Here is a 57,671-nt window from a genome sequence, read left to right on the forward strand (position 1 = left end):
AGAAGGTCGCGGTCTTGATCCGCTCGTCGCCTATCTTCGCCATATAGGCGAGCGTGACTGCAAGCAGAGTTCCGCCGACGCAATAGCCGATCGCGTTGACTTCTTCCTGTCGGGTTGCCCGCTTGATCAGGTCGAGCGTATTGAGGATGCCTTCCTTCATGTAGTGCTCGAAGCTCTTTTGAGCCTGCCGTTCGTCCGGGTTCACCCACGAAATGACGAACACCGTGTGGCCCTGGTCGACCGCCCACTTGATGAAGGACTTTTCCGGATTGAGGTCGAGAATATAGAACTTGTTGATCCACGGCGGAACGATCAGAAGAGGGCGTTTGAGGACCTCTTCGGTGGTCGGCGAATACTGGATCACCTGACAGACGTCGTTCTGCGAGATCACCTTGCCGGGAGTGGTGCCGAGATTCTCGCCGAGCCTGAACTTGTTCGGATCCGTCTGGCGAATCTTCAGGTCGCCCTTGCCGGTCTTCAGGTCCTCGACCAGATGCCGCATGCCTTTGACCAGATTTTCGCCGTTGCTTTCCAGTGTCAGGCGCAGCAGTTCCGGGTTCGTCAGAACGAAGTTGGAGGGGGAGACGGCGTTGGCGATCTGGGTGACGTAGAACTCTGCCTTATGGCGCGTGTGTTCATCCAGCCCCTGGGCGTCATGGACCATGTCCTCCGCCCATTTGCTCGTGATCAGGTAGAGCTGCTTGATGAAATCAAAGAACTGGTTTTTTTCCCACTCCGGATCGGCAAAGCGCTTGTCTCGTGCCGGCGTTTCGATGGCTGGTGCCGACGGTTCGCCCATCATCCGTTTCAGCGAGGAATTCCAGAGATCTATATAGCCGCTCCACAAGCGTGACTGGGCTTCGACCGCGCGTTGCGGATCGGACACCCAGTATTCGCCAACCTGCGCCAGGGTCTTTACGACACCCGTCAGCTCGTCGGTCGAATCGTGAGTGATCTTGCCTTGTTCCCGGGGCTCGATATAGGCCGCCAACGCCTTGCCTGCCTGCTCGAGCGTCTTTGCAAGATTCTGTGCAAAGGCCTCCGGGTTGTTGATGATATACTGCAACATGGGATGGTCGCGGTCATCAGCCATAGGCAGGGGTTTCCTCCGGTTATTTGCCCCGTTCAGCCCACCGAAATCCTGTGAGCCCTTGTTGTTCAATCGCGTTATCTTGTTATTTTTTCGCCGATATTTTGAAGTATCAGCTATTTATGACACAAGGTAACCACTCCGTCGATTGGATTTCAATCCACGGTCATGCGCTCTGGCTAGTGTAACTTTGTGACAATCGAAAGGACGAGGAGCCGAAGTGGAGGAGGAACGGTTGATCTGCAAGCGGAACGTGCTGGCTCTCGTTGGATGCCTTTTTTTGCTCCTGGGACTAACGGCCTGCGCGGTGGGCCCCGGAACACCTTTGATTGATGCGATGAAGACCCAACCTGGCAGGGGCAATAGCAACGTTCCACCGCCCAAAGGCTACGGTGCAATCGTCAATCCCGGGGAGTCCTACGGTCTCATCAATCCCGAGGAACGCAAAGAGACGCAGGCCTATCTGGAGACGCTTGCGTCGCAGTGACGCAGAGTCCTCCTGGAAATGCTGCCGTGAAAGGGACGCGGCAAATAAAGATGACGTGGCATCGGCAATTATACTGATTAAATCATTCCTTTACGACTGACGATCTAGGCTGAGAGCCTTGATCGCAAGGCCCACTTTTTCATGACGCTCGACATACCGACATTGTTTACCTGCATTATGATTGCCGAGTTTGCCGGTAGCGTCATCCTGTTGGTTTTTTACCTGTTCTGGCCAGGCCGAAGCGTCGCTTGTGCAAGAAGTCTTGCCCTGTGGTCCGCCGGAATGTTCCTGGCCGGTTGCGGCACGGTTCTTTTCGCAATACGCGGCACGGTTCCGGACCTCTTGAGCATCGTCGCCGCCAATTTCCTGCTCATTCTGGGGACTGGACTGAGGCGAAGCGGGGTCGCCGTCTTTCTGGGGCGCAGCAGTCATGTCTGGCTGTTCACCACGATCGCGTTTGCCTGGATCGTTCTGTACCAGTTTCCGGAATTTCGGGACAATTTCCTTGCCCGTGTGAACTATGTTCAATCGGTCATGATCCTGAGCGCTCTCTGGGTTGTCTGGATGGCGTTTTTCGAGAACCGGGAAAAACTCTATTCCGTCCGTATGCTTGGCATGACGACGCTCGTCGAAGCCGCAGGTTTCATGTGGTACACCGTGAGCCAGAACGTTCTGCATTTGCCGTCCTTCCAGTCGAGTTTCGCGGAAGGCTTCATGAGCATCTACCTCATGGTCATCATGTTCTCGATCATCATGACTATCGTGTTGCCGGCTTCCATGGTGATCGAACGATCCCTGCAAGGTTTCAGGGAACAGGCACTTCAGGATGAGCTCACCGGGTTGCCGAACCGGCGCGCGTTTCTCAACGATGCTGAGGACTGGATTTCTTCAACTCAGTCGACGTCCGGCATGTACAGCCTCATCCTGTTCGATATGGACCAGTTCAAGACGGTCAACGAACGTTTCAACCAGGCAATGGGCGATGCATTGCTGCAGCTTTTTGCGCGCATCCTGAAGGATACTCTGGCCGATGGTGCCGTACCGGGCCGCGTAGGTGGTGCGGAATTTGCCGTGTTTCTGCCGGAAGGCAACAAGGAACTGGCCCACCTGACAGCACAGAGGATCTGTCGCCGCTTCGGACTGGAATGCCAGGAAGCGTCTGGCGGCCGATTGATCGTGACGGCAAGTGTCGGACTTGTGAGCGCAGGTGTGTCGACGCCGCTGGAGCGCGCCATGGAAGCGGCCGAAGGTGGCCTGCATAGAGCCAAAAAGCAGGGCCGAGCCCAAATTGTTGCCATGGATCTGGCTCCAAACGGGCGTCTTATCAAGGATGCGAAAAGGGCCGGTTTCTCGGTCCTTCGCAAAAAGGCAGCCTGATCTGGCCGTATCCCTGAGCCGCCAATTCTGTCACCCGCGGCTATGTGGCAACGATCGTCCTGGATACGCCTGGATTTTCAGGACGCAAATTGCGTCATGTCCTCGTCCTGGACGGCTGTCCTACTGCTGGTATTTGTAGGACATTTCCGCTGGTTCACAGGCTCGGGCGGGTTCTTCCCGGTGTCAGAGCAATCATGTTCTAAAAAACGCTACAAATTTAGTCGGCTAGCGACGCAAAGACGGGTGCGCATTTATTTCCGGACTGCTAAAAGAGCCCCGCTGCGCTGTCGTCGCGCCTGGCATGGGCGCGCAGCTGAAACTGTCAACTCGCAAGGATTCGCGTCATGGAGGAATTCCATAAGATCAAGCGGCTGCCGCCGTATGTGTTCGAACAGGTGAACCGTTTGAAGGCGAAGGCGCGCGCGGCGGGGGCGGACATTATCGATCTTGGCATGGGCAACCCGGACCTGCCGACGCCAAAGCACATTGTCGACAAACTGACGGAAGTCGTGCAGGACCCGCGCACGCACCGCTACTCGGCGTCCAAGGGGATCGGTGGTCTGCGCAAGGCTCAGGCGGCATATTACGGCCGCCGGTTCGGGGTCAAACTCGATCCGGAGACGCAGATAATCGCAACGCTCGGCTCGAAGGAGGGCTTTGCCAACATGGCACAGGCGATCTCCGCGCCCGGGGATGTGATTCTGAGCCCGAACCCCAGCTATCCGATCCATACATTCGGCTTCCTGATGGCTGGCGCTTCGATCCGCAACATTCCCGCGGAACCGGGGCAGGGTTTCTTCGACGCGCTGGAGCGTGCGGTCATCCATTCCGTGCCGAAACCGATCGCCATCATCCTGTGCTACCCGGCGAATCCGACGTCCTATTGCGCAGATCTCGACTTCTATAAGGACGTGGTCGCATTTGCCCGCAAGCACGACATCTTCATTCTGTCTGACCTGGCGTATTCCGAGATCTATTTCGGCGCGACACCACCGCCATCGGTTCTGCAGGTGCCTGGTGCTATGGATGTGACTGTTGAATTCACGTCGCTTTCCAAGACGTTCTCCATGCCGGGCTGGCGCATGGGCTTTGCCGTCGGCAACGAGCGGCTGATTGCCGCGCTGTCGCGGGTGAAATCCTATCTCGACTACGGCGCCTTCACGCCTATTCAGGTGGCTGCAACCGCTGCCTTGAACGGACCCGATGACTGCATCAGGCAAACGCGCGAAATCTACAAGAAGCGTCGCGACGTGGTCGTGGATACCTTCGGCAGAGCCGGATGGTATATCCCTGCGCCGGAAGCCAGCATGTTCTGCTGGGCTCCGATCCCCGAGAAATTCCGGGCACTCGGCAGTCTGGAATACTCGAAGCTGCTGCTGGAGCAGGCAGAAGTGGCCGTCGCACCGGGCATTGGTTTCGGTGAGCATGGCGACGATTACGTCCGTATCGGACTGGTGGAAAACGAACAAAGACTGCGTCAGGCAGCCAGAAATATCCGTCGCTTCCTTGAAACGGCCGACCAAAAGCTGCACAACGTCATCCCGCTCGGGACCAAAGGTTGATAAGAACTGGACTCATTTCCGTATGGCAGACGCATTGAAGGTAGGCATCGCTGGCCTTGGCACCGTGGGGGCGGCCGTGGTGCGGCTCCTTTCAAAACACGGCGGACAGATTGCAACGAAAACCGGGCGCGCGGTGACTGTGACAGCGGTCAGCGCCCGTGACCGGACCCGTGACCGGGGCATCGATGTTTCGGCATTTGAGTGGTTCACCGATCCGGCGGAAATGGCCCGGACGGCGGATATCGATATTTTCGTCGAGCTGATCGGCGGCGACAACGGCCCGGCTGAGGAAAGCGTGCGCGCTGCCCTGTCGCGCGGCATCCACGTCGTCACGGCTAACAAGGCGCTGCTTGCACGCCATGGCGTGGAACTGGCGGTGCTGGCCGAGGCTAACAATGCTTGCCTCAACTACGAGGCAGCGGTTGCCGGGGGCATTCCAATCGTCAAGACGCTGCGCGAATCCATGGCCAGCAACGAGATCAGCCGCATCTACGGTATCCTGAACGGTACCTGCAATTACATCCTGACCCGGATGGAAGCCGAAGGCATCAGCTTTCAGGACTGCCTGTCGGATGCACAGCGGCTCGGCTACGCGGAGGCTGATCCGACTTTCGATATCGAAGGAAACGACACCGCGCACAAGCTTGCAATTCTGACCAGCCTGGCCTTCGGCACGGAAATCTCGAGCAACGACATCTACGTCGAAGGCATCACCTCCATCACGACCGCCGATATTCAGGCGGCTGACGAGCTCGGTTTCCGCATCAAGCTCCTGGGCGTTGCACAACGCACCGATACGGGCATCGAGCAGCGGGTCCATCCGACCATGGTGCCGAAGTCCTCTGCGATTGCGCGGATCGACGGCGTATTGAACGCTGTGGCGGTGGATGGCGACTTCGTCGGGGAAATCGTACTTGTCGGTCCGGGGGCGGGCGGCAATGCCACTGCGTCATCCGTTGTTGCCGATCTCACCGATATTGCCCGCGGCGATGAAACGCCGGTTCTTGGCATGCCGGCAGCGGAGCTGAACAGCTACCAGCGTGCTCGCATGCGGCTGCATGAAGGCGGTTATTACATCCGTCTGTCCGTTTACGACAGGCCGGGCGCTTTTGCCGAAATCGCCAGATGCATGGGCGAAGCCGGCATTTCGCTGGAATCGATTGTCCAGAAACGTCATGCAAATAAGGACGTTCCTGTAAAATTTGATGCGGACATGCCTCAACCTGTCATCCTGATCACGTATGAAACGACTGAAGTAGCGATCAAAGAGGCGTTGGACGTGATCATGTCCAAGGGGGTTGTTTCCGAACAGCCCCAGATGATCCGGATTGAAAAACTGAATTGACGAGTGAGTGCCCGCCGAGGCGTGTTGCGGGGGGAGAGACTGGAGATGTTGATGTCCAATACTGATAAACAACCGTCGAGCGGCCTGGACCGTATTCTGACGCTCGAGCTGGCCCGCGTCAGCGAAAGAGCGGCTGTATCGGCGGCCCGGTTGCGCGGTCACGGCGACGAAATGGCCGCCGACCAGGCCGCAGTGGACGCAATGCGGCGGGAACTGAACCGGCTGCCCATCGACGGCACTGTGGTTATCGGCGAGGGCGAGCGTGACGAAGCTCCGATGCTCTACATCGGCGAAAACGTAGGCACCAAGCAGGGGCCGAAGGTCGACATTGCTCTCGACCCGCTGGAAGGCACCACCATCTGCGCCAAGAACCTGCCGAACTCCCTTGCGGTGATTGCGCTGGCTCCGGCCGGTGATCTTCTGAACGCTCCTGACAGCTACATGGACAAGATCGCCATCGGCCCGGGCTACAAGGCCGGTTTGATCGATCTGGATGCGCCGATTGCCGAAAACATTGCAGCCGTCGCCAAGGAAAAAGGCGTCAAGGTCAGCGAAGTGACCGCCTGCGTTCTCGACCGTCCGCGCCACGCCCGCCTGATCGAGGAAATCCGGGCAACCGGGGCCGCGATTCGCCTGATCGGCGATGGCGACGTTGCCGGTGTCATTCACACCACCGATCCGGACGAAACCGGCATCGATATCTACGCCGGTATCGGTGGTGCTCCGGAAGGCGTGCTTGCGGCTGCTGCGCTGCGTTGTATCGGTGGTCAGATGCAGTCTCGTCTCGTGATCACGCGTGAAGAGCAGGTCGAGCGCGCGCATCGCATGGGCATCGAGGACATCAAGAAGAAATACACTCTTGAAGAAATGGCCGGGCCCGACGTGCTGTTTGCCGCAACGGGCGTGACTGACGGCAACTTCCTGCAGGGCGTCCGCTTTGGCCGTCATCACATCACCACGCACACCGTCGTCATGCGGTCCTCCACGGGCACGGTGCGCTACATCAAGGCCCAACACACGGATCTTGAGAAATTCCATCTGGACTAAGCGCGGCTGAATGCTGGGACAATCCGGAGAAGATGACAGGCGGCTCGTCCTTGGGGTCGCCCGTTCCGCAAATGACAACGCCTGGCGCGAGCGTCTGAGCGCGGCCGACCTGCGAACCGCCATGGCGATTTCGCAGGTGCACGGCCTGCCGGACGTTCTGGCACGTGTCATGGCGGCGCGCGGTGTGCTGGCGGACGAGGCGACCGGTTTCCTGGATCCGTCGCTCAAGCTGCTGATGCCCGATCCCTCCAGCCTGGTGGACATGGACGCCGCCGTGGCAAGGGTCGCTGATGCGGTGCAGGCTGGCCGCAAGATCGCGATCTTCGGCGACTATGACGTCGACGGCGCAACCTCTTCGGCGATTTTTGCAAAATATCTGCAGTGGCTCGGCCTTGATCCCGTGATCCATATTCCGGACAGGATCATCGAAGGTTACGGTCCCAACGGCCCGGCCATCGAGCATCTTCGCCAGGGTGGTGCGGACCTGCTGGTGACCCTCGACTGCGGCAGTACCTCTTTCGAGGCTTTCGAAACCGCCCGGCAGCTCGATCTCGACGTTGTGGTCATCGATCACCACCAGGTCGGTGAAACGCTGCCAGCCGTCGAAGCGCTCGTCAATCCGAACCGGCAGGACGATCTGTCCGGGCAGGGACATCTGGCGGCCGTCGGCGTCACGTTTCTGTTTCTTGTCGGACTGAACCGCGAGTTGCGGCGACGCGGGGTGTTCCAGGGCGCGCAGCAGCCGGACCTGATGGCTCTGCTCGATCTGGTAGCACTCGGTACCGTGTGCGACGTCGTTCCCTTGCAGGGGCTGAACCGCGCCTATGTCACGCGCGGCCTTGCGGTAATGCACCAGCGCCGGAACTACGGCCTGACAGCCCTTGCCGACACGGCCCGCGTCAGCGGAAAGCCCGCTCCCTATCATCTCGGGTTCCTGATTGGACCGCGGATCAATGCGGGCGGCCGCATTGGCGATGCCGCCCTGGGAGCACGGCTTCTGACAACGGAAGATCCGCATGAGGCGCGCGCAATCGCCGAGCGACTGGACCAGCTCAACACCGAACGCCAGGCCATGGAAGCGGTAATGCTGGAGCAGGCCGATGCCGAAGCCGAAATGGCAATTCAGGCGCGTGATCCAGCGGTGCTCCTGACCGGTTCCGACGATTGGCACCCGGGTATCGTTGGCCTGATTGCTTCCCGTCTCAAGGAAGCCTATCGCAGGCCTTCCTTCGCGATAGCCTTCGACGAGACCGGCAAAGGCACCGGCTCGGGACGCTCGATCCCCGGTGTGGATCTCGGCAAGGCCGTTCGCGGCGCTGTCGACCTGGGATTGCTGGAAAAAGGGGGAGGTCACGCCATGGCGGCGGGGCTGACCGTGTTGAGCGAAAAAAGAGCCGATCTGGAGGCCTACTTCAACGATGTTCTCAAAGACGATGTTGAAACGGCGAGTGCAAACCGGGAACTGAAGATCGACGCAGCACTGACGGCAACGGGGGCGAACCTCGACCTTCTCGAACTTCTGGAAAAGGCAGGTCCTTATGGGGCAGGCCATGCCGAGCCTGTCTTCGCCTTTCCTGCCCACCGGATCTCCTTTGCCGATGTGGTTGGCAAGGGGCACGTCAGGGCCTCGATCACGTCGGGTGACGGTACGGCGCTGAAAGCGATCTGCTTCAAGGCGGATGACAAACCGCATGGTCAGATGCTCCTGCAGGGCAGGGGGCAATCGCTGCATGTGGCAGGCACGCTTTCGATCGACACCTGGCAAGGCACACCCAAGGTGCAGTTGCGCATTCTGGATGTCGCGGATCCGCAGAAAACCCGGCTTTGACCCCGTTTCTGTAAATTCGAATTAACGAAACGCTAAGGCAGCAGGCCTACTATCTGACCCTACGAAGAAATCGTGAGGATCAGGCATGCGCGCTCAGAATGAGCTTTCGCCGTATTTCGCGGAAATAGACAGGCGTACCGACCGGGCCCTGGAAGGGATTCGGGAAGTAAGACGTTCCCCAAAACTGACCGCCCTGCCGCAGGAGCCGAAAGCAGCTCTTGTCGGAACCGGATTTCTGATTGTCCTGATGACCTTTATCGGACTGTTCATCGATTGAACCTGGCGGAAATCTGCAAACCTTCCGCATTTGTGGGAGTGTGAGACAGACTGGGGCTTGAAACGCTTCGCGGGCTGCTCTTAAGTCTGGCGTCTGATTTGAACGAGACACCGGACGCCATGACAGATTATCCCATTGCACTTTGGTCCTTTAACCTCGGCCGCGCTCCCACTTCGGTTGCTGCTTTCGCAGCGCAGATCGAAGAGGGGCTGAAACGTGCCGCCGCAGACGGTGCCAAGCTTCTGATGCTGCCGGAATATCTGGTGGAATGCTGTCTGGCTTTCAAACCGGAAGGGCTGCCGCCTGACCGGGAAATGGAATATCTGGCAGAAGTCGGAACGGACCTGATCAAACAGCTTTCGCCCTTGCCAATGAAATATGGCGTGTCGCTGATCGCCGGGTCGATGCCTGTTCACACCTCTCAAGGCTTCACCAACACGGCCGTTCTTCTGGCGGCCGACGGACGCGAGATCCGCCAGGACAAATTGTGCCTCACGCCATTCGAGCAGGATCCGGAAATCTGGCATCTGGTGCCGGGAGCCGAGTTGAAGACCTTCGAGTTCGATGGCCTCAAAATGGCGATCCTGATCTGTCTGGATGTGGAAATGCCGGCGCTTAGCAGCCTGCTGGCGAAGCAGGATCTGGACCTTCTTCTTGTTCCCTCGATGACGGAAAAACTCTCCGGCTACCATCGTGTGTTCGGCTGCGCCAAGGCGCGTGCAGTCGAACTCATGTGTGCGGTTGCCGTTTGCGGTGTGGTCGGGACATCGAAGGGGACGACTCAGAACGACACCAATGTTTCAGGCGCCGCACTCTATCTTCCTTGCGAAGAGGAATTCGGTTTTTCTGGTGTTGCCGCAGAGATAGAAGCGACTTCGGGAAGCAACGGCGAAGAACCGTTTCTGGTCGCTTCGGTGCCGCTCGATGAATTGCGCGTGCTGAAGTCCGGAAAGGCCGAGGTCTGGCCGGGAGCATGGACTGCCGATCATGTTTCAGTATCGGCTGCATGACGGCAAATTGTAATATTTGTAATAAAAATGTGCGCGCACCGAGTGCACTTTTCTGTAGACGTCCCTAAGGGAACTCCATATACACCCCATGTTCCAGAACAACATGGTGTGGAGATGGGATTCGCTAAGGCACTTACAGCGCGGGAAGCATCGTGGCTGCACGGGATTACAGGTTTGTTCGTCAAGCCGCTCCGTCTGCAGATCGCGGCTCTGTGCGTGCGTCCGGGCGAAGCCGAACCCGAAGTCCTGCTCGTCTCGACGCGAGACACCGGCCGGTTGATCTTGCCCAAAGGCTGGCCGGAAAAGGACAAACCTGCATATGAAACGGCTTTGATCGAGGCTTACGAGGAAGCAGGCATTGTCGGCAAAGCCGAGCCTCGAGCCATCGGCAGCTTCCGATCCTACAAAGGTCTCGCCGATGGATTGAAGATCCGCACCAAAGTGGTCGTCTTCAAGATCCGTTTTGAAAAACAGTTGAAGGAATATCCCGAACTCGGACAACGCAAAACGGTGTGGCTACCGTTCTCAAAGGCAATCGAAACAGTGGAAGAGCCAGCGCTTAAGCGGTTTTTGCGGCGGCACAAATCGCAAATCTGTTAGACATTTCCTGAGAGATAACGAGGCGTGTTTGATTGCTCACCAGCAGGGATTTGAAAAAGAAGGCACTGGACAAGGATCTCGACAAGATCAGCTTTGTCAGTGAGGCGGCCGAGGCCATGGGCCGGCGCCTCGTAGGTCCCGGACTTGCGTTGGTTTTCCTGGTGATCTGTGCCTGCGTGGCGGCATTTCAGGTGTCAGCCAGCGGCTTCTCCCACATTGTGATCCTTGTTGCCGCAAGCGCCATTGGTGGCTACATGGCGTTGAACATCGGCGCCAACGACGTTGCCAACAATGTCGGCCCGGCCGTCGGCGCGCGCGTCGTCAGCCTCACCGGTGCCCTGCTGATAGCTGCTGTTTGTGAAAGTGCGGGTGCATTACTGGCCGGGACGGATGTCGTCTCGACCGTTTCCGGCGACATCCTGAGCCCTGGCGATGTCCGCAACAGCTCGGAATTCATGCTGGCGATGCTGACCGCAATGGCCGCCTCTGCCTTGTGGATCAACTTTGCAACCGTGATCGGCGCGCCTGTTTCGACAACCCATTCGATTATCGGTGGCGTTGTCGGTGCCGGGATCGCGGCAAGTGGTTTTGCGGCCATCAACTGGACAACCATGTCCACAATTGCCGTTTCCTGGGTTTTGTCGCCGGTGCTGGGAGGGCTCGTCGGGGCCGGGATCATGGCCTTCATCAACACAAGGGTCGTCTATACGCCCGACCGTCTGAAAGCAGCCCAGTACTGGTTGCCGATCCTTCTGGGCCTCATGGGGGCGACCTTTACCGGTTACCTTCTGCTGAAAATCTCCGATCGGTTGCTTTCCGTTCCAGAATGGCTCGCCGTCGTCCTGTCGCTTGCCGTCGGCTTCGTTGTCTGGCGAATCTATTGTCACGTGATCGTTGCCCAGACGCTCACGCTGGAAAACAGCGCACGCGCGTTGCGCAATCTGTTCGCGGTGCCCCTCATGGTCGCGGCGGGCTTGCTATCCTTTGCCCACGGCGCCAATGACGTTGCAAATGCGATCGGACCGCTGGCAGCCATCGTGATGAGCCAGTCGAACGATTTCCCTGACCTCATGTTCTGGTATCTTGGCGCGTTGAACCCCGAAGTGCCGATCTGGGTGAGTGCGGTCGGGGCATGCGGTATTTCCGCGGGCCTTTTGCTGTTCGGAAGACGCCTTGTGACCGTTGTCGGTAAGAAGATCACGAAACTCAGTCCCGTGCGGGCCTTCTGCATCACATTGGCAACGGCCGCCACCGTGCTTACGGCGTCAGGGGCAGGGCTGCCGGTGTCGTCCACCCACATTGCGGTTGGCGCTTTGTTCGGTGTCGGCTTTTATCGGGAATGGTATCGCAACAAGTATGTTGCCGAAGGCGGGGTCATGAAACCGCGCAAGATGATGAAAAACAGGGAAGAACGCCGCAGACGCCTGCTTGTTCGCCGGTCAAGCTTGATCACCATCATCGCAGCCTGGGTTGTCACCGTACCTGCGTCGGCGCTTCTGGCCGCGGGTCTTTTTACGGCGCTCAAACTGGTCTTGTCCTGAGACAATCCCGACCCTTCGCAAACAAGTTACCAGGATAAATAAGAGCACACAGTGCGCGTTTTCTGGACAGGCACGTCTTTGCGACGTATTCTGCGAGTCTTTTCAACGTCCGGGAAAGGGCACTATGGCGCAGCTTTATTCAGCAATCGACGAACGGACTTCCTGGTTCCAGACCCTGCTTCTGATGTTCAGACGCCCCTCGAGATTGCAGATAGCAGCGTTGTGTCATCGTTTACGCGACGGGCAGCGGGAAGTGCTGCTTGTGACGACCAAGTCCACGCAACGCTGGATTCTTCCGAAAGGCTGGCCAATCCTGTCGATGAATGCGCATCACACCGCTGCGGTGGAAGCTTTCGAGGAAGCGGGTGTTATCGGAACCGCGCAGAAAAAACCTTTTGCCAGCTTCCAGTCCCACAAGGGTGGTGAGGGCGGTTTGCGTTTGAGGACCGAGGTCCTTGTCTTTCTGGTGGACGTTGAGAGCACGACGAGCAGTTTTCCGGACAAGGAAGAACGGGACGTCCGTTGGCTTCCGATACAGGAAGCTGTCCGGCTTGCCAGCGATCCGGGGCTGGCGAAAGTGCTTCGAAAGCTGGAAAATTTAACCAACTAAGAAATATTGGCGAAACAGGGCCGTTTTGGTTGACCTTTTCGGACGATTGTTTAAGGCAGGCGCCAGAAGACGCTTGGCTTGCAAGACTTGCCTTCAAAGGACTTCCCAACTGGAACGCCCATGCCAAATTTGAAAAAGCCAACCCTCGACAAAGATCTCGACAAACTGAGCTACATGGAAGAGGCCGCCGGGTCTCTTGGCCGTGGTTTGATTGCGCCTGGAATTGCGCTGGTCTTTATCGTCTTATGCGCGCTAGGCGCAGGTGCCTCCATGTCGGGAGCACCGGGAACGGTCATCATCGTGGCGGCCGCCGCCATTGGCGCCTATATGGCGCTCAACATCGGCGCCAACGATGTTGCCAACAATGTCGGTCCCGCTGTCGGTTCGCGGGCCATGACGCTTCTGACGGCGCTGATAATAGCGGCCGTCTTCGAAAGTGCCGGTGCCCTTATCGCAGGTGGGGATGTCGTCAGCACCATCTCGAAGGGGATCATCGATCCTGCTTCGGTTGCCGATGCCAACGTCTTCATGGCAGCAATGATGGCGGCTCTGGTGTCCTCTGCGCTCTGGATCAACCTTGCCACCTGGATCGGCGCACCTGTCTCAACCACGCATTCCATTGTGGGCGGTGTCATGGGAGCCGGTATTGCGGCGGCAGGTTTCAGTGCGGTTAATTGGGCAACAATGGGCGGCATTGCAGCAAGCTGGGTTATTTCACCGTTTCTTGGCGGTCTGATCGCTGCAGCTTTCCTGGCCTTCATAAAGACCTTTATCATTTATCAGGAAGACAAGATCGCCGCGGCCCGCAAATGGGTTCCGGTGCTGATCGGGGTCATGTCCGGAACCTTTGCCAGCTATCTGGCTCTCAAGGGCCTGAAGAAGATCGTGAAGATCGACATGCCGATGTCGCTGGTGCTCGGGGTTGTCGTCGGGCTCGCCGTCTGGGCGATTGTACGCCCGCTAATCCGGCGTCAGTCGGAAGGGTTGGAGAACCGCAACCAGTCGCTCCGCATCCTCTTTTCCGTGCCGCTTGTGTGTTCGGCGGCATTGCTGTCCTTCGCCCACGGCGCCAACGACGTCGCCAATGCCGTTGGGCCGCTGGCCGCCATCGTGCATACGGCGGAACTCGGTGACGTCGCCGCAAAGGTCAGCATTCCGCTCTGGGTGATGGCCGTCGGCGCCTTTGGCATATCTTTTGGCCTGCTGCTGTTCGGGCCCCGCTTGATCGAGATGGTCGGCCAGCAGATCACCAAGCTCAATCCGATGCGGGCCTATTGCGTGTCGCTGTCCGCTGCCATCACGGTGATTGTCGCCTCGGGCTTCGGGCTGCCCGTGAGTTCGACCCATATCGCTGTGGGCGCTGTCTTTGGAGTTGGGTTCTTCCGGGAGTGGTATACGGAACGCTCAAAACGGCGGCTGGACTATGTGAACAAGATGCAGGCCAACGGCAATATGGTCAGGCCTGTCCGCAACCGCGAGGAGCAGGCCCGTCGCCACCTTGTCCGCCGGGCCCATTTCATGACCATTATTGCCGCCTGGGTCGTTACAGTTCCGGCCGCAGCCGTCCTGTCAGCGGGGCTCTACTTTGTCATGGTCAAGCTGATCGCCTGATTGCAGCGACTCTAACCGGGTAGATGTCCGGCCGGCTCCAAAGTGAGGTTGGCCCAGACCGGCAGGTGATCCGATGCGATACGTGCCGTTTTGGATTTGTGGACACCGGCCTGCCGGACGATGAATTCCGGGCTGGTGATGATCCGGTCCAGGCTGCCGACGGGCAGGGGGCTAGGAAAGCTCCGGCCCGGAGTCGTCACTTCGTAGCGTTCCTCGAACAGTTTGATGCTGTCTGCCGAATCGCGCCACTCATTCAGATCGCCAATGAGAACTGTCGGCAGATAGTCGAGATGCTCATGAAGCTGGTGCATCAGCGACGTTATCTGCTTCTTGCGAAAGTGGCCGATCAGGCTCAGATGCATGGCCGCCACGCGGATTTTTTCACCGGCCACCAGAAGGTCCACGGCAACGGCTCCACGGGGTTCCAGCGTCGGCAGATCCAGCCGGCGGTGATCCAGAATGCCGATGGAGTTTCGCACAAGAATGGCGTTTCCGTGCCAGCCGAGGCTTTTGTCTCCGGTGGCAAAGGGCACGGGACGATAGTCCGTTTCGTGCAGAATAGTCTCTCTGTCGAGGGTGCTTTCGCGCGGACCGAAGCGTTTGTCGGCCTCCTGCAGCGCCAGGATATCGCAGTCCAGTTCCTGGATCACCTTCAGTGTCCGGTCGGGCCGCCTGCGCGCGTCGACGCCTATTGATTTCTGTATGTTGTAAGAACCGATTTTCAGCATGAGCGCAGAGTGAGGACCTTGCGGGAAAGGAAGCAAGAGTAACAGATTGTTTTAAGCTTCTGTGCGTTCAATTTAGGCAGCGTCGGAATGCTCCATGCGTTCCGTTGCCCGTTTCAGCGCCGCAAAGCATTTTGCATCCAGCGCCGTGCCTGTGTCTCCTTCCATGATGCCAAGAGCTTTCGCCATAGGCATGGGGCCGCGATACGGCCGCGACGCGGTCAAGGCATCGAAAATATCCGCAGTGGTAACGATCCGCGTTTCCATAGAAATCCTGCTTGCTGTCAGTCCATCCGGATACCCGCGGCCGTCGAGTTTTTCGTGATGGCCCCGCGCGATCGGCGAAAGTTCCTTGAATGTGTCGATCCTCGATAGGATTTCGTCCGAGTAAACGGGGTGCATCCGGATTTGTTCCCACTCCAGATCATCAAGCTTGCCTGGTTTGTCGAGAACGGAATTGCTGACACCAAGCTTTCCGATGTCATGCAGCAGCGCCGCACGCTTCAGCAACTGACGGTCGCGCATGCCATATCCCAGCTCCTCGGCGATCATATCGGTGTAGAGCGTGACCCGCTCGCTGTGGCCGGCGGTGAAGGGGCTTTTGGAGTCGATGACCAGCGCGAAGCCGTGGGCAATGTCGTCAAGCTGCTCTTCATCTGCAAAACGTGTGTTCTGCGCCGGCTCAAGACCATAGACGATCTTGTCGAGGTTTTCCGATTTCAACGTGCTCCAGAATACGGGATCTCTCGCAACACTTTCTGCAGCGGCAACCAGGGCCGGATCAAACCAGCTACCGGCCCGTTCTTTCAGTTCCTTCAGCGCACCATCGACACCGGAGTTGATCTGGAAGACATCGACTACCTGTGCCAGCAAGGCGATCTGGGAAAACACGGGGATCGTTGAGCCCGCGATCCCGTGCGGCCGGCCTTTGCCGTCCCAATGCTCATCCAGGCTGTAAATTCCGGAAACGACCGTTTCCGAGAAATGCATCTGCCGGGCGATGTCGCCACCGCGCGTACAGCGCGTTTCGATCATCTCGTTGGCGATGTCGCCGCCATTTTGAAGAATGTTGACGATGGCGCGCACGCGTTCTGCAAAGCCATGCTTCAGTCCGGTATGGGAAAGTACAAAGCGCAGGGCTGCAGGCAGACTGTCGCTGATCGTCTTGAAGTCGTGTTTGAAGGTCAGGTCGTCGGTCAGATACAGCTCGCAAATCCTGGCGGCATTGCTCGAGCAGCCGAGGTCTTTCAGAAGCAGGGTGTAATAGAGATCACTGAGCTGGGTGTCGTTGAGGCCGATGTGCCGGCCGATGTGAATGCCGATCCAGCAACAGCGCACGCAGTGGCCACGCGGCTGGCCTTCCGTGATGTCCAGCGCGTGGCTGAGCGCACCAAGCAGCTCCGCCAGCCGGAGTTTTCTGGAAACCTGTTCGGACATAAAAGCGAGCCTCGCGCAGCAATGAGTTGCGCGAGGCTCGCAAAGCTTTGTTAAGATCGGGTGTTTGCACCTGATCCTGTCAGGCTGCTTCCAGCTCTGTTGCCGACTGCACAAGCAGACCGGACACGTAGTCCATGAAGGAAACCCAGGCTTCCACGACAAATGCATCCGCGCCGATCCGCCAGATCATCACCGGCGATTTGTGAAACAGCGTCCGCGTCACCGTGCCGACGGGAAAGACCTCCAGCGAGAAATCGATGAAGATCCCCGTGTTGAGCAACCAGGCGGCCTTGTCTCCGCTGACGATGATCGCTTCCGACCGGTCGGATATATCGACCAGGGCATGTGGATGAGCGGAGAGCTTCTCCTCGATCCCGTCGAAAACGGTCTTGAGGTCTTCTTCCGGTGCCAGCAACGTCCATTCGTCCGGCCCCATCCAGAGAGCTGCTCGCTTGGCCGCCGTCGTGTTCGACAGGGGCGACATGGGCAGTTCAGCGCCGAATGCAGCACCAGCGTCCTTTTGTGTGGCTTCCCGGCAGCGCAGAGAAAGGCGCGTCAACGGAGCGGCTTTCAGAATGGAGACGGACGGCAGGCTGAGGAGCGGTATTTCACCCGCGTCCGGCGTGATCAGATCGTTTGCCAGAAGTTCAGACATTGATCCGTGCTCCTTCCTTGTCATAGAACACCGTGCTGGTCACTTCGACCGGAATGCTGCCGGTCGGCATCGGCACATAGAGTGTCTTGCCTTCCAAAGCGTGGCCGTTCTTCACGATCGCAAGAGCAATCGTGCGGTCAAGCGCCGGACTGTAGTAAGACGAGGTCACGTGACCTTCTGCTGGTGTCCCGGTCGCAGGTTGCTCGGCAGTTGTGATCTGCGCACCTTCTTCCAGCTTCACTTTCGGGTCTTTCGTCAGAAGGCCAACGAACTGCTTGCGACCGTCTGCGACAAGATCGGGGCGGGCAAGACCACGCTTGCCGACGAAGTCGAACTTGTTCTTGCTGATCGCCCAGGTCATGCCGGCATCCTGCGGGGTTACGGTTCCGTCGGTGTCCTGACCAACGATGATGTAGCCCTTCTCGGCGCGCAGAACGTGCATGGATTCCGTGCCGTATACGGTGCCGTTGTGCTTTTCGATTTCCTTGGCAAGTGTTTCCCACATCATCTTGCCATGACGGCGGGGCACGTTGATCTCGAAGCCGAGTTCACCGGTGAACGAAATCCGGAACAGCCGGCAGGGAACGCCGCAGAAGGTGGCTTGCTTGACGCTCATGTGGGGGAACGCATCCGCGGAGAGATCGACACCTTCGATAAACGGCGCGATGACTTCCCGAGCCTTCGGTCCCTGAACCGCGGCAACCGCAAACTGCTCGGTCGTCGACGTGATCCAGACGTTGAGATCCGGCCATTCTGTCTGCAGGTAGTCTTCCATGGTGGCGAACACACTCGGCGCGCCGCCGGTCGTGGTGGTCACATGGAACCGGTCTTCCGCAAGGCGGCCGATAACGCCATCATCGGTGATGAAACCGGCGTCGTTGAGCAACAGGCCATAGCGGCAGCGGCCCGGAGCCAGCTTTTTCCACGGGTTGGTGTACATCCGTTCCAGGAATTCGGCCGCATCCGGTCCGACAACCTCGATCTTGCCGAGGGTGGAGGCATCGAACAGGCCGACGCTCTCCCGAACGGTCTTGCATTCGCGCGCGACAGCTGCATGCATGTCTTCGCCGTTCTTCGGGAAATACCAGGTGCGTTTCCACTGGCCGACGTCTTCAAAGACACCACCATTCTCGACAACCCAGTCATGAGAAGGGGTCTTGCGTACGGGGTCGAAGAAGTCGCCACGCGATACACCGGCAAAGAGGCCGAAGGTCGTCGGCGTATAGGGCTGACGGAACGTGGTGAGACCGACATCCGTCATCGGCTTCTGCAAAGCGCCCGAAGCAATTTCCAGCGCGTTCATGTTTGAAAGGCGGCCCTGGTCCGTGGCCATGCCGGTCGTCGTGTAACGCTTGATATGCTCGATGGAGTGCATGCCTTCGCGCACGGCCAGCTTGACGTCCTTGGCGGTTACGTCGTTCTGATAATCGACGAAAGCCTTGACCCGTGCCGCGTTGCGGTCGTGGGGCAGGGCACCAAGGATTCCGCCGGACCCGGCTTCTCCACCGGTTGCGGAAGCATAAGTGACCTTGGCGGACTTGCCGGTTGCCGCCTTTGCGGCTTCTTCCCCAGCCGCATAGCCGTCTTCAAGCGTTGCCTGCAGCCCGTAAAGGCCTTTGGCTCCACCTGCCGAGCGTTCTTTTTGAACGGAGACGCCGGGAACATAGGCTCCCTTTTCCGAATCCCACACGACCTTGCCGCGAGATTGGGAATACAGGCTGACGGTGGGTGTCCAGCCGCCGGACATCAGGAGCGCGTCGCATGCGATCTGGCCACCTGAGGCAACCTGGCCGGAGGTCATCAGGCGGCCGATCAAGGCTCCCTTGACCCGTTTGCGTCCGAGCGTGCCGGTGACGACGCATCCGGCCTCGACACGAATGCCCCGGGCTTCGGCGATGGACATCAGGCTTTCCGGCGGCGTTTCGCGCAAGTCGACAATCGCGACAACGTCAACGCCATGATCGGCGAGGTCGAATGCTGCCTGCCATGCGCTGTCGCAAGCCGTTGCCACCAGAACCTTGTGTCCGACCTTGACGCCATAGCGGTTGAGATATGTCCGTCCGGCGTCTGCGAGCAGAATACCCGGGCGGTCGTTTTCCGGAAATACCATCGGACGTTCGATGGCTCCGGCTGCGATCACCACTTCCTTGGCCCGCACCTGCCACAGCCGTTCGCGCGGCAGCTTTGGATCCGGGTTTGAAAGATGTTCTGTGACGCGTTCGGCCAGCGAAATGAAGTTATGCGCAAAGTAGCCGAAGGCCGTTGTGCGCGGCAGCAGTGTGACATTGTCCATCGCGGCAAGTTTGGCGACGGTTTCCGTCACGAAGTCCGCGGGATCCTTTCCGTCGATGCTCGCACTGACTTCCGACAGCAGCGAGCCGCCGAATTCAGCTTGCTCATCGACCAGCATGACCTTGGCCCCGGTTTCCCCGGCAGCCAGTGCGGCGGCGAGACCGGTCGGGCCAGATCCGACGACGAGGACGTCGCAGTGAGCATAGATGTTGCCGTAGACGTCGTGGTCCGGGTTCTTAGGCGGTTTGCCGAGCCCGGCGGCCGAACGGATGATCGGCTCATAGACCTTGTCCCAAAAGGCGTGCGGCCACATGAAGGTCTTGTAGTAGAAACCGGCCGGAAACAGCGGCGAAAGCAGGTCGTTGACGGCGCCGATATCGAACCCCAGCGACGGAAAACGGTTCTGCGAGATGGCTTCCAGGCCTTGATAGAGTTCGACCTGGGTCGCGCGCAGGTTCGGCGTCTGGTCGCCGTTGCGGTAGACCCCGACCAGGGCGTTCGGTTCTTCCGATCCGGCGGTCAGAATGCCGCGCGGACGGTGATACTTGAACGAACGGCCGACCAGGTGCACGCCGTTGGCAAGTAGTGCCGAGGCAAGGGTGTCGCCCTTGTGCCCCTGCATTTCCTCGCCATCAAAGGTGAAGGTAAGCTGCTCGGCGCGGTCGATCCGGCCGCCTTTTTCTGTACGGAATGGCTGGCTCATTTGCCGGCCTCCTTGGCAAGCGCTTCAAGATCCGGTTTCGGTTCGCCGGTCTTGTAGATTTTCAGAAACTTGTCGCTGACGGTGTCGCGGACTGCGTTGAAAAAACGCCCGCAGCCGTGGATATGCCGCCAGCGTTCAGCAGCGACGCCCTTGGTGTTGTCGCGCATATACAAGAATTCGACCCACTCTTCATCAGTCGCCTTGCTCGGATCGGCCGGACGCACGACATGGGCTTCACCGCGACAGGCAAACTCCATTTCCGAGCGCTCGACCTGGCAATAGGGGCAATAAATCAGCAGCATTCTTGTGATCTCCCCTAGTGGGCCACGGCCGCGGCAGCGGCTTCGTCGATGAGGCGGCCGGTGCGGAACCGGTCGATGCTGAAAGGTGCGTTGATCGGGTGCGGCTCATCCTTGGCGATCGTATGCGCGAAGACGTGACCGGATCCGGGTGTCGCCTTGAAACCGCCGGTTCCCCAGCCGCAGTTGACGTAGAGCCCCTGGACCGGCGTTTTCGACAGGATGGGAGAGCGGTCAGGCGTCGTGTCGACGATGCCAGCCCAGTTCCGCAGCATACGCATGCGCCGGAAATGCGGGAACAGTTCGCAGATCGCGTCGATGGTATGGTTGGTGATGTGGATGCCGCCTGCCTGAGAATAGGAGACGAACTGGTCCGTACCGGCACCGATCACAAGCTCTCCCTTGTCTGACTGTGAGATATACGCATGGATCGTGTTGGACATGACAACGCAAGGGAAGGCGGGTTTGACGGGCTCTGACACCAGTGCCTGCAGCGGGAAGGATTCCAGCGGCAGACGGACACCGGCCATGTCCATGACGACGGACGTGTGACCGGCGGCGACGACACCAACCTTCTTCGCCTTGATGAAGCCTTTCACCGTTTCAACGCCTTCGACAGCTCCGTTCTGGCCGCGGCGGATACCTGTGACGGCGCAGTTCTGGATGATGTCGACACCCAGGTTGTCTGCACCACGCGCATATCCCCAGGCAACCGCATCGTGACGCGCAGTGCCACCGACGCGCTGCAGGGCCGCACCCATGACCGGATAACGGATGTTCTTTGAAATGTTCAGCGGCGGGCAGTATTCCTTTGCCTCTTCCGGCGTCAGCCATTCGTTCTGGACGCCTGCCAGACGGTTGGCATGGATGTGCCGCTGCGCGACCTGAACGTCGTGAACGGTGTGCGCCAGCATCATCACGCCACGTGCGGAATACATGACGTTGTAGTTCAGTTCCTGAGACAGATTTTGCCAGAGGCCGATTGCGTGATTGTAGAGCCCGGCGCTTTCTTCCCAAAGGTAGTTGGAGCGGACGATGGTCGTATTACGACCCGTGTTGCCGCCACCGAGCCAGCCTTTTTCGATCACCGCGACATTGCGGATGCCGTGTTCCTTGGCAAGGTAATAGGCTGTCGCCAGTCCGTGCCCGCCAGCGCCGACGATGACGACGTCATATTCGGCCTTGGGCTCCGGCGCCCGCCACTGGCGGCCCCAGTTCTGGTGCGCGGAAAAGGCGTTTTTGGCCAGTTCCAGAAAGGAATATCGCTTCATGAAGCAGCGGCTCCGCACGTTGCCGGCGAGCAGATCGGAAAATCCGGTCGGCCGACCGTCAGGGTCAATACGCAATAGGACGACGACTTTACCGATAGCGATAAAGGCTCGTCCATTGCGAGGCATATTCGCGATTGGGGACGAAGTTGCGTATAAGGTTTCAGTCGCATGCTTGTCTGAATGCGACATGGACGATGAACGTGTTGCGGCGAATGGTGTCAGTCGTCAAAAAAGTCGCAAAATCAAAGAGTTTCTGCGAGGTCCGAAAGGCGCCTTTCCCGATGAAATCCATCGATATGCGCAATACCGGCAGCAGAAGCGGCATCCGTTCTTGCATTTGCAGACACGGACGTTAACTCTGCCGGTGAAACATACATCAGGAGATCCTTCATGGAAGTTCGCGCCGCTGTGGCCGTTGGGGCCGGAAAACCGCTTGAAGTCACCACTGTGAGGCTGGAAGGCCCGCGTGCTTTTGAAGTGCTGGTGGAAATCAAGGCTACCGGCATCTGTCATACCGACGAGTTCACCTTGTCGGGTGCGGATCCGGAAGGCTTGTTTCCAGCGATTCTTGGGCACGAAGGGGCTGGTGTCGTTGTCGAGGTTGGCCCGGGAGTGACCACCTTGAAGCCGGGTGACCACGTCATTCCGCTTTATACGCCCGAGTGCCGGACCTGCGAGTACTGCCTTAACCCGAAAACAAATCTCTGCCAGTCGATCCGTGCGACACAGGGCCAGGGGCTGATGCCGGATGGCTCGTCCCGATTCTCGACCCTCGATGGCGATCCGATTCTGCACTACATGGGGACGTCGACTTTCTCCAACTACACGGTCGTGCCGGAAATCGCTTTGGCGAAGATCCGTCCGGACGCCCCTTTCGACAAGGTCTGCTACATCGGCTGTGGTGTCACCACGGGCATTGGTGCCGTGATCAACACCGCCAAGGTTGAAATCGGTTCGCGCGCGATTGTCTTCGGTCTCGGTGGCATCGGTCTGAACGTTATCCAGGGTCTGCGCCTTGCAGGTGCCGACCAGATTGTCGGCGTCGACCTGAACCCGGAAAAGAAAGAGATGGCCGAGCGCTTCGGTATGACCGATTTCGTCAATCCGAGCGAAGTCGACGGCGACCTTGTGCCGTATCTGGTGAACCTCACCAAAGGCGGCGCCGACTACACTTTCGATGCCACCGGCAATGTGAACGTCATGCGCACGGCGCTGGAATCTGCCCATAAGGGCTGGGGTGAAAGCATCATCATCGGTGTTGCACCGGCGGGTGCCGAAATCTCGACCCGTCCGTTCCAGCTTGTGACCGGCCGCGTCTGGAAAGGCACGGCATTCGGTGGCGCACGAGGCCGCACCGACGTGCCGAAGATCGTCGACTGGTACATGGACGGCAAGATCGAGATCGATCCGATGATCACCCACACGATGCCGCTAGAAGACATCAACAAGGGCTTCGATCTGATGCACTCCGGTGAGTCTATTCGCTCGGTTGTGGTTTACTGATCGGACGGAGGGCTTAAGGCGCCCACACCATTAAGAGCGTCGTCCCTGCGTCCGCAGGGACGCGCATGCCGTGTTGACGTAAGTCTTTCCGGGCGAGCGAAGCAAAGAACCGGAAAGCCCTTCCTTTTTCGCGGCTATTCAGAGATTGGAATTGATTGACAATGAAAACCCTCTCCGAAAACAAGTCTTTTGGTGGCACGCAGGGTGTCTACAGCCACATGTCGGAAGCCTGCGGCTGTGAGATGACCTTTGCGGTCTACATTCCCCCGCAGGCAAAGGACGGACCGGTTCCGTGCCTTTGGTACCTGTCAGGCCTGACCTGTAACCATGAAAACGCCATGACCAAGGCCGGGCTGCAGGCCCATGCCGCCGAGTTCGGTATTGCCGTCGTTTTCCCGGATACGAGCCCGCGCGGCGAGGGCATTGCCAATGACGAGGCTTACGATCTGGGTCAGGGCGCCGGGTTTTATGTCAATGCCACCGAAGCACCTTGGGCTCCGCACTTCCAGATGGAAACCTACATCGCCAGTGAATTGCGCGATCTTGTGACCGAAAACTTCCCGGTCTCGGTTCACCATGGCATCACCGGGCATTCCATGGGCGGGCACGGCGCGCTGACACTGGCGATGAAATATCCTGGGCATTACCAGTCGCTGTCCGCTTTCGCACCGATTGCACACCCAACGGCTTCCGACTGGGGTCGCAAACAGCTCGGGGCCTATCTCGGAACCGACGAGACCCTCTGGAAAGCGCATGACGCTACGCTTCTGGTCGGGGAAACGGGCTGGGCCGGCGACGTTCTGATCGATCAGGGTGCTGGCGATCAGTTCTACGATCTGCTCAAACCCGGTGCTCTCATCGACGCGTTGACCGAAACGAAGACGGCTCATACCTACCGGTTGCAGGCAGGCTATGACCATTCCTACTATTTTGTGTCCACATTTGCACGCGACCATGTTGCCTGGCATGCCGAGCGGTTGAAGGGATAATCTAAGCCCTTCTGGCCAGGTTCTTTTCACTCAAGGCCTTCGCGTACGCGCTTTCGGCGAATTTTCTGGTTAGCCTCAATTCGCCCAACATGTACCATTCTTCGATGTGTTCGAGCACGATCGGCTCGAACACATCGTTCATGTCGTGGATGGTTTCCCGAATATCGTAGCCGGTAGAGCCTTCCTGCCTTTCCAGGGGCGGCAGAAGGATCATCTTGAAACGGGCCGGACCCAGCCGTGTCAGATAGGTCGGGATGATGGTGCCGCCACAGGAGTTGGCGAGTTTCACGGCAACAACCGCATTTCCCCTGGATGGCAGCGGGCGGCCGAAACACGGCAGATGAACCTGTTTGTCGCGAACTTCGTCTACAAATATGGTTATGGAATACCGGCCGCTGGTCATCAAGCGGTGCAGCCGGTAGGCGCTTCGCTGGCCTGGCGGGAAAAGATACTGGTTCCGTTCCTTGCGGATGGCATGAACGATGCGGTTCTTGAAGCGGTTTGGTTCCGGTTGAAACGGGCCGATACTCGGTCCGGCAAGACCCTCGTGGATCGCAACGAAAAGCGCTTCCCATGTGGCAAGATGTACGGATGTGAAAATCACCGGCGTGCCTTTGGCTTGCGCCGCTTTCAGATGTTCCAGACCTTCAACTTCGATTTGAGAGTTTTTCCATAACTTGTTGACAATACTGAATTCAGATATTGTCCGGCCGATGTTATGCCACCATCGGTCCAGTCCGGCGCTCCGGTCTGCCTCATCAGTATATCGTCCCACGGTGAGCGTTTCAAAATTCCGGCTGATGCGCTGCGGAAACAGCTTGTCGCGATATGACCAGCGCATCATCGGCACAAGCAGATTGCCGAAGCCGGACACGAAGGCCGTGGGACACACTTTCAGGGTATGATGAAAAATGGTGTTGAACACACCGTCTTTGACATGCGCAACCCAGTGAAGGCGAGCAGCCTTGCGCTTTGTTTCGTCCTGAGAAACGATGTCCCTCAGGCACGGGGCTGCCGGCTCTTCCGCCAGGGTTTCGGTGAAGGGTATATCTTCCAGCCGTGTCTGTTTCGTCATGTACGGCGCGGATGCAGCGTCATAGGCAGGTTTTCGCCCGGGCGCAGGGTCAGCCGGGCAACCGGTTGAACGTCCGTTCCCTCTTTCAGCTTCAGTTCAAAATCCTGAGCGAGAATAGCCAGGCTGAGAATGGCTTCCGTCATGCCGAACTGAAGTCCGGCGCAGATGCGCGGCCCGATGCTGAAGGGCACATAGCCATATTTGTTGGGCTTCTTCGATTTCGGATTGAGGAATCGGCCCGGATCGAAGACATCCGGCTTCGACCATAGCACCGGATTGCGGTGCATCAGCCACGGCACCACCATGACCAGGGACCCCTTGGGGACGGATTTGCCGCCAATGCTGGTGTCTGCCATTGCTTCGCGTGCGAGGATCGGCACCGGCGGATAAAGCCGCAAGGTCTCTTCGATCACTGCCTTGGTGTAGGGCAGGTTGGGCACATCCTGGAATGTCGGCGACCGGCCGGCAAGGACCGTATCGAGTTCGGCCTGCAGCTTGGCGCGGCTCTTGTCGCATTGGGACAACAGGAACCAGGCCCAGGCCAGCGTGTTGGCGGTGGTTTCATGTCCAGCCATGAAGATCACGGCCGCTTCGCTGATTATGGCGTCGCGGCTGAGCGGTTCGCCGTTCTCGTCTCTGGCTTCCAGCAAGCCGCCAATAACGGATGTTTCGCCGCTTTCCTTCTGCGCTTCGTAGCTGGCGATAATCTTGTCGAGTACCGTCATGATACGCTCGACAGGCTTTTTGATCGCGCGGCCACGAAACCGGGGCAGCCACTCAGGCAGACCGAACAGAGACAGAATATCAATCTGGTCGATATGGCGCTGGTAATCGGAAAAGCCCTGAACGACTTCTGCGGCATAGTCCTTGCCGAGTTGCCGTCCGAAAATGGTCCGGCAAATGATTTCTGCGGTCAGGTGGGCCATGTCGGCCAATGCGTCAACTTCGGCCCCTTCGCCCTGGACGGCCCAGTCAGCCCGCTTTTCCTCGATGGTCTCGATCATGATCGGCGCGAACCCTCTGACCCGCGACCCGTGGATGATCGGCGCCACGACCTTGCGGCGCTTTGCCCAGGTTTCCGTGTCACTGATGAACAGTCCGTCGCCGAGCAGGGGCTGCAGCGCATGACGCATCTGCGGGCTCTTGCGTTGCAGGACCTCGTGATTGGTTTGAAAGGCCTCTCGCACCACGTCCGGCCGGTTGCAGATCACCAGTTCCCGCGTGAAGATCTTTTTGCTTCTCAGGCGGCTTTGAAAATCGTCAACGCCCCAGATGGACAGGAAATTGCGTTTGGCCATGCCGATCAGGCTCCAGACCGGCGGCATCTTTTCATAACGGAACGGGTAGGGCGGCACGAAGTCTTCGGCCTTGGTGGTTGTCGCCCCGACCTTGCGGGTGTCACCTGAAACTTGCGCGGAAACAGTCACTAAAAATATCCGAATTTGTTCTGGTTTTACCGGAATAACCTATCAGATGGCTTTTAGTCACTTGGGCCGAACACGTAAAGCACAGAGCGCAAGTACCAGCCATCCGAGGATCACCATCATGCCTCCGATGGGAGCGGACATCGGAAACAGGCGTCTTTCCAGAAAGGCGCGCATCAGCAGATCGCCACAGAACAGAGTTAGACCCGCAGCAAGCAATACCAGAACGGCGGGAAGCAGCGGCACTCTTCGGACTTGAGCAAGAAGGCCGATGCCCAGAATAACTGGCGCATGAAACAGAAGCATCTGCGCGGCGGTTTCGATCAGGTTCGAAGCGTTGGCATGGGCGGAAAGCGCCAGGCTCACGACACCGGCAGCACCGATGATGCCCGACAGGATCAGACCTATTCGGAGCAGTGGGGCAGTTGGGATAGCCTGTGGCTGCATGACGGTATTGTCCGGTCCATTGGAAAAGATCAGCCCGCCGGTTCGAACCGGCGGGTATTGAGAATGAACTGGATCAGGCAGCGAACCCGCGCTTTTCCAGGAGAGCGTCAATCCGGGGAGCCCGGCCCCGGAACGCGAGGTAAGCTGCCTCCGGGTCCTGTCGGCCACCGGCGGAATAGATGTTGGTCAGCAGTTTTTCAGCCGTTTCCGGATCAAACACATCGCCTTTTTCTTCAAAGGCTTCGAAAGCGTCCGCGTCCATGACTTCCGACCACATGTAGCTGTAATACCCGGCCGAATAGCCGTCGCCGGAAAAGACATGCTGAAAATGCGGGATGCGGTGGCGCAGGGTGATGGCACGCGGCATGCCGATCTTGCCGAGCTCTTCCTTTTCGAAGGCAGCAATGTCGAGTTCAGACGGCGTGTCCAACTGATGCAGTTCGAGATCGATCAACGCGGATGCAGTGTATTCGACCGTCGCAAAGCCCTGATTGAAATTGGCGGCAGCGAGCAACTTGTCGAGAAGCTCCTTGGGCATCGGTTCGCCGGTTTTGTAATGAACTGCGTATTTCGAAAGCACTTCGGGCTGAGACAGCCAGTGTTCATAAAGCTGAGAGGGCAGCTCGACGAAATCACGCGAGACGCTGGTGCCCGAGATCATCGGGTAGGTTACGTCCGACAAGAGACCGTGAAGACCGTGGCCGAACTCGTGGAACAGTGTGCGGGCGTCATCGAAGGTCAGAAGCGTGGCCTGTCCCTTGGCGCCCTTGGAGAAGTTCATCACATTGACGATAATCGGCGTGACGTCTCCGTCCAGCCTATGCTGCGAGCGGAAGGCGCTCATCCAGGCACCTGAGCGTTTCGACGACCGCGCAAAATAATCGCCGAGGAAAAGACCGACGTGTTTTCCGTCCTTGCCGAGAACTTCAAACACCCGGACATCGGGATGGTAGACCGGCAGGTCTTTGAGTTCTTTGAAGGTAAGCCCGAAGAGACGCGTTGCAGTGTCAAAAGCAGCCTGGATGATGTTCTCAAGCTGCAGGTATGGCTTCAGCTCCGTTTCATCCAGGTCGTGCTCCGCCTTGCGGACCTTTTCGGAATAAAAACGCCAGTCCCAGGCTTCAATTGAATGATTTTCTCCGGCACTGCGGGCCATCTCCGCGAGTTTTGCTTCTTCCTCCCGAGCCTGGGCGACAGCCGGTTCCCAAACCTTTTCGAGCAAACCTCTGACATTGTCAGGCGTCTTGGCCATCGTGTCGTCGAGTTTGAATTCCGCAAAATTCTTGAAACCAAGCATCCGGGCTTTCTCGTCCCGGAGCTTGAGCGTTTCAATGATGATGGCCTGATTGTCCGTCTGGCCACCGTTTTCCCCGCGGGCAGACCAGGCTTTGAAAGCTTCTTCGCGCAGGCGACGGTTCGTGGAAAACTGCAGGAAGGGTTCGATAGACGAACGTGACAGCGTGATGACGTGTTTTCCATCCAGCCCACGTTCGTTTGCAGCTTCTGCAGCCGCCGTCAGCAGAAAGTCGGGCAGGCCCGCACGGTCTTCCTCGGTTTCGAGAACGAGCTGATAGTCCGACTCATCCTTGAGAACGTTCTGGGAAAAACTGGTGCCCAGGGTGGCAAGTCTTTGCGAAATATCAGCCATCCGTGCCTTGCCAGCCTCGTCGAGACCGGCTCCGGCGCGCTGGAACATTTTCTGATACCGCTCCAGAACGCGTGCGTCTTCGGCATTGAGGCCAAGCGTATCTCTTTGGTCCCACAACGCCTCAATGCGTCCGTATAGCTCAGAGTTCAGCAGCATTTCCGAGGAATGCTTGGCCAGTTTCGGCGCAACATCGCGTTCGATCTTTTGCAGGGCCTCGTTGGTATGGGCACCGGTCAGATTGAAGAACGTTCTTGCCACCTTCGTAAGCTTCTTTCCCGATGTTTCGAGGGCGACGATGGTGTTCTCGAACGTCGGCGGCGCATCCTGATTGGCAATCCTGTCGGTGTCTGCCCGGGCTTCTGCCATGGCCACGTCGAAGGCTTCCTCGAAGTGCTCGGGAGCGATGGCTTCGAAGGGCGGCAGATCGAACGGTGTGGTCCAGTCGGCAAGAAGCGGATTGACGGTCATTTGAGCCTCAGATTGTATCTTGAAGGATGTGAGCGACATATGGCGCAGTTCATTGCAGGTTCCAAGCGCTCGCCAGCCAAATAGTGGTTCGCGTCTCGATTGGCATCACTAGACGCGAGGAGACCGGTGATGGGAAACCACCGATAAGTTTGTTGCTGGTAAAAGTGCCTGGAGGTTTCTACCACATTGAGGTTTTGGCACGCTCGGGCCATTCCTGGTCATAGGCTTTGCCATCGAAACTCGACTTGATTTCCTGCATGATTGCACCGGGTGACGGCAGGTCTCCCTTGGCAATCCTAGTCTCCGGTTCCCAAAGACCTGCGCGCATGATTGCCCGGGCACATTGAAAGTAGACGGAGCCGATCGTGACGACGATCACCGAACGCGGCAAATGGCCTTCCTTTTCGAAGCCGGCGATGAGGTCCTCGTCGACAGAGACAACCGCCTTGCCATTGATCCTCAGAACGTTGTTCCAGCCGGGCACCATGAACATGAGCGAAACGCGCGGATCGCGAACGATATTGCGCAGCGAGTCGATCCGGTTGTTGCCGCGCCGGTCGGGCATCAATAGCGTCCGGTCGTCTTTTATCCTCACAACCATTCCGTCGTCTCCACGTGGAGAACAATCGAGCCCTTCTGGGCCGCAGGTTGCGAGCGTACAGAAGCTCGATGCTTCTAATATCGCCCGGTAAGCCGGGCTCAGGTAGTCGATTTCCTTGACCAGGGACGCTTCACCGGCAGTGCCGTAATGTGCGTGAAGGTCCTCAAGGGTAGTGAGGATGCTCATGTCAGTGATTCCGGGCGGTTGTACGCGAAAGAAGGCGAGAGCCACAGCTTATCCGTCCGGATTGGTCTCCGTCAATTTGGTCCCGGAGACACTCAGACCTTCACGCAACCTTGCACTTTGGTCTAACGCCTTGAATTCTTGGATTTTTGCCTCATTCCGTTAAGGTAATTTTGCGTTGCGGTATGAAGGTGTGGCAAGTGGCTGAATTTCAACAAGAATAAAAATGATGCAATGCAATATATTTGAGGGTGAAAATCGAATATTAGCCCTGAATACTTCGAAAGTATAATGATCGGTTGGGGTTGGTCGATCCGATAGTCGTATTGCTGTTTTGCGGGTGATTTTTTTACAGTCACTGCAGCTTGCAGTTTTGGTGCGGAGGAGCCGGGATCCCGGACGGGAAAATGCCGGAATTGCTTGCAGCTGTACAGCTATTGCAGGCGTGCCCGAGGTGGGTACGCAACGCCTTTCTGGGAGGAAAGTATGAGCTTAATTCGTAAACCCCTCAATCGTCGTTCCATTTTGCGCGCTGGTGCTCTGGGCGGTGCCGCTCTGGCAACGCCGACCATTTTCACCAGCCGCGCATGGTCTGCCGGTTACCTCAACGAGCCGACAGGCGCTGAAGTCGTTCTGGGCTTCAACGTTCCGCAGACCGGCGCTTATGCCGACGAAGGGGCGGACGAACTGCGTGCCTATCAGTTGGCTGTGAAACACTTGAACGGTGAAGGCGACGGCGGTCTGCTGAACACCTTCTCGTCCAAGGAACTCCAGGGCAACGGCGTCAACGGCAAGAAGGTTGCCTTCGTTACCGGCGATACGCAGACCAAATCCGATGCGGCCCGCGCATCCGCAAAGCGCATGATTGAAAAAGACGGCGCAATCATGATCACCGGTGGTTCGTCCTCCGGCGTCGCGATTGCCGTCCAGTCGCTCTGCCAGGAAGCAGGCGTCATCTTCATGGCCGGTCTGACACACTCCAACGACACCACCGGCAAGGACAAGCGCAAGAACGGTTTCCGTCACTTCTTCAACACCGAAATGTCCGGCGCTGCACTGGCACCGGTGCTGAAGAACAACTACGGAACCGACCGCAAGGCCTATCACTTGACCGCCGACTACACGTGGGGCTGGTCTCAGGAAGAGTCCATCAAGAAGTACACCGAAGGCATGGGCTGGGAGACGACTGCAGCCGTTCGCACGCCGCTTGGTGCTGGTGACTTCTCGCAGTATATCACGCCGGTTCTGAACTCCGGTGCCGATGTTCTGGTCCTGAACCACTACGGCAAGGACATGGTGAACTCCCTGACCCAGGCCGTTCAGTTCGGTCTGCGTGACAAACAGGTCAACGGCAAGGACTTCGTGATCGTGGTTCCGCTGTATTCCCGCCTGATGGCGCAGGGTGCCGGTGAAAACGTGAAGGGCATCTTCGGTTCCACCAACTGGCACTGGTCGCTGCAGGATGAAGGCTCCAAGGCTTTCGTGAAGTCCTTCGGCCAGGAATACGGCTTCCCGCCGAGCCAGGCTGCCCACACCTGCTACGTGCAGACACTGCTGTATGCCGACGCCGCACAGCGAGCAGGCACGTTCGATCCTTGCGCGATTGCCGCAGCCCTCGAAGGATTCGAATTCGATGGAATGGGCAACGGTCCGACGCTCTATCGCGCCGAAGACCACCAGTGCTTCAAGGACGTTCTGGTCGTGAAGGGTAAAGAAAACCCGAGCTCCCAGTTCGACCTTCTGGAAGTGGTGGAAATCACTCCGCGTTCGCAGGTCGAATACCCGGCAGACTTGCTGGGTGGCGAACTCGGCGCGTGCAACAACGGCGCATAAGCCCTTGAAAGTCGGCAGCCGCCGGAGGATCTCCGCCGGCGGCTGTTGCTTATCAAGAGGCAAGTGACGCAGCAGATAGCGGCAAGACCATGGATGTGATTATTCTTCAACTGCTGAACGGGTTGGACAAGGGCGGAGCCTATGCGCTGATCGCTCTGGGGCTGACCCTGATTTTCGGAACCCTCGGGGTCGTCAACTTCGCGCATGGTGCCTTGTTCATGCTTGGTGCGTTCTGCGCGGTGACGTTCAACAAGCTGCTCAGCCTGGAGATCGTGACAACGGACCCGACCAAGACAACGGCCTGGGGAACACCACTCGAGATCCGGACCCCCTACATCGAAGCCTATCTCGGCGATTTTGGTAACTGGGTTCTCAATTATTCGGTGCCGGTTTCCATCCTGCTCGCCATTCCTGTCATGCTGCTTTTCGGCTTCATCATGGAACGCGGCCTGATCAAGCACTTTTACAACCGGGCGCATGCCGATCAGATCCTCGTCACGTTCGGTCTGGCTATCGTCCTTCAGGAAATCATCAAGTCGATCTTTGGTGCCAACCCAATCCCGCAAACAGCCCCAGACGCTGTGCGCGGTGCTGCGGACATCGGCGCTGCCCTTGGCATGGATCCAGGTGTGATCGTCTATCCCTACTGGCGCATGGTCTATCTTGCCTTCGCAGGCGCAATCATCGCAGCCGTGTTCGCCTTCCTGCAATTCACCACATTCGGCATGGTCGTGCGCGCCGGCATGGCCGATCGCCATACGGTCGGGTTGCTGGGCATCAACATCGAACGCCGTTTCACCATCGTTTTCGCGATTGCTGCCGTGGTCGCCGGTCTGGCCGGGGTCATGTACACGCCGATCCTGCCACCCGACTATCACATGGGGATGGACTTCCTTGTCCTCAGCTTTGTCGTGGTGGTTGTCGGCGGCATGGGGTCGCTGCCGGGAGCGGTCGCGGCAGGTTTCCTGCTCGGCATCCTGCAGTCCTTCGCGTCGATGAACGAAATCAAGGCCATCCTGCCTGGCATCGATCAGATCATCATCTATCTCGTTGCCGTGGTCATCCTTCTCGTGCGTCCGCGCGGGCTGCTGGGCCGCAAGGGCGTCATGGAGAACTAAGAAATGTCAACAAGAACATCTCCTGCACGCGACTACATCTTTTTCGCGATCTTCTCTGTTGCGGTGCTGACCATGCCGATCTGGCTTGAGCCGATCGGTGCCGGTTATCCCGACCTTCTGCAGAAGTTTGCAATCTTCGGTCTCTTTGCGACGGGGTTCAACATTCTGTTCGGTCTGACGGGATACCTGTCCTTCGGTCATGCCGCCTTCCTGGGTGTCGGTTCCTATACCGCGGTCTGGACATTCAAGCTGCTTGGCATGAACCCGATCCCTGCCGTGATCATGGCAATCATCGCGTCCGGCATCTTTGCCCTGGCGATTGGTTATGTGTCGCTGCGTCGGTCGGGCATCTACTTCTCGATCCTGACCCTCGCTTTCGCCCAGATGTCCTACAATCTGGCCTATTCGGTTCTGACGCCGATCACAAACGGGGAAACGGGCTTGCGTGTTCTACGCAGCGACCCGCGCCTGTTCGATGGCAACGGCGGTCAGGAAGGACCGTTGATCGCAAATCTGTTCGGCGTTGAAATGACCGGGTGGGGCGGCTTCTACTTCTGCGCCATCATTCTTCTGATCGGCTTCTTCATTGCCCAGCGGATCTTCCGTTCGCCTTTCGGCATCATGCTGCGCGCCGTGAAGACCAACCAGAACCGTATGACCTACACCGGCCTCAATCCGCGTCCCTACACACTGGCGGCGTTTGTGATCTCAGGGATGTATGCAGGTCTGGCCGGAGCACTGATGTGCATCACGGATCCGCTTGCAGGTGCTGAGCGCATGCAGTGGACCGCATCCGGGGAGGTCGTTCTCATGACCATTCTCGGCGGTGCGGGCACCTTGCTCGGACCGATCTTCGGTGCCGCCCTGATCAAGTATTTCGAGAACATCTTCTCTGCCTTCAACGAGCAGACCCTGCATGAGATCTTCAGCTTCCTTCCCGACTTTATCGAAGGCCCCGTCATTTCCGTTGCAGGCCTGTTCGTCGGTGAAGGCTGGCACCTCACGCTCGGTGTTCTCTTCATGCTGATCGTTATCTTCCTGCCTGGTGGCCTCATGGAAGGCGTGTCCCGGATCGGCAAGCTGTTCAAGCGTTCGTCCGGTAAATCCGAACCGAACCGTGCAACCGCCCCTGCAGAGTAAGGAACAAGAACATGGAAATCCTACGTGTAGAGGGCGTCAACAAGTCGTTCGGCGGTCTGAGAGCCCTCAACAATGTCAACTTCTCGGTTGAGCAGGGCACCGTTCACGCGATCATTGGACCGAACGGTGCAGGCAAGTCGACCTTCTTGAACTGCATGATCGGACGGTTGATCCCGGATACAGGCACCGTCAAGTTCGGCAATATATCGCTGACTGGCATGAAGCCCTATGAGATCAACCAGGTCGGTGTTTCACGGGTGTTCCAGACGCCGGAAATCTTCGCGGAACTTACTCTCCTGGAGAATGTCATCATTCCGACGATGGCCAAGCGCGACGGCCAGTTCTCGCTGCGGCCGTTCAAACGGCTCGATGCGGATAGGGAGATCCTGGACAAGGCACTCCACATGCTGGAGGATGTCGGTCTGGCGGAGAAGAAGGACGTTATCTCCGGTTCCCTGTCACGAGGTGACAAGCGTCGGCTCGAGCTGGCCATGTGCCTCTCGCAGGATCCAAAGCTCCTGCTTCTCGATGAACCGACAGCGGGCATGTCTCGCGCCGACACCAACAACACGATCGATCTTCTGAAACGGATTGCTGGTCGCGGGATCACCAAGGTGGTCATCGAACATGACATGCATGTCGTGTTTTCGCTGGCCGACAAGGTGACCGTGCTCGCACAGGGAACGATCATCGCGGAAGGTAAACCCGAAGAGATCAAGGGTGATCCGCGTGTGCAGGAAGCTTATCTCGGAGGAGCGCATCTGTGACCCTATTAGACGATCAGTTCAGCGGCCGATCCGCTCCAGGTGTACCGCCACGCAAGTCACAAGGTGGCGCACCTGCGTTTTTCTCAGCCTGGGATCTGCATGCCTATTATGGCGAAAGCTATATCGTTCAGGGTGTCAGCTTCGACATTCGCGAAGGTGAGATCCTGGCGCTTCTTGGCCGCAATGGCGCAGGCAAAACCTCGACACTACGCGCGATCGCCCGCATGGACGATCCGCAGTTGAAGCATGGCGAAATCTGGCTTGATCACAAGCCGCTCCACTCCATGAAGAGCTACCAGGCCGCCCGTCAGGGCGTTGGCCTCGTGCCGGAAGACAGACGCATCATTCCGGGCCTGACGGTTCAGGAAAATCTTGAATTGTCGCAGATCGCCGAGCCGGTTGGCTGGTCGATCGAGCGAATCTACGAGCATTTCCCACGACTGGCAGAACGCCGGTCGCAAGAGGCAATCACCATGTCCGGCGGCGAACAGCAGATGCTGGCCGTTGCCCGCATCCTTGCGCGCGACATCAAGTTGCTGTTGCTGGACGAGCCTTACGAAGGTCTTGCCCCGGTGATCGTTCAGGAGATCGAGCGCATCCTGGAGGGCGTGAAGGAACTCGGTATCACGACCATTATCGTTGAGCAGAACGCAATTGCGGCGCTTCATCTCGCGGACAGGGCGGTCATCCTAGACATGGGCGAAGTCGTGTTCGACGGAGCGGCGCAGGATGTTCTCGACAATGCCCAGTTGCGTCAGGAATACTTGGCGATTTGATCCGTCGGAACATCGGTGAATGATCGGCCGGCGCAAAGCGCCGGCCTTTTCTTTTGTCTGCCGGGATTGGTTGAAGGTGACAGCGGCGAGCTATAGTGTGTCGTCACTGCCATCATTTTTTTAATCGGATTTCTTTGTGACCAGCCTAAAATCTGAATTGCCGAGCCTCACAGGGTTTGCAGTCTTCGCCGCCTTTATCCTCTCAGGCGACGTCTTGAAACCGGCGGAAATCGGGATCGTCCCATCGCTGCTTCTGCTCGCGGTTATTTTCGTCACGGTGATGTGGTGCGCATTTTCGGTTGTCCGGCATGCGGAGTGCTTGGCAACGCTCTTCGGTGAACCATTCGGGACATTGATTCTGACCCTGGCAGTCATCGGCATCGAGGTAGCGCTGATCGTAGCGGTCATGCTGTCGGGAGACGCCGTGCCGACTATGGCGCGCAACACAATGTTCTCGGTCGTGATGATCGTCCTCAACGGGCTGGTTGGGATGTGTCTTCTGGCAGGAGGTCTGCGTCACAGGAACCAGACCTATAATCTGCAGGGCGCAAATGCATTCTTGTCGGTTCTGGTCCCGCTCGCCATTTTCGCACTGGTGCTGCCGCGCATAACCCACTCGGCGCCCGGCGGAGAATTATCTCCGTTGCAATCGGTGTTCGATGTCAGCATGTCCCTGCTGCTTTACGGTGTCTTCCTGGCGATCCAGACGGTCACGCACAGTGACATTTTCCGGCAGCCCGATAACGACGGCCACGAGGAGGGGCATCATCCTGTAGTCGTCCGATCAATACCGTTTCACATCGTTGGTTTGCTTGCTTCTCTGCTGCCGATCATTCTCCTGTCAAAGAAGCTCGCGCTCTATGTCGAATTCGGCATCGAAGGACTGGGAGCGCCGCTGGCGCTCAGCGGTTTTATCGTTGCAGCGCTCGTATTGATGCCCGAAGGTCTCAGTGCTCTGCAGGCTGCGCGCGAAAACAAGCTACAGCGCGCTGTGAATATTTGTCTCGGCTCTGCCGTGGCAACTATCGGTCTGACAGTACCTGCCGTTCTCCTCGTCGGGTGGGTCACCGGTTTGAAAATCGAACTTGGACTGGAGCCTGCTGAAATCATCTTGCTTGTCCTAACCCTGTTCATCAGCTTGCTGACGTTCGGCAGCAAGGCAACGAACTATCTCCAGGGCGCTGTCCATCTGGCACTTTTCGCCGCTTACGTGATGATGATCTTCGATTTGTCCTGAAATTTCGGCATCGCATCGATTTCAACCAGTCTTCTACTTGGACTGCTCTCGCGAATATGTTTTGTATCCTTAAAAGTTAACTCTCAACAGATTGGCCCAACATGCTGCTTTTAACCGAAGACCAGACCCGCGATGCGTTGCCATTTCCTGATTTGATAGACGCACTGGCAAAGATGTTCCGGTCGGGCTGCGTGATGCCGACACGTCACCATCATGACATGGAAGTACCCGGTGAGCCGGATGCTACGGTCCTGCTGATGCCGGCGTGGGTGCCAGGGGGCTACGCGGGCGTGAAGGTCGTCAACGTGGTTCCGGGTAATTCCGAACGCAATCTTCCCGCTATTTCCGCGCAATATCTGTTGTCGGATGCCCGTACCGGAGAAATGCTGTCGTTGATCGACGGCGGTGAACTGACGGCGCGCCGAACCGCCGCCGCCTCCGCGCTGGCTGCAAGCTACCTGGCCCGGTCTGACGCACGGCACCTGCTGGTTCTGGGAACGGGACGACTTGCTCCCAACCTGATCGCCGCACATATGGCCGTTCGTTCTATCGACGAAGTCACCATCTGGGGGCGGTCCAGAGAGAAGACGGATCAACTCGTGCGTTCGCTTGCCGATCAGTTTCCAGTGAAGCTCAAGACGGCAACAAGTTTGAAGGAAGCACTCGGGGAAGCGGACATCGTCAGTGCTGCGACGCTGTCCTCCGAGCCGTTGATCAAAGGCGCAGTGTTAAAGCCGGGCACACATGTGGATCTTGTGGGAGCTTTCAAACCGAGCATGCGCGAGAGCGACGATGACCTGATCAAGCGGGCCGAGATTTTCGTCGATACGCGAGACGGGTGCCTGTCCGAAGGCGGTGATATCGTGCAGCCGATCAAGTCAGGCTTGTTGACGCCGGGCGAAATCAAGGCTGATCTCTACGAGCTTTGCCGCGGCGAACACCCTGGCCGGCAGAGCGACGATGCGATCACCATGTTCAAGTCCGTCGGTGCAGCCCTGGAAGACCTTGCCGGTGCCATTCTCGCCTATCAGTCCGTCGAGCACTGACGGAATGACGTTTAAAGGCAGAGGTGGTCCGCCGCCTCAGCCCAATTCAAACGTCGTGATGCCGTAAAGCTGGTCAAGCGGCAGATCGGGAGCGGGGCCGCGATACATGCGGAAGGTTTCGAATTCCGGCGACAGCTCGTATTTCTCCGCCATCAGCAGCGCAGCCGCGTTGGGCTCTGGCGTATCAAGGATTACGGTCTGCCCTTTGACCTGGCCGGCGAGTGTCCGGAACAGGGTGTCGGCGATTTCAGGTTCATCGGCAAAGAGTGGCCCGATCTTGTAGCCTTCACGGCACTGACGGATAACGCCGTAACCTCGCACATGACCATCTTCGACGAATGCAAAACCCCTGCGTGTTTCCAGCATGGGCGCAGCCCATGTTTTCAGAAACTGCGTGCGTTCTGCCGGGAAGAAACGTTGATCGTAATCACGAATACCGGGAAAGAGGCCATGGCCAAGCGGCGCAAGACGCGGGTCCATTGGCGTGTCGCACATCGAGATCCCTGCGTGCCGGATGTTCCGGTAGACCGACTTGAAGCCGTGCTGGGCATAACTTGCGGTCTGCTCGTTGACCGCATCCAGTCCGATAACCCGTGGTCCCAGGTAGTCCATCGCATGGGCCCATATCCTGTGACCGTATCCCATGGTCCGGAATTCCGGCTTGCAGATATAAAGTCCGATGAAGCCGAACGCGTTGCCATAGCGGACAGCCGAAATAACGTTGATCAATTTCCCGTCAATTTCACCGGCGAAATACCCGTTCGGATCTGCTGTGAAGAAGGCTGGCCCGTCTTCCAGTCCAGGATTCCATCCTTCCTCCATAGCCAGCTCCAGCGGGATATGGATCTCGTTTTCAGTTAGTTGGCGAATCCTGAATGCGTCTGTCATCTGGCCTCCGGAGAATCTGCAGGCTTCTGTCTCAACGTAGGATGACTCGGAATGAAAAGAAACACTTGCACCAGGAAGGCATTTTCGTCGTTTTCACATAAGCTGCCATCGATTGCGAACGTCGTCTCCCTTGCGTCGGCATCACAAGTGTGCATCACTTTCCCTTAAGGCATGTGGTGGGCATCAGCGCGCCAGAAGTGTCTCCGTGTGAGTTTCGTCACAGACAGGCAACAGCTCTAGCGCAATAGTTTCACGCAGATTTAAGCGCTGAGGACGTTATGCAAAAACGGGATTATCGACCTCTTGCCACACAGGTTGGCAAATCAATGACCTCCACCACACCAGCCTGGAGGTTGAGGAAAGCTGTCAGGATGGGGCTTTTGAGCCTTCCGGTCGGCGTTGCCCTGGCGTTTCCATCCACTCATGCGAGCGCACAGACTGAAGACGGCCGGAGAGTAGCGCTGGTCATCGGTAACCAGGACTACCAGCATGTCACGCCGCTGGATAATCCCGTCAAGGACACGACGGAGATCGCCAGAATCCTCAGGGAGGCAGACTTCGACGTAACCATCGGCACAAACTTGAACAAGAAGGATCTGGAGCAGGTTGTCCGCCGGTTCCTGCGGGAGCTGAATGATGGCGATACGGCTCTGTTCTATTACTCAGGTCACGCGCTTCAGGTCGGCGACGCCAATTTCATTCTGCCCGTCGATGCCAAACTGTCGTCTCAATACGATCTGGAGTTCGAAAGCCTCAAGGTTTCGCATCTTCTCGACTACATGAAGGCTGCTTCCAGCCTGCAGATCGTCATGCTGGATGCCTGCCGCGACAATCCCTTCGAAATCGCAAGCCTGTTTTGGGGTGAGGAAGAATACGCGCTCGGCAAGACCAGAGGACTGCGCCGGATTCCAAACAAGCTCGGCACTTTCATTTCCTATGCAACGCGTCCGGGCCAGGTTGCCTACGACGGCAAAGGGCCGATGAGTCCGTTCACCTCTTCGGTGGTGGAGAACGCGCTCGATCCAGCACTTGAAATCAAGGACTTGATGACCAAGGTCCGGGACGATGTGGTGCGCAAGACCGGCGGCCAGCAGATCCCTTATGAGGATTCAACACTCGTCACCAGTTTCTACTTCGTGCCTCCCAAGCCCGCTCCGATCGTGACAGCCCATCACAGAGTGAGTGTGCCGGCGTCGGAGGAACCCGTGCCGATTGGCATACCCGAACCGATCCAGCCGGAAGGCGGATGGCTTAAGGCGACGCTCACCTTGTTGCCTGAAAAAGGCTCCTTGACGCTCCCAGGCGGACAGGCGGTTGCCGAAGGAGACGTCATAGACGCGGCGCAGCTGGCCAGTCTCGAATTCGTTCCGGAAGGCGCGCAACCCGGCGACGTGGAACTGATTTCCTACGAGGTGGAAGATCAATGGGGCGGGTCTGCATCTGCAATCGCTTCCATCACCGTTGCGCAGGCTGAAGCGCCGGTTCAGGACAACCAGGCGGATGAAAACCGGACAAAGCGGCTTGCAGCCCTTCTGGCTTGGCTTGAAGACGCTGCGTCCAAGGGCGCGGTAGATGCCAACATCGGCGTCGGCGCTGTGCCTGTCTACCCGGCAGCTCCAGTTGAAGATCTGCCGGCAACCAGCGACTGGCTGAAGGTCGTCTCCGTCGATAGCGACCTGCAGCTTTCCTCCGACAGCCGTCTTCTGCAGGCCGGTGACCGGTTTCCTGTTTCTGCACTAGCCACGCTGACCGTTCGCCCACAGATTGGCAGCGAACGTGAAGCGCGGAAATTCGCTCTGGAATTGCCGGCTGTCGAAGGCAAGTCAGCCCAAACGATCACGCAGATCGTGCAGCCCCGTGTCACGCAATGCGACCGCCTGGCAACTCAACCCTTCGATTTGCAGGCTGTCACGGAAGGACGCCTGGCAAACGATCTCGATGCGGCTGCGGTGGATGCTGCCTGTGCGGAAGCGATGGCAGCTTATCCGGAGATTGGCCGTTTCGTTTTCCAGCGTGGTCGTGGTGCGTTTGCCGAAGGTAATCTGCAGCAGGCAATCGGCTACTTTGAACAGGCCTACCAGATGGGTCATGTCCGGGCTGGCCAGGTGCTGGGGCGGATGTATTTTCTGGGCGCCGGCATTGACCGGGACCGCAAGAAGGCAGTCGAACTTTATCGCAAGGCAGCGGAACGTGGCGACGCCTATGCGCTTCATTCCCTGGGCATGGCCGAAATCAAGGGTGAGGGCACTGCGCAAAACGAAAAGGACGGTTTGCAAAAGCTGCTCCAATCGGTGGAAGCAGGTCACACCTTCTCGTTCAATGCCATCGGTGGGTTTTACCTGAATGGCCAGCACGTGGAAGAAAACGTCGACCGTGCGGTTTACTACTACAATCGCTCGGCATCCCGGAATGACATCTACGGCTTCCTGAACGTGGGAACGCTCTATCGCGATGGCAAAGGCGTGCCGCAGGATTACGAAGCAGCGCTTGGCTGGTTCAAGAAAGCCCATGAGGGTGGCCATCCCGCCGCAGGCACTGCCATCGGACTGCTTTACTACAACGGCCAGGGTGTAGAGAAAGACGACGAAGAGGCAACGCGCTGGTTCCGCGAGAGTGCGCAGCGTGGAGACCCCTGGGGCGCGTATAACACCGCCTGGATGCTCGGCCAGAAGGATGGAGAAGCGGCAGGTCAGGACCGTGTTCGCATGCTGGCCATGGCCGTTGCCGTCGAACCCTCCTCGCAGGCTGCGGAGCAGGCACGGGAAGCTCTCGGCGAAGCGCGGAAAAACCTTAAGGCGAAAGTCATGCAACAGACCTTGACCGACCTCGGCTTCGATCCGGGCCCGGTCGACGGTCAGCCTGGCCGAAAAACCCGTGAAGCACTGGCGGACTTCTTCAAGTCCTCAGGACGGTCGCCTTCCGACGGCGACGAAGCCCTGATCGCACTGATCAAGCATCAATGGGAACAGGACCGCCCCAGATATGATCTGTTCTAATCACTGAGGGAGATATTCAGGTGAAAACCTTTTTGTTCTTATTGCCCGTTACCGGACTGCTGAGCCTCATGGTCGCAGGATGCCAGACACAGCAAAACCCGGCTCCGCAGACTGTAACGCAGCCGGTAGCAACACCTTCAACGAGCACTCGGGCATCCAGACCCGCGTACGACCCGATCAACGACCCAACCGCACGCGATAACGACAATGGCGGTGGCAATAGCGGCGGTGGCAACAGCGGAGGCGGCAGTAGTGGAGGCGGCGGCGGTGGCGGTGGCGGCGGACCGAGCGGCGGTGGCGGCGGTAGCTGGGGCTGACCTCGCGCAGAAAAGGTAACACCGATGAACGTCTCAATTGGCCTGGAAAACAGACGGCATGTCTGGGCCAGACTGTGCGGCCTGTTTTTCCTCGCAGCGATCGTCAGCAGTCCCGCAGACGCTGGACAGTGGCGCGCGCTCGTCATTGGAGTTGACGCCTATCAGCATGTCTCGCCCTTAAAGGGGGCGGTGAATGACGCCAGGGACATCGCCCAAACATTGACCGCCGCCGGTGTTGACGATCTGACCACGTTGTTGGACGGCGACGCGTCCAGACAGGCGATCCTGTCTTCGTGGGAGAAGCTGATTTCCCGCTCCGCTTCCGACGATGTTCTCGTTTTGTCCTACGCAGGGCACGGTGCTCAGGAGCCGGAGTGGGTAAAGGGATCGGAAGAAGACGGCATGGATGAAGTGTTTCTTCTTGCCGGCTTCGACATCTCCGCTCCGGGAAATGCCGAGAGACTGAGAGACGACGACATTGCTGCAATGCTTCGGGCCGCCGGGGGGCGCAATGTGCTGGTACTGGCCGATAGCTGCCATTCGGGAACGATGACCCGGTCTGTGGATCCTCGTATCACGAGGCTGGGGACCCGGCTGGTCGGTCTGCCGCCATTCGAGAACGATGCCCTGCGCTCTCAATCTCTTTCCCCCTTCCTGGCCCAAAACGCGCCTCAGTCCGAAGACGTTCAGGACCTGCCAAATGTCATCTATGTCGGAGCTACCGTTGACGGTCAGGTGATCCCTGAGCTGATGATAGCCGGAGAACCGCGTGGTGCGCTGAGCTGGGCATTTGCGCGCGGTGTCGAGGGAAGGGCGGATCTGGATCGTGATGGCGGCATATCCATGGAGGAGCTCAGCCTGTTCCTGAAGGAAACCGTGCGGGTGGCGACAGAGGGCCGCCAGTCACCTAGTCTGAGCATCAGCAGTGAAAGCCGCGCGGCTGTCTTGCCACGCGTCAGTCAGCAGATTTTTGCGCAGGAATCAGGTGTTCTTACCCTGTCTGCAAGCTCGGACAAGGCCACGCCGGCCTTACAGCAACTTACGAGCAAACAGGAAGGCCGCTTGAAGGTTGTCGAGGATGGCACGGCGGATCTGTTCTGGGATGTCGAGGAAGGTGACGTCCTGACCAAATTCGGTGACGTCGTGCTGCGTGGCAAGGCGACGAATATCGGCCAGTTTGCCGACGTCGTCACCAAATGGGGCTTTCTTGCCGACCTTTATGCTTTGTCACGAGAGCGAAAGCCTATCGAAGGAACGCTCCAGCCCTCTGTCGGGCATATTCCGGAAGGCGATGCGTTCAAGGTGGGACTTACCTCGGACCAGGCAGGCAATATGGCAGTGTTCGCACTGGAGGCAGATGGCACACTTCGTCTGCTTGCTCCCAACAAGAAGGCGGACCCGCTAGGCAAGGACACCATGGTTGAGGCTGAAAGGCCATATGTGCTCAATCTGCGGGCGGCCCTGCCGTTCGGAGCCGATCACATCATCATGGTGCGGTCATCCAAACCGATGCCGCAATTGGTCGGTGTGTTGTCTGCGCTGGACGGGAAAGTTCTCAGTACTGAACTGACTCCCAAACTGCTGGAGTTGATCGCGCAAAATGCCGATGCGGTGGGGATCGCCGGCGTCTATACGCAGCCCGCTGGCTAAGGCCGGAGATCACCTACTATCCTGTTGCGGCTGAAAAGAATTTTTGTGACCATGGCCACACTCATTTCGCCATCCTCTGGTAATATCAAACAATAGTCGGCGCTGGGCTTCATGGTAATGGCCAGGCGCATTGGAAAGACCAGAGAATCAGGAGCATTTCATGAAACAGATTTTGAAGCATGCCTGTTCAAGGCGAAGTTTGCGGAGCACCAGTGCTCTCGCCGGTTTGGTGTTCGCGGTATCCGCGGGCTCTGCACTCGCCGACCCGATCGCGCTTGTGCTCGACAAGTCGGAAGATGTTAATGTGTCCGCGTTCACCGAGCTTATGCCGGGCGATGTGGTGGAACTCGGCACGGAAGGACATGTCGATCTGCTCGATTATGCGGCGTGTCAGGAAGTAAGGATCCAGGCTGGTGTCCTGAAAGTGTCTTCCGAAGGATATACGACCGAAGGGTCTGAGCAGTCGGTCTTGAGGGCAGGCAACTGCTTGCAGGCCGACAGCGGGACCGAAAGCGAGAAGGCGGACAAAGGCCTGACCGTCACGCTGCGTGGCCTGACGTTGGAAAACAAGAAAGCCGCGTCGTTGATGCTGCGTTTCGACAACAAGCTGCGCGATCAATACGACACCGTATTTGTTTCCTTCGGAGGAGGCGAACCCAAGCGCTTCGACATGCTCGACAACATCCTCACCGACATGCCTGACCGCGAGCCGGAAGACGAGGCGATTGAAGTTGAGCTGTTCCTGCAAGGCAAGGCGCCTGACTATGGTGTCGTCATGCGTACGATCACAATAGACCCGGTCCAGGTCGGACGGAAAACCGCGGTTGTCATCGTGAAATGATATCTGGCGGCCGGTTCGCGGACGCGGCCATGGGACGCAAGCAGCTTATCTTACTCATCGCACTCGTTGCGGTGGGGGCTGGCATCGCCATCGGTTTATCCGCTCAAAAGGCCATCTGGGAAGGGTGGGTCACAGACCGCCTGTTCCAGATCAAGGCCCTCTTGCACAACAAGGAGCAGGCAGGTCCTGCGCCTGTGGTCGTGGTCGGCCTGGATCAAAAAGCACTCAACTCCGACCGGCTGGCGCCGATACCGCGGGTTCTGATGACCCCGGTTCTGGCGGAAGCCGGACAAGCGATGCTGAATGCCGGCGCAGTGGCGCTGGGCTACGATTTTGTGTTCGCCTACAGCGCAGACGGATTTGTGGATCCAAGCACCGGCGAAGCAAGGTTGAAGGGATTTGACCTGGCGTTCCAGCGGTTTCTCTATCAGAACCGAGGCAGGGTCTTCATCGCCCATACCGAAATCGGCGTGCCCCAGCGCATGTTTTCCGCCGCGGCCGGTGAGGGTGGTGTGAGGTCGGTTATCGTTTCGACGGATAGCGATGGTGTGGTCAGACGGCACGAGCCGCATCTGCCTCTGACCGACTCTCCTCATTTGATCGACGCGCTTCTCGGCATGGCGGAGGCTGAGGTCACCGAAACCTATATTCCGGTTCCCTCAGCCCGCTTGGCGACCTCCGTTCCATATCTTTCTCTCATCGATGTCTTGCAACTCTTGGAGAGTGAGCAAGGCAGACAGGAACTTGCCCGGTTTGCCGAAGGCAGGATCGTTCTGTTCGGCGGGCTGTTGCCCTATGAAGATGAGCATCTGTTTTCGGACCGTTTTCTGCCGCATCTTGGCGACGAACAAGCGGAAACAGGGCCAAGCGGACGGCCTCGGGTTCAGCCGCAAACGGCCGGTGTGTTCGTGCTGGCCGATTTCATCGGCTCTCCGTTGGCTGGCAGGATCGTGACCGAGCCGCCCGCCGGGGTCGTTCCTGCTTTTGCCGTTCTGTTCGCAGTGATTGGCACGCTTGCAGGCCTCTCCCTGCCATTGTTCGTTTTGCCTTTTGTGGCCATAGGCGGTGTGCTCTGCGGCCTTGGGCTTAGCCTGGGTAGTATCGAATTTGGGATGTTTCCGTCACCAGGTGTCGCGCCGGTTGCCTTTGTATCCGCAACCATCGTCGCCGCTGTCGGAAAGGTTGGCATCCTGCAACGCCGTCAAAGATCTCTGGTGAGGCTCTTCGGCCATTACTTGGCGCCCGATGTCATCAAGCTGATGGCCAGTTCGGAGCAATTGCCTGCGCTCGGGGGAGAAACCCGGCATGTTGTCGTGGCCTTCATCGACATTGTCGGCTTCACCAAGATGTCGGAAAAGCTCGCCGATCAGGAGGTGGTGCGCGTGGTCAACTCCTGTTTCGACAGGATCGGGGAGGTGATTACCGCCCATCAGGGGTATATCGACAAATACATTGGCGATGCGATCATGGCGGTCTGGAACGCACCCAATACAGTCGATCACCCGGAACAATCGGCTGTCGATGCCGCGGCCGAAATCATAAATCTGCTCGACCAGCTGCGGGAAATCACCGGTCAGCCGCCGCTGGACTTGCGCATCGCGCTCAATGCAGGACCGGTTCTGGTCGGCGATATTGGCGGCGAACATCGTCGCTCTTTCACGGTTATGGGAACGACTGTCAACACGGCCAGCCGGATTGAATCCGTTGCGAAGGACCACAAGGTTCGTCTTGCTGTCAGCCAAACGATTGCCGAGAAACTGCCCGCGTCCTATCCGGTTTCGGAGATCTGGAAGGGGCAGTTACGTGGTCTGAGTTCCGACATCTGCGTTTACACGCTGGACCTTCCTGAAATGTATATGGAGCCGGAAGACCAACGGGTGAAAGCCCGTGACGAGCAGGACAGGAGCAAGCTGGTGACCTTTCCACGATCCTGACGAAGCTCCTTCAAACACAGCATTTTTTGCATCTTTCCCAATCATCCGGCATGATCGGGTAACTGATTTTCGGCAGCCTGAAGAGCTACGGCGCTGAGCTTAAGGTCTCACTATGGTCCAATGGCCTGACAACCAAAATCCGGGTGCAAATCGCCCTGAGTTTGACAGGACCGTGATCCGTCCGTCGCACAAGGCCCCGCCAGCCGCGCCTGCCGACACCTCGTCGGCAAAGCCAGCGCCTTCAATTGGAAAGGCAAACGGTTCCAAACGGTCTCCTGTAATTCTCTATGCCGCACTGGCAATAGGGTTCCTAGTGCTGGGCGGCGCTGTAGGGGGGATAGCTCACCTGATTTCCTCCGGTGCAATTTCCCTTTCACCGCCTGAGGAAACCGGAATGCAGCAACTCGCCGACGCGCTTGAGAGAAGTTCCGATTCAGAAAATGCTCTGCCGTCAGACCCGGAGGAAACTGACGGCAGTGACCAGCCCCTCGAACAGGATGTCGAGAATGCGGCGCTGACGAACGAGGAGGACCTTGACGTTCCAGCTGACCCGTTCTTCGACATGGCTTTGTCTGCTGTCATTCCGTTGGCAGGCGACCCGGTGCTCCTGAAAGACGGTGCTGCCAGCCGACGGATAGATCTGTCGGAAAGACCGGTACCGACCGCTGCGGTTGGCGACGGCGAGGCGTCGGTGCCGACTGTTGCCGCTTTCGTTCTCGACAGTCAGATGCTGGACGATGATGGCAATCTGGTTATTCGCGCACCGGGCAGCGAAGCAGACTTTCAGTTCGGTAATTTCGGTGGCGGCGACGAAGCCGAGGGCATCGTCGTTGAAGAAGACGCCCGCCCTGCCGACGATAGTTCTCCTGACTTGCCTGTGTTTCTGAAGCCGTCGACTGATACGCTGAACCTTTATTTGACCGAGCGTCCAATCGGACAGGGGCCGAGCCGGATCGAAGTACGCGAGGAAGTGGCAAAGCCGGCCTCGCTCAAGGATTTCCTGAAAGACAACGGGTTCGACGAAGAAGTTCTCGATCCGCTGGTAAAGTTTGCTCGGGATAACTTCGATAAGAGCGATTTGGTCGCAGGCGATAAAATCGCGGTTCGAGGCGTGCGAATGCCGAACAAGCTTGGCCGCATCGGTGACTACTACCGGCCTGTGCAGATATCGATATACGGCCGCGAAGGATACGTGGGGACGGCTGCATATTCCGCCGGACGAGACGGGGAAAGCTATGTGGCCGGGGCTGATCCCTGGTTTGGAAAGACCATCGTTGAAGAGAAATCATCCGGTGAGGAAGCAACGCAGCCTGCCAACACCCATCGCCTGATCGATGGCCTTTATGCAACTGCGGTGCGCAATGCGGTGCCCGCTTCTATCGTGGGCGAGGCAATCGCGTATCTCGCTCCCATGACCGATCTCAAGCGGGCGATCAAACCGGACGAAAGGGTCACTCTCGTATTCACGGATTCCGCGCGGGATGAGAAACGCGGCGGTGGCAGGGTGCTTTTCGCAGGCGTGCGGCGAGGGGACGATTGGTCGGTTCGCTGCTACGTGCTCAAGGCACCGGGCAATCGGGGGTTTGCCTGCGTGAACGAAGGCGGCAAGGTCAGTGTGTCAGGTGCCATGCTCGTTCCGGTTAAAGGCGTCCTGACGTCAAAATTCGGGATTAGGTTTCATCCGATCAAGAAGACCGAACGCCTTCACGCCGGGGTCGACTGGGCGGCTCCCACCGGCACCGCAATCCATGCAGCCTTTTCCGGAAAGGTCACTTACCGGGATGTCCGCGGAGGCTATGGCAACTTCATTGAACTCACCCATAAGGACGGCATCACAAGCCGCTATGCCCACATGCATGAGTTCGCCGACGGTATTCAGCTTGGATCGGTCGTGCAGGCGGGCGATCTGATCGGTTATGTCGGAACCACCGGGCTTTCCACCGGCCCGCACCTGCATTTTGAAATCAGACACAGGGGCGACCCGACGGATCCTTTGGCCTTCGAAATGGAGACGGGAGCAGATGCACCGCAATCTGTCGGAAGCAAAGACCTGCAAGCTTACCGCACGGTGATTGCCGATATTCTGAGTGTGCAGTGAAACAAGTCTTGCACAAGCGCTGAATTGCGCCAGACTGTGATGCAGGTCGCAGTAATTGTTGCAGGAATGTTCATTCTGGCAAGAGTGTAACACCACACGAGGCTGCCATGACGAGACCAGCTGCCCGCCTGGGCGATTTTCATGTGTGTCCGATGTCGCCTATCCCTCCGGGATTGCCGATCGCACCTCCTTGCAAGATCAATGTCCTGATAGGCATGCGTCCTGCCGCAAGAATGACGGACATGTGCGTATGTGTTGGCCCTCCGCCGGCAAATGTCGATCCCATCGTCATGGGGTCGCTGACAGTCCTTATCGGCATGCTGCCGGCAGCGCGGATAGGGGATCCGACAGCCAAGGGCGGCGTGATAACGACGGGCGAATTCACCGTTCTTATAGGCGGCTGAACCTTGGCGCCCTTAAAAAGGAACAGTTTTTCTGCCCGGAATCAGAACGCCGGACAGGTTCAAGAACCTGTCCGGTGTTTTATTGCTTGTGGTTCAGCTTTCTGGCTCGATTTCAATGCCTGTTTCGGTGGCCTTCAAGGTAACGCCCTTTAGTTCTTCGCCGTTCATCTGCGCGGTCAGGAACGCGCGTGAAAGCTTCGGCAAAAGATCGTTGGTCAGAATGTTGTCGATCATGCGGCCGCCGCTGTCCGGGTCACGGCACAGCGAAACGATATGGCTGACAACATCCTCTCCATAGCTCAGCACGGCATCCCGGTTCTGCTTGACCCGCTTGACAATGCGGTTGAGCTGAAGCCGGACAATAAATCCGAGCATCGAAGGCGACAGCGGATAATAGGGGATGGTCACGATACGGCCGAGCAGGGCCGGCGGGAACACGTCGAGCAAAGCCGGTCTCAAGGTCTCCGCAAGCTTCTCCGGATCCGGTGCATTGGGGTCCGTCGCCGCAAGATCCGGGTCACTGGAAACCGGTGCATCCAGCATATGGCTTGCCGCATTCATGATGATGTCCGTGCCAACGTTCGACGTCAGCAGGATCAACGTGTTGCGGAAGTCGATCTTCCGGCCCATGCCGTCTTCCATCCAGCCCTTGTCGAAGACCTGGAAGAAGATTTCGTGAACATCCGGATGAGCCTTTTCGACTTCGTCCAAGAGGACCACCGAGTAAGGCTTGCGCCGCACCGCTTCGGTCAACCGGCCGCCTTCGCCATAGCCCACATATCCCGGAGGTGCGCCTTTGAGACCGGAAACGGAATGCGCTTCCTGGAACTCGGACATATTGATTGTGATCAGGCTTTCTTCACCGCCGTAAAGCGTTTCTGCAAGCGCAAGCGCGGTTTCTGTCTTGCCGACACCGGACGGGCCGCACAGCATGAACACGCCGATGGGTTTGTCCGGATTGCCCAACTGGGCACGGCTTGTCTCGATACGCTTTGCGATCATCGCAAGACCATGAGCCTGACCGATCACCCGTTTGTTGAGACTGTCGGTCAGCGTCAGGATCGTCTGCATCTCGTCCTGCACCATCCTGCCGACCGGTATGCCGGTCCAGTCTGAAATGATGCTGGCCACAGCTTCATCGTCGACATAGGCATAGACCATGCGATCGTCTTCCGGGATTTCGGAAAGCTCCGTGCGCATCGCCTGGAGCGCTTCCCGAATGGCGTCTTCGTTGGTCAGGTCCACATCAAGTTCAAGCTCGATCTCGTCGATCGGAACAAGAGCAGGCTTGTCGTGCTGCGGATCTTCGATTGCCTCGCTTTCCGGATGAGGCGCAGGTTCAACACCGCGCAGCTTTGCAAGCGCGGCATTCAGGCGCCGGATGCCGGCAACCAGTTTCCGTTCGTTTTCCCATTGATTGTGCACAGTCTCGATGTCGCGTTCGGTTTCAGCAATCGCTTCGGAAAGTGCGTCGAGTTGCTCCTGATGGTCCACGCCCAGTTCGGCGTCATTTGTCAGGGCCTTTTTCTCAGTTTCAAGAAAGCCCTTCCGCGCAACCAGGTCCAGCAAGCGGGCAGGCTGCGCCGCTTGCGAAATGTTGACGCGTGCCGAAGCCGTGTCCAGAACACTGACTGCCTTGTCCGGCAACTGGCGCGCCGGAATGTAGCGGTGGGACAACGACACGGCGGACCGGACGGCACTGTCCAGGATGCGGACCTGGTGATGCTCTTCCATCGGGCCCAGCAGGCCGCGAACCATGGCGAAGCATTTCTCTTCATCCGGCTCATCGACCTGGACAGGCTGAAAACGCCGTGTCAGGGCCGGGTCTTTTTCAAAATGCTGCCGGTATTCCGACCAGGTGGTGGCGGCAACGGTTCTGAGCGTGCCGCGCGCAAGCGCAGGCTTCAGAAGGTTGGCGGCATCCCCCGTTCCTGCCGCGCCACCGGCACCGATCAGCGTGTGAGCTTCATCAATGAACAGGATCGTCGGTACGATAGACCCGTGGACCGCGTCGATGACCGCACGCAGCCGCTTCTCGAACTCGCCTTTCATGGAAGCGCCAGCCTGCAGCAAGCCGAGGTCGAGGGCACAAAGGCGTGTACCCAAAAGGGCCGGGGGAACGTCCCCGGAGACGATTTTTTGCGCAAAGCCCTCGACGATCGCGGTTTTGCCGACACCGGCTTCCCCGGTCAGGATCGGATTGTTCTGGCGGCGGCGCATCAACACGTCGATAACCTGGCGTATTTCCTCGTCCCGTCCCACGATTGGATCGAATTCCTTCGCGCGGGCTCGAGCGGTGAAATCCACCGTGAACTGGCTGAGGGCATCTTCTCCGGGGCCACCTGCGGTCAATGGCTCCGATCCCGGCTCGCCGGAGGCTGCACCGGTGGCGGGACCGGAGCCGTCAATAGGCCGGGCCCGAACTTCGCCGGATGATCCGGCGATGGCATCCAGTTGGCTCGCTATTTCATCGTGCTTGAGCTTGTTGAGAGCTTTCGATAGCTGGAAAAGCTGGGTACGCGTGCTCTCGTCCCCGAGGATCGCAAGAAGCACGTAGGCTGTCCGTATCTTGTAGTCGCCGTGGGTAAGCGTTCCGACGAACCACGCCCCCTGCAACGCCTCGCGAAACGGCTTCGACATTGTGGGAAGTTCGGTTTGATTTATCTTCAGCTCCGCAAGGGCGGCCTGAAGATCCTTGTCAACGGCGCTCAGATCGACGTCGAAATGGCGAAGAATATGAAACAGGTCGGAATTTTCGTTGCGGATCAGATAGTAGAGCCAGTGGAGCAATTCGAGGTGCCGATGGCCGGCATCCTTTGTAAGCCGCATGGCCTTGTCCAGGCTTTCGTAGGCGACCGAGTTAATTTTGCTGGTAACTTTTTCAACCGTAATGTCACTCATGATTTCCGGTCCTTCGGACTTGAGACCTATTGATAAACAGTGGTGTGGCGGCGCACTGGCCGAAAACGGGTGTCGGTGAGCATGTCCTCTTCTTCTGCCTCCGCTCCGGCATCATCCCCGGCGCCGGACGCAGCTGGCTTCAGCCAACCGATGTGTCCCAGTGTTGCGGAATTGGTCGCATCCATCCGGACGGCGGAGGCGCATCTCTTGGGCAAAGCCAGCTCAATCTCGTATTCAACTTCCAAACCGAGATAAAAATCGATCAGGTCAAACAGTTTTTCTGTCCATGGATTGGGTTTCACCCGCGTAGGCGGAAGAAACTTGCGATATTCCTCCAATGTGCGTGTAAAAATCCTGATCCGGATCTTGTCGCTAACGCTGTAGACCTTTGAGCCCACAATGGTGTCGGCGCCAAGTTTGCCGCCGCCTCCCGGACCAAAGCCTCCGAGCTTGAGCTGATCGTCCTTGTCCAGATGCAGCCACGTTCCCACGCACTGGTCGATTTCCACCTTGACGTCAAAAACGCCCGTGATGAGTGCCTTCAAACGAGCGGCGCTTTTTGTCTTTGGCGACATAAGCCCGGCATAAAGCAGCTTGAGCCGGTCATCGATCCTATCGAGATCGCGGTAGATCGGAGTGCCGATACCAATTGCCGAGCCGAGATAGGCAAGAAACCGGTCATCGTCCGGTCGGTCATGCTGAACGATTGGCCGCGCATCCGCCCAGGCACGGTAAAACAACTGTACGAAGCGATTGTTGAATATGTCCAGGAACCGCGGAAAACTGTCGTCACCCGTCAGCCCGCGCATGATCGCTTCGTCGGTATAGGCAGAGGGAAGGGCGCCTTGCGGGCCCAGCATGCCGAGGAAACGCTCCAGCAAGACGAGGCCGCCGTCACCGTCACGCGTAGCGCGCTCGATCGTGGATGTCGCGAACTCACTCGATGGATCCTGGCCAAAGCGGACAATGTCTTCCATCATGCGCCGGCTTTTACCGATCCTGGGTGGTGCCGGTTCTTCGGCATTCTTGGGTTTCGCACCTGGTTCGGAACGACCGGGCGCCGTCTGTCCCTCAAGCATTCTCAGCACTGCCAGCAGGTCATGTCCACCTGGATGCGTCTGGATGCGTTCAGCCAGTGCAGAAAGCAATGAAGCGTATTGCTGCTGGACAGGGACTTCGATGCGAGGGGCTTCCGGCACAGCTTCTTCACTTGCCGGGTCTGGCATGGGAGGCTGGCCTTGCGGCTGCAGTGCTTCGATAGCCGTCTCTGCGGGGACCTCTTCCGGCAAAGAAACCTCTGTATCCGGTGAGTCTGGGGGCTGTGTTTCTGCGAATGAGGGAACTGCGTCGTCTTCTTCTGTGGTGGCAGTTGCGTGTTCAGTCGCACGCGACTTTCGTTCGTGCGATGAAGTCGCTTTCGCGGCCAGGCCGTCACCTTGAACTTCTTCCTTCCTGAGGGTGTCCGTGCTGGAGCTTTCAGCGTCGTCTGCTGTTGTCGCCTGGTCTTCTATTGCTGGCCACGCCGGAGCCTTCCGTGCGGATGATGGTACAACGGTCTTGTCCCGCGCAACGCGGGTTTTCGTCCGATCCTTGTCCGCCGGCCCGGTCATAGAATTCCTTTCGCACCGATCCGCGGCGGCCATTTCATGATTATTCCGCGCTCTGTCGTTGCGATTACGCATTGGGTGAAATGATTGATCGATGCGTATTCCGCGATGAACCGGTCAAGGACAGCCCCCAACAGGAAGGCGCTCGCGCCTTCGAAGGCCTTGTCATCGAGCGTTATCGTGACTTCCAGACCTCTGGCGACGCCTGTTCCGGATTTTTGTTGCAAACGGCGCACGACCGGCCTGGTAGACACCGACCGGACGGACTGGGCCTGGCGGTCTGCCGCGCTGTCGGAAAGGGGTGCGAAGACGCTCAACACATCGCGGAAAGACCGGCCGTCGCGGCCGGCAGCATCGTGAACCAGACCCGTATGGTTCAAGGCCAGAATGTTGATAAGCCGCCAGGCAATGGCGCCGGCATGTCCCTGTTCTCCAAGTCTCTCATTGTAGGAAAGTAGCGGCGGTCTAGGGGACGTCGGTCCTGCCACGCAGTCCACCTTGAGGCCGGTGTCTTCCAGGATCCGGAAATCCCCAATATCGGACTTGTCCGGATTGGTTCCGACGGGAAGATCTGCAGCAAGTGACCGGTTTGACGCCAGTACCTTGAGCGATAACTCCGAAAGGCGTTTCTTGCCCGTCTGCATGAGAGCGGCAGCCTGGGCGCCGCTGGAAATGGAGATGAAGGTTTCTGTGCCGATGTAGGGGCTCGGCTGCATGCGCCGGATCTCGGAAGACGACTGACGTCTTGGCAGACGGCGGATGGTGTAAAACCACTCGTGACCAGCTTTTTCGGTATCTGGAGCCACACTGTAAAGTGGGTCGACCGGGCGTTTTTCACCGCCTGAAAAGTGCGCTGACACCTCGGTAACCGCATGTACCTCGTAATCCAGCGGCCGCGTCCGGTCCGTTATGACGGCAAATTCGTGCTGTCCTTTCTTGATCGGCACCCGGTCTGTCTGCCGCTCGAAAAGATTGACTGCAGGCGCTGAATGAAGTGCGAAGATCTTGCGCTCGACGTGGGCGGGCAAGCGGTTTTCAACTTCGTCAAAGACGAAGATCAGGTCGAAAGACTTGGCTTTGACCCTGTCCAGATACCGGCGCAACCCTGTAAGGCGGAACCCCAGGAAGCTGCGCGGAAAGTTGAAATAGTCGCGAAGATGGTCGAAGCCGGTGAAGAGGCGCAGATCATTGTGGAGCAGGGCGTCCTCTTCGTCGAAGCCGAGTTGTTCGATGGCATCGACCGGCAGACGCTGCAGACTGGACTGACCGAAGGCATCCTCGGTGCGGATGTAGAGCGCAATCGTGTGTCCGAAGATCTGCTCGTAGACCTTCGCCGCCAGATCCAGCGGCCCGATCAAGCGGACTGGCAGAGTATCGATCCTGCAACCGGATACCTGGTATTCAGGTTTTTTCAGAGCCTCTTCGGCGGAAACTTCGTTTTCCGGGTCATCAGACATCCGGTGGGTCATTGTGATCGAAAGGCCAGCGCGAGCCCTTCGGTCTTCGGCCATTTCAGCACCGAGCCCTGACACTTGGGCTGCCGAACTCAGATACTTTGCCCCCGTCAGCTCAAGCGGCGTGAGAGTAACCGGAGAGGTGAGGGTGAACCGGCAGCGAACCTCGCCCTGCCGTTCGCGAAAAACAGCTTCCATGGGGGCATGACGTTCGATCTTTATGCCATTTCGCAGATTTGCGTCGCCGTATTTCGGTGTAATCCGCGCAAGAACGAGAGAGGGTATTGGCGCCAGCGCGGTGGGATAGAGTTGCTCGAACAGGTTCGAGGTGAATTCGGCGAATTCGTGCTTCATTTTGAGCTGAACGCGCGCCGAAAGGAAAGCGGTGCCTTCAAGCAGACCGGACAGCATGGGGTCGGATCGATCTTCCAGGAGACCGCCCAGACGTTCGGCAACAGCCGGATAAGCCTCTGCGAACGAGGCTCCCTGTTCCCGCAGATAGGTCAGTTCCTGGTTGTACAGGTCGAGAAATTCCCGGTTCATGCGGTTGCCCCGATAATCTTGATACGGCCAAAGGCAGGATCGACGTCTGCAACAAATTCACTCGCGACCCGTATCGGATCGCATCGAATTTCAGCCTTGATTAGAAATCTGACCTTGAAGGTCTCGCTTTCGACCTTGTCGTCGCGCTCCACCTTCAAAGTGCGCGGATCCATGCGAGGTTCGAAATGGAGTAGGGCCTGACGAATGTCCTCGGCAAGACGATTGATGCGGACAGTATCGACGATATGGACAGACAAGTCCGGCAGCCCGTAATTTATGATCGAGCTTTCGACTTCCGGAAAATCGGAAAGATCCTGCGTGGAATTTAGGTTGACCGTGTTGAGGAGCGCCTGAAGGTCGCGCCGGACTTCGGAAAGCAACGTATGTTCAGAAACGCCGTAGGATCTGGAAAGACGGCGTCCGGACCTCAGACTTCTGCCGCCCTGTGCCTCTTTTTGCCTGGCTTGAGCGGCCTTGTAGTCCGGGTCGTCCAGTGCACGGAACGCCCACATCAGCGGGGAGTGCATTTTCACATTTGATTTAGCCATTGGCCAAGCCCACGCTGACTGCTGCCCCAGAAACCTTAAAGTATGATCCTTGCGGTGCGGCTTCGAAAGCCGAATTTCCGCAACTGAGGTTCCAACGAAAAAAGGCTGCCGCACCGAAGCGCGGCAGCCCTGACGGCCGAAGCCTTATTTCTTTTCGTTTGCTGCAATGTCCCAGGCAAACTCGGGAGCTGCCCCTTTGGAGCCGTCCGGCTTCTGTTCAGTGTAGATGTACTTGTATTCACCGAAGTTCAGCGTGACGCTCTCCGTGATACGGTCGTCGGAACCGCTGCCGCCGGTCGAAACGTTGGTCACGATGATGTCCTTCATTTCGAGCTTGATGTATTCCAGCGGTACATCACCGGCAGCCTTACGTACGAAAAGTGTGCCTTTGGTGATGTGCTTGCCGGTCGACACGTGCTGCAGGAGCACGGGAGTGGATTTGTCGACGAACTTGGTGATGCTCAGGTCCTGGAAATGTGCCTTGCCGGAGCCGGAACCCGAACCCATGTGGGTGGTACCGGACTGGGAAGCGCCCCAGGACCAGGAAAGAACGTCAATCTTGTCCTTGTGGGTCTTGTCCTGTGCTTCGCCTTTGATACCATCAAGTTCCAGATAAAAATCGACAGCCATTTTAATAGATCCTTTTGGTTGTTGAGGGCCAGGTAAATGTTCCTGGCTCAAACTCTGCTATTCTTGACAACTACCTCGGACCTCTCGGTCCAAACCCCTAAGCGCTTGCGCACCTTGTTTGCACCTCCGCCCGGGAAAACCGGGCTGCATCCGGTGAGGATGCTTGCCGGAGGGCGGGCTGCCGCCCACCGGCAATTCGTGAAATCAGCTGCCGTCTTGCGGAATGCGGGACGCCAGGCTCATGCCGATGTCCATGCCTTCCAGCTGATAGTGCGGACGAAGGAAGAACTGAGCCCGGTAATATCCGGGGTTTTCCTCGTCGGGCACGATCGTGACCTTGGCTTCCCGCAGCGGCTTGCGCGCTTTGGTTTCCTCGGTCGAATTGTCCGGATCACCATCCACGTAGTCCATGATCCAGTCGTTCAGCCAACGCTGAAGCTGCGCTGATTCCTTGGTCGAACCGATCTTGTTGCGCACCATCACCTTCAGGTAGTGGGCGAAACGAGTGGTCGCGAACATGTAAGGCAGGCGAGCTGACAGGTTGTCCGATGCGGTCGCATCCTTGCCATCCGGTCCGGAGAACTGGCGTGGCTTGAATACGGACTGTGCACCAAGGAAGGCAGCCTGATCCGTGTTCTTGCGGTGGATCAGCGGGATCAGACCCAGTCGGGAGATCTCGTGTTCGCGCCTGTCGGAAATCGCAATTTCCGCAGGGCATTTCTGATCCACACCGCCATCGTCGGTTTCAAAAACGTGGGTTGGCAGGTTTTCCACCAGACCCCCGCTTTCGACGCCGCGGATACGCACGGTCCAGCCGTATTCCTTGTAGGCACGGTTG

At 58.0% G+C, this 57,671-nt stretch carries 48 protein-coding genes (1 of these 48 running past the window's edge); 29 read left to right on the forward strand and 19 right to left on the reverse strand.

What is annotated here, in order from left to right:
- On the reverse strand, positions 1-1,093 hold a 1,093-nt coding region (locus SIAM614_RS06085; protein ID WP_006932892.1), incomplete at its 3' end, for a PHA/PHB synthase family protein.
- 334 nt (positions 1,094-1,427) lie between these two features.
- Between SIAM614_RS06085 and SIAM614_RS31885 the strand changes: the two genes are divergently transcribed.
- The 12 genes from SIAM614_RS31885 to SIAM614_RS06145 all read left to right on the forward strand — a co-directional run bounded on the left by SIAM614_RS31885 (position 1,428) and on the right by SIAM614_RS06145 (position 14,385).
- On the forward strand, positions 1,428-1,577 hold the full coding sequence (locus SIAM614_RS31885; RefSeq protein WP_157139706.1) for a hypothetical protein: 150 nt from the start codon (positions 1,428-1,430) through the stop codon (positions 1,575-1,577).
- A 141-nt stretch (positions 1,578-1,718) separates the two neighbouring features.
- Positions 1,719-2,954, forward strand: coding sequence for a GGDEF domain-containing protein (locus tag SIAM614_RS06095; protein WP_040439457.1), 1,236 nt, complete (start codon positions 1,719-1,721; stop codon positions 2,952-2,954).
- 344 nt (positions 2,955-3,298) lie between these two features.
- A complete protein-coding gene (locus SIAM614_RS06100) occupies positions 3,299-4,516 on the forward strand; it encodes an LL-diaminopimelate aminotransferase (RefSeq protein WP_006932896.1) in 1,218 nt (405 codons plus the stop codon).
- 22 nt (positions 4,517-4,538) lie between these two features.
- Positions 4,539-5,861: a homoserine dehydrogenase gene (locus SIAM614_RS06105; protein WP_006932898.1), complete on the forward strand. Its 1,323-nt coding sequence runs from the start codon at positions 4,539-4,541 to the stop codon at positions 5,859-5,861.
- 51 nt (positions 5,862-5,912) lie between these two features.
- Positions 5,913-6,908 carry a class II fructose-bisphosphatase gene (glpX, locus tag SIAM614_RS06110; protein WP_040439531.1) on the forward strand — a complete coding sequence of 332 codons (996 nt, stop codon included), beginning with the start codon at positions 5,913-5,915 and terminating at the stop codon, positions 6,906-6,908.
- 10 nt (positions 6,909-6,918) lie between these two features.
- A complete protein-coding gene (recJ, locus tag SIAM614_RS06115; RefSeq protein ID WP_006932900.1) occupies positions 6,919-8,736 on the forward strand; it encodes a single-stranded-DNA-specific exonuclease RecJ in 1,818 nt (605 codons plus the stop codon).
- 85 nt (positions 8,737-8,821) lie between these two features.
- The gene (locus SIAM614_RS06120; RefSeq protein ID WP_006932901.1) at positions 8,822-9,013 is read left to right on the forward strand and encodes a hypothetical protein; all 192 of its coding nucleotides are present in this window, start codon (positions 8,822-8,824) and stop codon (positions 9,011-9,013) included.
- 119 nt (positions 9,014-9,132) lie between these two features.
- Positions 9,133-10,023 (forward strand): nitrilase-related carbon-nitrogen hydrolase, encoded by an 891-nt coding sequence (locus tag SIAM614_RS06125; RefSeq protein ID WP_006932902.1) that lies wholly within the window; start codon positions 9,133-9,135, stop codon positions 10,021-10,023.
- A gap of 42 nt (positions 10,024-10,065) precedes the next feature.
- Positions 10,066-10,623: an NUDIX hydrolase gene (locus SIAM614_RS06130; RefSeq protein ID WP_208983906.1), complete on the forward strand. Its 558-nt coding sequence runs from the start codon at positions 10,066-10,068 to the stop codon at positions 10,621-10,623.
- A 32-nt stretch (positions 10,624-10,655) separates the two neighbouring features.
- Entirely contained in the window at positions 10,656-12,164 is a 1,509-nt protein-coding gene (locus tag SIAM614_RS06135) for an inorganic phosphate transporter (protein ID WP_040439459.1), read from the forward strand.
- Positions 12,165-12,288: 124 nt separating this feature from the next.
- On the forward strand, positions 12,289-12,774 hold the full coding sequence (locus SIAM614_RS06140; RefSeq protein WP_006932908.1) for an NUDIX hydrolase: 486 nt from the start codon (positions 12,289-12,291) through the stop codon (positions 12,772-12,774).
- 120 nt (positions 12,775-12,894) lie between these two features.
- Entirely contained in the window at positions 12,895-14,385 is a 1,491-nt protein-coding gene (locus tag SIAM614_RS06145) for an inorganic phosphate transporter (protein ID WP_006932916.1), read from the forward strand.
- 11 nt (positions 14,386-14,396) lie between these two features.
- Here the strand turns inward: SIAM614_RS06145 and SIAM614_RS06150 are convergent, their stop codons facing one another.
- From SIAM614_RS06150 to SIAM614_RS06175, 6 genes are all read right to left on the reverse strand, one after another.
- Entirely contained in the window at positions 14,397-15,113 is a 717-nt protein-coding gene (locus SIAM614_RS06150; RefSeq protein ID WP_006932917.1) for an endonuclease/exonuclease/phosphatase family protein, read from the reverse strand.
- A gap of 72 nt (positions 15,114-15,185) precedes the next feature.
- A complete protein-coding gene (locus SIAM614_RS06155; protein WP_006932918.1) occupies positions 15,186-16,547 on the reverse strand; it encodes an HD-GYP domain-containing protein in 1,362 nt (453 codons plus the stop codon).
- Positions 16,548-16,626: 79 nt separating this feature from the next.
- Positions 16,627-17,202 (reverse strand): sarcosine oxidase subunit gamma, encoded by a 576-nt coding sequence (locus SIAM614_RS06160; protein ID WP_006932919.1) that lies wholly within the window; start codon positions 17,200-17,202, stop codon positions 16,627-16,629.
- Positions 17,195-20,197, reverse strand: coding sequence for a sarcosine oxidase subunit alpha family protein (locus SIAM614_RS06165; protein WP_006932920.1), 3,003 nt, complete (start codon positions 20,195-20,197; stop codon positions 17,195-17,197). Before SIAM614_RS06165 ends, SIAM614_RS06160 begins: the two co-directional genes overlap by 8 nt.
- A complete protein-coding gene (locus tag SIAM614_RS06170) occupies positions 20,194-20,499 on the reverse strand; it encodes a sarcosine oxidase subunit delta (protein WP_006932921.1) in 306 nt (101 codons plus the stop codon). The genes SIAM614_RS06165 and SIAM614_RS06170 overlap by 4 nt, the downstream gene beginning before the upstream one ends.
- Positions 20,500-20,513: 14 nt before the next feature.
- Positions 20,514-21,767 carry a sarcosine oxidase subunit beta family protein gene (locus tag SIAM614_RS06175; protein ID WP_006932922.1) on the reverse strand — a complete coding sequence of 418 codons (1,254 nt, stop codon included), beginning with the start codon at positions 21,765-21,767 and terminating at the stop codon, positions 20,514-20,516.
- A 187-nt stretch (positions 21,768-21,954) separates the two neighbouring features.
- Between SIAM614_RS06175 and SIAM614_RS31890 the strand changes: the two genes are divergently transcribed.
- The 3 genes from SIAM614_RS31890 (at position 21,955) to fghA (ending at position 24,259) form a co-directional block, all read left to right on the forward strand.
- Positions 21,955-22,218, forward strand: coding sequence for a hypothetical protein (locus SIAM614_RS31890; RefSeq protein ID WP_157139707.1), 264 nt, complete (start codon positions 21,955-21,957; stop codon positions 22,216-22,218).
- Positions 22,158-23,270: an S-(hydroxymethyl)glutathione dehydrogenase/class III alcohol dehydrogenase gene (locus SIAM614_RS06180; protein WP_006932924.1), complete on the forward strand. Its 1,113-nt coding sequence runs from the start codon at positions 22,158-22,160 to the stop codon at positions 23,268-23,270. Before SIAM614_RS31890 ends, SIAM614_RS06180 begins: the two co-directional genes overlap by 61 nt.
- Before the next feature lie 161 nt (positions 23,271-23,431).
- Positions 23,432-24,259, forward strand: a complete 828-nt coding sequence (gene fghA, locus SIAM614_RS06185) for an S-formylglutathione hydrolase (RefSeq protein ID WP_006932925.1) — start codon at positions 23,432-23,434, stop codon at positions 24,257-24,259.
- Between the two features lies 1 nt (position 24,260).
- On the opposite strand, the gene SIAM614_RS06190 is transcribed toward fghA, so the two are convergent.
- From SIAM614_RS06190 to SIAM614_RS06210, 5 genes are all read right to left on the reverse strand, one after another.
- Positions 24,261-25,334 carry a lysophospholipid acyltransferase family protein gene (locus SIAM614_RS06190; protein WP_006932926.1) on the reverse strand — a complete coding sequence of 358 codons (1,074 nt, stop codon included), beginning with the start codon at positions 25,332-25,334 and terminating at the stop codon, positions 24,261-24,263.
- Positions 25,331-26,761 carry a cytochrome P450 gene (locus SIAM614_RS06195; protein ID WP_006932930.1) on the reverse strand — a complete coding sequence of 477 codons (1,431 nt, stop codon included), beginning with the start codon at positions 26,759-26,761 and terminating at the stop codon, positions 25,331-25,333. The genes SIAM614_RS06190 and SIAM614_RS06195 overlap by 4 nt, the downstream gene beginning before the upstream one ends.
- 57 nt (positions 26,762-26,818) lie before the next feature.
- Positions 26,819-27,205 carry a DUF423 domain-containing protein gene (locus SIAM614_RS06200; RefSeq protein WP_006932931.1) on the reverse strand — a complete coding sequence of 129 codons (387 nt, stop codon included), beginning with the start codon at positions 27,203-27,205 and terminating at the stop codon, positions 26,819-26,821.
- A 73-nt stretch (positions 27,206-27,278) separates the two neighbouring features.
- On the reverse strand, positions 27,279-29,321 hold the full coding sequence (locus SIAM614_RS06205; RefSeq protein ID WP_040439463.1) for a M3 family metallopeptidase: 2,043 nt from the start codon (positions 29,319-29,321) through the stop codon (positions 27,279-27,281).
- 178 nt (positions 29,322-29,499) lie between these two features.
- A complete protein-coding gene (locus SIAM614_RS06210; protein WP_040439465.1) occupies positions 29,500-30,108 on the reverse strand; it encodes a pyridoxamine 5'-phosphate oxidase family protein in 609 nt (202 codons plus the stop codon).
- Positions 30,109-30,591: 483 nt separating this feature from the next.
- Here SIAM614_RS06210 and SIAM614_RS06215 point away from each other — a divergent pair, with 483 nt between their 5' ends.
- The 7 genes from SIAM614_RS06215 to lhpI all read left to right on the forward strand — a co-directional run bounded on the left by SIAM614_RS06215 (position 30,592) and on the right by lhpI (position 38,022).
- Positions 30,592-31,938, forward strand: a complete 1,347-nt coding sequence (locus SIAM614_RS06215; RefSeq protein WP_040439467.1) for a substrate-binding protein — start codon at positions 30,592-30,594, stop codon at positions 31,936-31,938.
- An 89-nt stretch (positions 31,939-32,027) separates the two neighbouring features.
- A complete protein-coding gene (locus tag SIAM614_RS06220) occupies positions 32,028-33,056 on the forward strand; it encodes a branched-chain amino acid ABC transporter permease (protein ID WP_006932939.1) in 1,029 nt (342 codons plus the stop codon).
- Between the two features lie 3 nt (positions 33,057-33,059).
- Positions 33,060-34,196, forward strand: a complete 1,137-nt coding sequence (locus tag SIAM614_RS06225) for a branched-chain amino acid ABC transporter permease (protein ID WP_040439469.1) — start codon at positions 33,060-33,062, stop codon at positions 34,194-34,196.
- Positions 34,197-34,207: 11 nt separating this feature from the next.
- Positions 34,208-34,963, forward strand: coding sequence for an ABC transporter ATP-binding protein (locus SIAM614_RS06230; protein ID WP_006932944.1), 756 nt, complete (start codon positions 34,208-34,210; stop codon positions 34,961-34,963).
- Positions 34,960-35,739 (forward strand): ABC transporter ATP-binding protein, encoded by a 780-nt coding sequence (locus SIAM614_RS06235; protein ID WP_006932947.1) that lies wholly within the window; start codon positions 34,960-34,962, stop codon positions 35,737-35,739. Before SIAM614_RS06230 ends, SIAM614_RS06235 begins: the two co-directional genes overlap by 4 nt.
- Before the next feature lie 136 nt (positions 35,740-35,875).
- Positions 35,876-36,976 carry a calcium:proton antiporter gene (locus SIAM614_RS06240; RefSeq protein WP_040439470.1) on the forward strand — a complete coding sequence of 367 codons (1,101 nt, stop codon included), beginning with the start codon at positions 35,876-35,878 and terminating at the stop codon, positions 36,974-36,976.
- A 101-nt stretch (positions 36,977-37,077) separates the two neighbouring features.
- Positions 37,078-38,022 (forward strand): bifunctional Delta(1)-pyrroline-2-carboxylate/Delta(1)-piperideine-2-carboxylate reductase, encoded by a 945-nt coding sequence (gene lhpI, locus SIAM614_RS06245; RefSeq protein ID WP_006932950.1) that lies wholly within the window; start codon positions 37,078-37,080, stop codon positions 38,020-38,022.
- Positions 38,023-38,058: 36 nt separating this feature from the next.
- Here lhpI and SIAM614_RS06250 read toward each other — a convergent pair whose 3' ends face one another.
- Positions 38,059-38,910 carry a GNAT family N-acetyltransferase gene (locus SIAM614_RS06250; RefSeq protein WP_040439471.1) on the reverse strand — a complete coding sequence of 284 codons (852 nt, stop codon included), beginning with the start codon at positions 38,908-38,910 and terminating at the stop codon, positions 38,059-38,061.
- A 371-nt stretch (positions 38,911-39,281) separates the two neighbouring features.
- Here SIAM614_RS06250 and SIAM614_RS06255 point away from each other — a divergent pair, with 371 nt between their 5' ends.
- The 7 genes from SIAM614_RS06255 (at position 39,282) to SIAM614_RS32885 (ending at position 49,150) form a co-directional block, all read left to right on the forward strand.
- Complete coding sequence (locus tag SIAM614_RS06255; RefSeq protein WP_006932955.1) at positions 39,282-41,906, forward strand: caspase family protein; 2,625 nt, start codon at positions 39,282-39,284, stop codon at positions 41,904-41,906.
- Between the two features lie 20 nt (positions 41,907-41,926).
- Positions 41,927-42,223 carry a hypothetical protein gene (locus tag SIAM614_RS31720; protein ID WP_157139708.1) on the forward strand — a complete coding sequence of 99 codons (297 nt, stop codon included), beginning with the start codon at positions 41,927-41,929 and terminating at the stop codon, positions 42,221-42,223.
- 24 nt (positions 42,224-42,247) lie between these two features.
- Positions 42,248-43,873 carry a caspase family protein gene (locus tag SIAM614_RS06260; protein ID WP_006932960.1) on the forward strand — a complete coding sequence of 542 codons (1,626 nt, stop codon included), beginning with the start codon at positions 42,248-42,250 and terminating at the stop codon, positions 43,871-43,873.
- 160 nt (positions 43,874-44,033) lie between these two features.
- A complete protein-coding gene (locus SIAM614_RS06265; protein WP_157139709.1) occupies positions 44,034-44,714 on the forward strand; it encodes a hypothetical protein in 681 nt (226 codons plus the stop codon).
- 29 nt (positions 44,715-44,743) lie between these two features.
- Positions 44,744-46,648: an adenylate/guanylate cyclase domain-containing protein gene (locus SIAM614_RS06270; RefSeq protein WP_208983907.1), complete on the forward strand. Its 1,905-nt coding sequence runs from the start codon at positions 44,744-44,746 to the stop codon at positions 46,646-46,648.
- 394 nt (positions 46,649-47,042) lie between these two features.
- Positions 47,043-48,746 carry a M23 family metallopeptidase gene (locus SIAM614_RS30460; protein ID WP_006932967.1) on the forward strand — a complete coding sequence of 568 codons (1,704 nt, stop codon included), beginning with the start codon at positions 47,043-47,045 and terminating at the stop codon, positions 48,744-48,746.
- Positions 48,747-48,898: 152 nt separating this feature from the next.
- Positions 48,899-49,150: a PAAR domain-containing protein gene (locus SIAM614_RS32885; RefSeq protein ID WP_267871938.1), complete on the forward strand. Its 252-nt coding sequence runs from the start codon at positions 48,899-48,901 to the stop codon at positions 49,148-49,150.
- Positions 49,151-49,243: 93 nt separating this feature from the next.
- Here SIAM614_RS32885 and tssH read toward each other — a convergent pair whose 3' ends face one another.
- The 6 genes from tssH to tssC form a co-directional block, all read right to left on the reverse strand.
- On the reverse strand, positions 49,244-52,051 hold the full coding sequence (gene tssH / locus SIAM614_RS06285) for a type VI secretion system ATPase TssH (protein WP_006932969.1): 2,808 nt from the start codon (positions 52,049-52,051) through the stop codon (positions 49,244-49,246).
- 26 nt (positions 52,052-52,077) lie between these two features.
- Positions 52,078-53,277: a type VI secretion system baseplate subunit TssG gene (gene tssG, locus SIAM614_RS30465; protein ID WP_157139710.1), complete on the reverse strand. Its 1,200-nt coding sequence runs from the start codon at positions 53,275-53,277 to the stop codon at positions 52,078-52,080.
- A gap of 380 nt (positions 53,278-53,657) precedes the next feature.
- Positions 53,658-55,655, reverse strand: coding sequence for a type VI secretion system baseplate subunit TssF (tssF, locus tag SIAM614_RS06295; protein ID WP_006932971.1), 1,998 nt, complete (start codon positions 55,653-55,655; stop codon positions 53,658-53,660).
- Positions 55,652-56,203, reverse strand: a complete 552-nt coding sequence (gene tssE / locus SIAM614_RS06300) for a type VI secretion system baseplate subunit TssE (protein WP_081455198.1) — start codon at positions 56,201-56,203, stop codon at positions 55,652-55,654. Before tssE ends, tssF begins: the two co-directional genes overlap by 4 nt.
- A 144-nt stretch (positions 56,204-56,347) precedes the next feature.
- On the reverse strand, positions 56,348-56,833 hold the full coding sequence (locus tag SIAM614_RS06305; protein WP_006932973.1) for an Hcp family type VI secretion system effector: 486 nt from the start codon (positions 56,831-56,833) through the stop codon (positions 56,348-56,350).
- Positions 56,834-57,037: 204 nt separating this feature from the next.
- A protein-coding gene (gene tssC, locus SIAM614_RS06310; RefSeq protein WP_006932974.1) for a type VI secretion system contractile sheath large subunit crosses the window boundary here: on the reverse strand, positions 57,038-57,671 show its 3' portion. It continues 890 nt past the right edge of the window; only the last 634 of its 1,524 coding nucleotides appear in the window; its start codon lies beyond the right edge, outside the window; the stop codon is at positions 57,038-57,040.

Source organism: Roseibium aggregatum IAM 12614 (assembly GCF_000168975.1).
GTDB lineage: Bacteria > Pseudomonadota > Alphaproteobacteria > Rhizobiales > Stappiaceae > Roseibium > Roseibium aggregatum.

Bases quoted from the DNA above. Each gene is read 5' to 3' on its own strand.
- SIAM614_RS31885 (WP_157139706.1), top strand. From the start codon at position 1,428: ATGAAGACCCAACCTGGCAGGGGCAATAGCAACGTTCCACCGCCCAAA.
- SIAM614_RS06095 (WP_040439457.1), top strand. From the start codon at position 1,719: ATGACGCTCGACATACCGACATTGTTTACCTGCATTATGATTGCCGAG.
- SIAM614_RS06100 (WP_006932896.1), top strand. From the start codon at position 3,299: ATGGAGGAATTCCATAAGATCAAGCGGCTGCCGCCGTATGTGTTCGAA.
- SIAM614_RS06105 (WP_006932898.1), top strand. From the start codon at position 4,539: ATGGCAGACGCATTGAAGGTAGGCATCGCTGGCCTTGGCACCGTGGGG.
- glpX (WP_040439531.1), top strand. From the start codon at position 5,913: ATGTCCAATACTGATAAACAACCGTCGAGCGGCCTGGACCGTATTCTG.
- recJ (WP_006932900.1), top strand. From the start codon at position 6,919: ATGCTGGGACAATCCGGAGAAGATGACAGGCGGCTCGTCCTTGGGGTC.
- SIAM614_RS06120 (WP_006932901.1), top strand. From the start codon at position 8,822: ATGCGCGCTCAGAATGAGCTTTCGCCGTATTTCGCGGAAATAGACAGG.
- SIAM614_RS06125 (WP_006932902.1), top strand. From the start codon at position 9,133: ATGACAGATTATCCCATTGCACTTTGGTCCTTTAACCTCGGCCGCGCT.
- SIAM614_RS06140 (WP_006932908.1), top strand. From the start codon at position 12,289: ATGGCGCAGCTTTATTCAGCAATCGACGAACGGACTTCCTGGTTCCAG.
- SIAM614_RS06145 (WP_006932916.1), top strand. From the start codon at position 12,895: ATGCCAAATTTGAAAAAGCCAACCCTCGACAAAGATCTCGACAAACTG.
- SIAM614_RS06150 (WP_006932917.1), bottom strand. From the start codon at position 15,113: ATGCTGAAAATCGGTTCTTACAACATACAGAAATCAATAGGCGTCGAC.
- SIAM614_RS06155 (WP_006932918.1), bottom strand. From the start codon at position 16,547: ATGTCCGAACAGGTTTCCAGAAAACTCCGGCTGGCGGAGCTGCTTGGT.
- SIAM614_RS06160 (WP_006932919.1), bottom strand. From the start codon at position 17,202: ATGTCTGAACTTCTGGCAAACGATCTGATCACGCCGGACGCGGGTGAA.
- SIAM614_RS06165 (WP_006932920.1), bottom strand. From the start codon at position 20,197: ATGAGCCAGCCATTCCGTACAGAAAAAGGCGGCCGGATCGACCGCGCC.
- SIAM614_RS06170 (WP_006932921.1), bottom strand. From the start codon at position 20,499: ATGCTGCTGATTTATTGCCCCTATTGCCAGGTCGAGCGCTCGGAAATG.
- SIAM614_RS06175 (WP_006932922.1), bottom strand. From the start codon at position 21,767: ATGAAGCGATATTCCTTTCTGGAACTGGCCAAAAACGCCTTTTCCGCG.
- SIAM614_RS31890 (WP_157139707.1), top strand. From the start codon at position 21,955: ATGGACGATGAACGTGTTGCGGCGAATGGTGTCAGTCGTCAAAAAAGT.
- SIAM614_RS06180 (WP_006932924.1), top strand. From the start codon at position 22,158: ATGGAAGTTCGCGCCGCTGTGGCCGTTGGGGCCGGAAAACCGCTTGAA.
- fghA (WP_006932925.1), top strand. From the start codon at position 23,432: ATGAAAACCCTCTCCGAAAACAAGTCTTTTGGTGGCACGCAGGGTGTC.
- SIAM614_RS06190 (WP_006932926.1), bottom strand. From the start codon at position 25,334: ATGACGAAACAGACACGGCTGGAAGATATACCCTTCACCGAAACCCTG.
- SIAM614_RS06200 (WP_006932931.1), bottom strand. From the start codon at position 27,205: ATGCAGCCACAGGCTATCCCAACTGCCCCACTGCTCCGAATAGGTCTG.
- SIAM614_RS06205 (WP_040439463.1), bottom strand. From the start codon at position 29,321: ATGACCGTCAATCCGCTTCTTGCCGACTGGACCACACCGTTCGATCTG.
- SIAM614_RS06210 (WP_040439465.1), bottom strand. From the start codon at position 30,108: ATGAGCATCCTCACTACCCTTGAGGACCTTCACGCACATTACGGCACT.
- SIAM614_RS06215 (WP_040439467.1), top strand. From the start codon at position 30,592: ATGAGCTTAATTCGTAAACCCCTCAATCGTCGTTCCATTTTGCGCGCT.
- SIAM614_RS06220 (WP_006932939.1), top strand. From the start codon at position 32,028: ATGGATGTGATTATTCTTCAACTGCTGAACGGGTTGGACAAGGGCGGA.
- SIAM614_RS06225 (WP_040439469.1), top strand. From the start codon at position 33,060: ATGTCAACAAGAACATCTCCTGCACGCGACTACATCTTTTTCGCGATC.
- SIAM614_RS06230 (WP_006932944.1), top strand. From the start codon at position 34,208: ATGGAAATCCTACGTGTAGAGGGCGTCAACAAGTCGTTCGGCGGTCTG.
- lhpI (WP_006932950.1), top strand. From the start codon at position 37,078: ATGCTGCTTTTAACCGAAGACCAGACCCGCGATGCGTTGCCATTTCCT.
- SIAM614_RS06250 (WP_040439471.1), bottom strand. From the start codon at position 38,910: ATGACAGACGCATTCAGGATTCGCCAACTAACTGAAAACGAGATCCAT.
- SIAM614_RS06255 (WP_006932955.1), top strand. From the start codon at position 39,282: ATGGGGCTTTTGAGCCTTCCGGTCGGCGTTGCCCTGGCGTTTCCATCC.
- SIAM614_RS06260 (WP_006932960.1), top strand. From the start codon at position 42,248: ATGAACGTCTCAATTGGCCTGGAAAACAGACGGCATGTCTGGGCCAGA.
- SIAM614_RS06265 (WP_157139709.1), top strand. From the start codon at position 44,034: ATGAAACAGATTTTGAAGCATGCCTGTTCAAGGCGAAGTTTGCGGAGC.
- SIAM614_RS06270 (WP_208983907.1), top strand. From the start codon at position 44,744: ATGGGACGCAAGCAGCTTATCTTACTCATCGCACTCGTTGCGGTGGGG.
- SIAM614_RS30460 (WP_006932967.1), top strand. From the start codon at position 47,043: ATGCAGCAACTCGCCGACGCGCTTGAGAGAAGTTCCGATTCAGAAAAT.
- SIAM614_RS32885 (WP_267871938.1), top strand. From the start codon at position 48,899: ATGTCGCCTATCCCTCCGGGATTGCCGATCGCACCTCCTTGCAAGATC.
- tssH (WP_006932969.1), bottom strand. From the start codon at position 52,051: ATGAGTGACATTACGGTTGAAAAAGTTACCAGCAAAATTAACTCGGTC.
- tssG (WP_157139710.1), bottom strand. From the start codon at position 53,277: ATGCCAGACCCGGCAAGTGAAGAAGCTGTGCCGGAAGCCCCTCGCATC.
- tssF (WP_006932971.1), bottom strand. From the start codon at position 55,655: ATGAACCGGGAATTTCTCGACCTGTACAACCAGGAACTGACCTATCTG.
- tssE (WP_081455198.1), bottom strand. From the start codon at position 56,203: ATGGCTAAATCAAATGTGAAAATGCACTCCCCGCTGATGTGGGCGTTC.
- SIAM614_RS06305 (WP_006932973.1), bottom strand. From the start codon at position 56,833: ATGGCTGTCGATTTTTATCTGGAACTTGATGGTATCAAAGGCGAAGCA.